Annotated in this window: 47 protein-coding genes; 35 read left to right on the forward strand and 12 right to left on the reverse strand. The window is 63.0% G+C overall.

Going from position 1 to position 51,654, the window contains the following annotated elements; translation table 11 throughout:
• Together ACH2CW_RS12785 and ACH2CW_RS12790 are read left to right on the forward strand one after the other, a co-directional pair.
• Nucleotides 1-503, forward strand: a 503-nt coding sequence (locus tag ACH2CW_RS12785; RefSeq protein ID WP_395058693.1) for a fasciclin domain-containing protein, incomplete at its 5' end; no start/stop codon positions are given.
• 486 nt (nt 504-989) lie between these two features.
• Nucleotides 990-3,548, forward strand: a complete 2,559-nt coding sequence (locus ACH2CW_RS12790; RefSeq protein ID WP_395058695.1) for a DUF1631 family protein — start codon at nt 990-992, stop codon at nt 3,546-3,548.
• Between the two features lie 311 nt (nt 3,549-3,859).
• Here ACH2CW_RS12790 and ACH2CW_RS12795 read toward each other — a convergent pair whose 3' ends face one another.
• Nucleotides 3,860-4,405, reverse strand: a complete 546-nt coding sequence (locus tag ACH2CW_RS12795) for a hypothetical protein (protein WP_395058697.1) — start codon at nt 4,403-4,405, stop codon at nt 3,860-3,862.
• A gap of 169 nt (nt 4,406-4,574) precedes the next feature.
• Between ACH2CW_RS12795 and gspG the strand changes: the two genes are divergently transcribed.
• The 14 genes from gspG to ACH2CW_RS12865 all read left to right on the forward strand — a co-directional run bounded on the left by gspG (nt 4,575) and on the right by ACH2CW_RS12865 (nt 18,791).
• Nucleotides 4,575-5,024 carry a type II secretion system major pseudopilin GspG gene (gspG, locus tag ACH2CW_RS12800; RefSeq protein ID WP_395058775.1) on the forward strand — a complete coding sequence of 150 codons (450 nt, stop codon included), beginning with the start codon at nt 4,575-4,577 and terminating at the stop codon, nt 5,022-5,024.
• A gap of 102 nt (nt 5,025-5,126) precedes the next feature.
• Complete coding sequence (locus ACH2CW_RS12805; RefSeq protein ID WP_395058777.1) at nt 5,127-5,633, forward strand: prepilin-type N-terminal cleavage/methylation domain-containing protein; 507 nt, start codon at nt 5,127-5,129, stop codon at nt 5,631-5,633.
• Nucleotides 5,630-6,013 (forward strand): type II secretion system minor pseudopilin GspI, encoded by a 384-nt coding sequence (gene gspI, locus ACH2CW_RS12810; RefSeq protein WP_395058699.1) that lies wholly within the window; start codon nt 5,630-5,632, stop codon nt 6,011-6,013. Before ACH2CW_RS12805 ends, gspI begins: the two co-directional genes overlap by 4 nt.
• A complete protein-coding gene (locus tag ACH2CW_RS12815) occupies nt 6,006-6,776 on the forward strand; it encodes a type II secretion system protein J (protein WP_395058701.1) in 771 nt (256 codons plus the stop codon). Before gspI ends, ACH2CW_RS12815 begins: the two co-directional genes overlap by 8 nt.
• Before the next feature lie 20 nt (nt 6,777-6,796).
• Nucleotides 6,797-7,810, forward strand: a complete 1,014-nt coding sequence (gspK, locus tag ACH2CW_RS12820) for a type II secretion system minor pseudopilin GspK (RefSeq protein ID WP_395058779.1) — start codon at nt 6,797-6,799, stop codon at nt 7,808-7,810.
• A complete protein-coding gene (gene gspL / locus ACH2CW_RS12825; protein ID WP_395058703.1) occupies nt 7,807-9,042 on the forward strand; it encodes a type II secretion system protein GspL in 1,236 nt (411 codons plus the stop codon). The genes gspK and gspL overlap by 4 nt, the downstream gene beginning before the upstream one ends.
• Before the next feature lie 2 nt (nt 9,043-9,044).
• A complete protein-coding gene (gene gspM / locus ACH2CW_RS12830) occupies nt 9,045-9,545 on the forward strand; it encodes a type II secretion system protein GspM (RefSeq protein WP_395058705.1) in 501 nt (166 codons plus the stop codon).
• 40 nt (nt 9,546-9,585) lie between these two features.
• Entirely contained in the window at nt 9,586-10,389 is an 804-nt protein-coding gene (gspN, locus tag ACH2CW_RS12835; protein WP_395058707.1) for a type II secretion system protein N, read from the forward strand.
• A gap of 82 nt (nt 10,390-10,471) precedes the next feature.
• Nucleotides 10,472-12,658, forward strand: a complete 2,187-nt coding sequence (gene gspD, locus ACH2CW_RS12840) for a type II secretion system secretin GspD (RefSeq protein ID WP_395058781.1) — start codon at nt 10,472-10,474, stop codon at nt 12,656-12,658.
• Nucleotides 12,659-12,662: 4 nt separating this feature from the next.
• Nucleotides 12,663-14,087, forward strand: coding sequence for a type II secretion system ATPase GspE (gene gspE, locus ACH2CW_RS12845; RefSeq protein ID WP_395058709.1), 1,425 nt, complete (start codon nt 12,663-12,665; stop codon nt 14,085-14,087).
• Between the two features lie 61 nt (nt 14,088-14,148).
• On the forward strand, nt 14,149-15,381 hold the full coding sequence (gene gspF, locus ACH2CW_RS12850) for a type II secretion system inner membrane protein GspF (protein ID WP_395058711.1): 1,233 nt from the start codon (nt 14,149-14,151) through the stop codon (nt 15,379-15,381).
• 579 nt (nt 15,382-15,960) lie between these two features.
• Entirely contained in the window at nt 15,961-17,508 is a 1,548-nt protein-coding gene (locus ACH2CW_RS12855; protein ID WP_395058713.1) for a DUF4331 domain-containing protein, read from the forward strand.
• A gap of 12 nt (nt 17,509-17,520) precedes the next feature.
• The gene (locus ACH2CW_RS12860; RefSeq protein WP_395058715.1) at nt 17,521-17,790 is read left to right on the forward strand and encodes a hypothetical protein; all 270 of its coding nucleotides are present in this window, start codon (nt 17,521-17,523) and stop codon (nt 17,788-17,790) included.
• A gap of 143 nt (nt 17,791-17,933) precedes the next feature.
• Complete coding sequence (locus tag ACH2CW_RS12865; RefSeq protein ID WP_395058717.1) at nt 17,934-18,791, forward strand: DUF4198 domain-containing protein; 858 nt, start codon at nt 17,934-17,936, stop codon at nt 18,789-18,791.
• A 38-nt stretch (nt 18,792-18,829) separates the two neighbouring features.
• Here the strand turns inward: ACH2CW_RS12865 and ACH2CW_RS12870 are convergent, their stop codons facing one another.
• Nucleotides 18,830-20,071: a hypothetical protein gene (locus ACH2CW_RS12870; RefSeq protein ID WP_395058783.1), complete on the reverse strand. Its 1,242-nt coding sequence runs from the start codon at nt 20,069-20,071 to the stop codon at nt 18,830-18,832.
• A 628-nt stretch (nt 20,072-20,699) separates the two neighbouring features.
• Here ACH2CW_RS12870 and ACH2CW_RS12875 point away from each other — a divergent pair.
• From ACH2CW_RS12875 to ACH2CW_RS12885, 3 genes are all read left to right on the forward strand, one after another.
• Nucleotides 20,700-21,116 (forward strand): hypothetical protein, encoded by a 417-nt coding sequence (locus ACH2CW_RS12875; protein ID WP_395058719.1) that lies wholly within the window; start codon nt 20,700-20,702, stop codon nt 21,114-21,116.
• Between the two features lie 113 nt (nt 21,117-21,229).
• Nucleotides 21,230-21,997, forward strand: a complete 768-nt coding sequence (locus ACH2CW_RS12880) for a Crp/Fnr family transcriptional regulator (protein WP_395058721.1) — start codon at nt 21,230-21,232, stop codon at nt 21,995-21,997.
• Between the two features lie 232 nt (nt 21,998-22,229).
• Nucleotides 22,230-22,985, forward strand: a complete 756-nt coding sequence (locus ACH2CW_RS12885; RefSeq protein WP_395058723.1) for a YoaK family protein — start codon at nt 22,230-22,232, stop codon at nt 22,983-22,985.
• Nucleotides 22,986-23,263: 278 nt separating this feature from the next.
• Here ACH2CW_RS12885 and ACH2CW_RS12890 read toward each other — a convergent pair whose 3' ends face one another.
• Nucleotides 23,264-24,586, reverse strand: coding sequence for a putative zinc-binding metallopeptidase (locus ACH2CW_RS12890; RefSeq protein WP_395058725.1), 1,323 nt, complete (start codon nt 24,584-24,586; stop codon nt 23,264-23,266).
• 167 nt (nt 24,587-24,753) lie between these two features.
• Between ACH2CW_RS12890 and ACH2CW_RS12895 the strand changes: the two genes are divergently transcribed.
• Genes ACH2CW_RS12895 through ACH2CW_RS12905 form a run of 3 tightly spaced genes read left to right on the forward strand, consistent with a single transcriptional unit; the run spans nt 24,754 to nt 27,236 of the window.
• Nucleotides 24,754-24,945 carry a 4-oxalocrotonate tautomerase gene (locus ACH2CW_RS12895; protein WP_395058727.1) on the forward strand — a complete coding sequence of 64 codons (192 nt, stop codon included), beginning with the start codon at nt 24,754-24,756 and terminating at the stop codon, nt 24,943-24,945.
• Between the two features lie 28 nt (nt 24,946-24,973).
• A complete protein-coding gene (locus ACH2CW_RS12900; RefSeq protein ID WP_395058729.1) occupies nt 24,974-26,446 on the forward strand; it encodes an MFS transporter in 1,473 nt (490 codons plus the stop codon).
• A gap of 4 nt (nt 26,447-26,450) precedes the next feature.
• The gene (locus ACH2CW_RS12905) at nt 26,451-27,236 is read left to right on the forward strand and encodes a class II glutamine amidotransferase (RefSeq protein WP_395058731.1); all 786 of its coding nucleotides are present in this window, start codon (nt 26,451-26,453) and stop codon (nt 27,234-27,236) included.
• Nucleotides 27,237-27,306: 70 nt separating this feature from the next.
• On the opposite strand, the gene gshB is transcribed toward ACH2CW_RS12905, so the two are convergent.
• The 4 genes from gshB to ACH2CW_RS12925 all read right to left on the reverse strand — a co-directional run bounded on the left by gshB (nt 27,307) and on the right by ACH2CW_RS12925 (nt 35,610).
• Entirely contained in the window at nt 27,307-28,251 is a 945-nt protein-coding gene (gene gshB, locus ACH2CW_RS12910) for a glutathione synthase (RefSeq protein WP_395058733.1), read from the reverse strand.
• Between the two features lie 66 nt (nt 28,252-28,317).
• Complete coding sequence (locus ACH2CW_RS12915) at nt 28,318-31,860, reverse strand: PAS domain S-box protein (RefSeq protein WP_395058735.1); 3,543 nt, start codon at nt 31,858-31,860, stop codon at nt 28,318-28,320.
• A gap of 292 nt (nt 31,861-32,152) precedes the next feature.
• On the reverse strand, nt 32,153-35,089 hold the full coding sequence (locus tag ACH2CW_RS12920; RefSeq protein WP_395058737.1) for a DNA topoisomerase III: 2,937 nt from the start codon (nt 35,087-35,089) through the stop codon (nt 32,153-32,155).
• Nucleotides 35,086-35,610, reverse strand: coding sequence for a TlpA family protein disulfide reductase (locus tag ACH2CW_RS12925; protein ID WP_395058739.1), 525 nt, complete (start codon nt 35,608-35,610; stop codon nt 35,086-35,088). The genes ACH2CW_RS12920 and ACH2CW_RS12925 overlap by 4 nt, the downstream gene beginning before the upstream one ends.
• A gap of 85 nt (nt 35,611-35,695) precedes the next feature.
• Here ACH2CW_RS12925 and ACH2CW_RS12930 point away from each other — a divergent pair, with 85 nt between their 5' ends.
• The 3 genes from ACH2CW_RS12930 to ACH2CW_RS12940 all read left to right on the forward strand — a co-directional run bounded on the left by ACH2CW_RS12930 (nt 35,696) and on the right by ACH2CW_RS12940 (nt 38,066).
• Nucleotides 35,696-36,400, forward strand: coding sequence for an SET domain-containing protein (locus ACH2CW_RS12930; RefSeq protein WP_395058741.1), 705 nt, complete (start codon nt 35,696-35,698; stop codon nt 36,398-36,400).
• Nucleotides 36,401-36,540: 140 nt separating this feature from the next.
• A complete protein-coding gene (locus ACH2CW_RS12935; protein WP_395058743.1) occupies nt 36,541-37,401 on the forward strand; it encodes a biotin--[acetyl-CoA-carboxylase] ligase in 861 nt (286 codons plus the stop codon).
• Nucleotides 37,395-38,066, forward strand: coding sequence for an SPOR domain-containing protein (locus ACH2CW_RS12940; RefSeq protein WP_395058745.1), 672 nt, complete (start codon nt 37,395-37,397; stop codon nt 38,064-38,066). Before ACH2CW_RS12935 ends, ACH2CW_RS12940 begins: the two co-directional genes overlap by 7 nt.
• 122 nt (nt 38,067-38,188) lie before the next feature.
• Here the strand turns inward: ACH2CW_RS12940 and ACH2CW_RS12945 are convergent, their stop codons facing one another.
• A complete protein-coding gene (locus ACH2CW_RS12945; RefSeq protein ID WP_395058747.1) occupies nt 38,189-38,995 on the reverse strand; it encodes an alpha/beta hydrolase in 807 nt (268 codons plus the stop codon).
• A gap of 233 nt (nt 38,996-39,228) precedes the next feature.
• Here ACH2CW_RS12945 and ACH2CW_RS12950 point away from each other — a divergent pair, with 233 nt between their 5' ends.
• The 6 genes from ACH2CW_RS12950 to ACH2CW_RS12975 all read left to right on the forward strand — a co-directional run bounded on the left by ACH2CW_RS12950 (nt 39,229) and on the right by ACH2CW_RS12975 (nt 45,635).
• Entirely contained in the window at nt 39,229-39,699 is a 471-nt protein-coding gene (locus tag ACH2CW_RS12950) for a response regulator (RefSeq protein WP_395058749.1), read from the forward strand.
• Nucleotides 39,700-39,745: 46 nt separating this feature from the next.
• Nucleotides 39,746-40,999 (forward strand): MFS transporter, encoded by a 1,254-nt coding sequence (locus tag ACH2CW_RS12955; protein WP_395058751.1) that lies wholly within the window; start codon nt 39,746-39,748, stop codon nt 40,997-40,999.
• Nucleotides 41,000-41,249: 250 nt separating this feature from the next.
• Nucleotides 41,250-41,501 (forward strand): GlsB/YeaQ/YmgE family stress response membrane protein, encoded by a 252-nt coding sequence (locus ACH2CW_RS12960; RefSeq protein ID WP_395058753.1) that lies wholly within the window; start codon nt 41,250-41,252, stop codon nt 41,499-41,501.
• 162 nt (nt 41,502-41,663) lie between these two features.
• A complete protein-coding gene (locus ACH2CW_RS12965) occupies nt 41,664-44,453 on the forward strand; it encodes a PAS domain S-box protein (protein ID WP_395058755.1) in 2,790 nt (929 codons plus the stop codon).
• Between the two features lie 242 nt (nt 44,454-44,695).
• Nucleotides 44,696-45,133, forward strand: a complete 438-nt coding sequence (locus tag ACH2CW_RS12970; RefSeq protein WP_395058757.1) for an Hsp20/alpha crystallin family protein — start codon at nt 44,696-44,698, stop codon at nt 45,131-45,133.
• 130 nt (nt 45,134-45,263) lie between these two features.
• Nucleotides 45,264-45,635, forward strand: a complete 372-nt coding sequence (locus tag ACH2CW_RS12975) for an Hsp20/alpha crystallin family protein (protein WP_395058785.1) — start codon at nt 45,264-45,266, stop codon at nt 45,633-45,635.
• A 159-nt stretch (nt 45,636-45,794) separates the two neighbouring features.
• Here the strand turns inward: ACH2CW_RS12975 and ACH2CW_RS12980 are convergent, their stop codons facing one another.
• On the reverse strand, nt 45,795-46,931 hold the full coding sequence (locus tag ACH2CW_RS12980) for an NAD(P)/FAD-dependent oxidoreductase (protein WP_395058759.1): 1,137 nt from the start codon (nt 46,929-46,931) through the stop codon (nt 45,795-45,797).
• Nucleotides 46,932-47,025: 94 nt separating this feature from the next.
• Nucleotides 47,026-47,787, reverse strand: coding sequence for a class II aldolase/adducin family protein (locus tag ACH2CW_RS12985; protein ID WP_395058761.1), 762 nt, complete (start codon nt 47,785-47,787; stop codon nt 47,026-47,028).
• Nucleotides 47,788-47,983: 196 nt separating this feature from the next.
• Here ACH2CW_RS12985 and ACH2CW_RS12990 point away from each other — a divergent pair, with 196 nt between their 5' ends.
• Both ACH2CW_RS12990 and ACH2CW_RS12995 read left to right on the forward strand, forming a co-directional pair.
• A complete protein-coding gene (locus ACH2CW_RS12990; RefSeq protein WP_395058763.1) occupies nt 47,984-48,364 on the forward strand; it encodes a VOC family protein in 381 nt (126 codons plus the stop codon).
• Between the two features lie 72 nt (nt 48,365-48,436).
• Nucleotides 48,437-49,219 (forward strand): tRNA-uridine aminocarboxypropyltransferase, encoded by a 783-nt coding sequence (locus ACH2CW_RS12995; protein WP_395058765.1) that lies wholly within the window; start codon nt 48,437-48,439, stop codon nt 49,217-49,219.
• Nucleotides 49,220-49,439: 220 nt separating this feature from the next.
• Here the strand turns inward: ACH2CW_RS12995 and ACH2CW_RS13000 are convergent, their stop codons facing one another.
• Nucleotides 49,440-50,048 carry a glutathione S-transferase family protein gene (locus tag ACH2CW_RS13000; RefSeq protein ID WP_395058767.1) on the reverse strand — a complete coding sequence of 203 codons (609 nt, stop codon included), beginning with the start codon at nt 50,046-50,048 and terminating at the stop codon, nt 49,440-49,442.
• A gap of 140 nt (nt 50,049-50,188) precedes the next feature.
• Between ACH2CW_RS13000 and ACH2CW_RS13005 the strand changes: the two genes are divergently transcribed.
• Both ACH2CW_RS13005 and ACH2CW_RS13010 read left to right on the forward strand, forming a co-directional pair.
• Entirely contained in the window at nt 50,189-50,869 is a 681-nt protein-coding gene (locus tag ACH2CW_RS13005) for a helix-turn-helix transcriptional regulator (protein WP_395058769.1), read from the forward strand.
• A 97-nt stretch (nt 50,870-50,966) separates the two neighbouring features.
• Nucleotides 50,967-51,218, forward strand: coding sequence for a hypothetical protein (locus tag ACH2CW_RS13010; protein WP_395058771.1), 252 nt, complete (start codon nt 50,967-50,969; stop codon nt 51,216-51,218).
• A 20-nt stretch (nt 51,219-51,238) separates the two neighbouring features.
• Here ACH2CW_RS13010 and ACH2CW_RS13015 read toward each other — a convergent pair.
• On the reverse strand, nt 51,239-51,654 hold a 416-nt coding region (locus ACH2CW_RS13015; protein ID WP_395058773.1), incomplete at its 5' end, for a hypothetical protein.

The following is a 51,654-nucleotide window of genomic DNA, read 5'->3' on the forward strand; positions in this document are numbered from 1 at the left end:
CCACGCCGATGGCAACGCCCAAAACCGTCATGGTTGGCGGCGCTGAAATGTTCCCCAGCAAGGACATTATTGACAATGCTGTCAATTCCAAAGACCACACCACCCTGGTCGCCGCAGTCAAGGCCGCTGGCCTGGTCGACACCCTGAAGAGCCCCGGCCCCTTCACCGTGTTTGCACCCACCAACGCCGCTTTTGCCGCCCTGCCACCCGGCGCTGTGGATTCGCTGCTCAAGCCTGAGAACAAAGCCATCCTGACCAAGGTGCTGACCGCCCACGTGGTGCCCGGCCGTCTGGATGCTGCCGCGCTGAGCCAGCGCGTGATGGCCGGCAATGGCCGCGCCATGCTGACCACCGCCAGCGGTGACACTCTGGTCGTGACCAGCAGCGGCTCCAATGTGATGGTGACCGACGAAAAAGGCGGCACCGCCATGGTGACGATCGCCAATGTGTTCCAGTCCAACGGCGTGATCCACGTTGTCAACAAGGTGCTGGTGCCCAACTAAGCCCCGCCTCCGCAGCGCACATCCCCCTGCAGCGCGTGACAGCCGCCAGGTGGTCAGCGCCCAAGCCACCCCAAACTGCAACGGTTTGTGGTGGCTTTTTTTTGACTGGATCGGCACCCTGAATCCGCACGCAGTGACCTGCGTAGGCCAGCTGGCGCACAGACCGGCGTCTGCCTCACTATCAAATACATAGCTTATCGCGCTTGCAGGTCAAGGGCTGGAGGTCGATTTGACCTGGAAACAGATGAGCAAAAGGCACGGGATCGGCATTCCTGCGGCTGTTGCCTTGCCGCCAGGCGCGTAGCGTCTGCACATGTAAGCAGCTTCTTTTTGATGGGCCTCAGGTTAGAAATCGTTACAAGATACTTCAACTTTTTCATGCTGCTGAGCGCGGTTCAGACCACACTGGCTGACCGAGCTGAATGGGTTTTTGCGAACAAACTCACTTGATCCGCCACTGTTTTGTCACAACAACCATCTCACCAGATGATTCCGCAGGTCGGTGTTTTCGAGCGCTGCCTGCAGGAAGCCGCCGATGCCGCCAAGCCAGCACTTGCGCAGTGCATTGACCACGCGGTTGCGGGACTGCAGCTGGCGGAAACCCAGAGCATGAAAACGGCCGAGCGTGACGAGTTCGGCCTGGCCTGGCGGGAACTGCTTAAACACAAGGACGGCTGGTGCGCGCAGTACCCGCAAGACCTGCTCAAAGCCTTCCGCAGCGCGGCGCCATCCACCCCCGATCTGCTGGCGGCCACGCCGCCTGTGCAGCCTGCAACAACCCGGGGCGGCATGAACCCGGACTTGTTTTCACTGGTGGACAACGCCCAGGTCGAGCAGCACATCGAGTCGTCCCGCCTCTTGCAACAGGTGTTGCCCGCGGTGGGCCAGGTGTTGGCTGAGCTCGACGCCCTGATGAGTTCAGCGCAAGGTCTGGTCAACGTGAGACCGGCGTTCAACCCGGTGCGGCCCGAGGTCTATGCCCGCACACTGCGTAACCTGATGGCCACGGCGGCCGTCGAGCCAGCCATCCATGCCTTGTGGGTCAACCACCTGGCCGAGCCGATGGGGCGCGAGCTCAAGCGGGTGTACGAAAAGCTGGTCAATCTGCTGGAGCTGGCCCAGGTGCGGGCTGCCAGCTACCGGGTGGTGCCGACCCCCGCCTCCGCGCGCACCAGCCGCCCGGCACCCCTGGGCGGCTGCGGCGCCCCCAGGGCTGGGGGCGCTGCCTCCGCCAGCCCGGTGGGCGTCGGTTATGTGTCTGACGAGCCGCTAGCCCGATCACCATCGCAGTATGCGGACCTGTCCGATGGCGAGCTCAGGGACGAGTTGTTCCAGGACTTTCTGTTTCGCGGCGGCAACGCGGCCAGTCACGGCTTGACGCCTTCTTATTACGCCACGATTGAAGAAGAGCTGATCGCACTCAAAGCCTCGTCGGACTCGGCGCCCGCGCCGTTGCAGGCGCGTTCGCAGCAGCGACCCGTCAGCGGCGAAGACCACGACTACCACGGCACCCGCAGCGACCCGAGCCGGCCCACGCTGCCGGCCGGAGACGCCGACGCCGGCGATGATTTCGGTTCGCCGGAAAACCCCTCCCGCATCATCAACGTGTTGAGCCAGCTCAGCTCCCAGGTCTGGGGGGTTTACGGCCGTGCCCGTGAGCGCGCGCTGGTGCGTATACAACTGAAGAAAGACGCCACCCATGTCGGCCAGGTGCTGGGCATGGAGGTGGTGCGCCAGCTGGTCAACGAGGTGGCGCAAGACCCGCGCCTGCTGGTGCCGGTGCGCGAGGCCATTGTTGCGCTGGAACCCTCGTTGCTGCGGCTGGCGATGGTGGACTCACGGTTTTTCAACGAGGAAAACCACCCCGGCCGTCGCCTGATGGAGCGCGTCGCGCAGCGCAGCTTCAAGTACAACAGCGAAGCCAGCGCCGAGTTCGACGCTTTTTTCAACTCGGTGACTGAAGCCTTCAACGCGCTGAACGCGCTGGACATTGCCGACGCCCAGCCTTTCAGTGCCGCCTTGAGCAGCCTGCAAAACCTCTGGGACGCGCAAGACCGGCAGGAGAAGGCGCAGCGCAGCAGCATGCGCCAGACCATGCAGTTTGCCGAGGAGCGGCAAAGCCAGGCCGACCAGATCGCCCTGGACATGAGCATGCGCGCCGACCTGGACCAGGTGCCGGGCGTGGTGCTGGACTTTCTGTTCGGCCCCTGGGCGCTGGTGTTGGCACATGCGCGCCTGACCGACACCCAGCGACAGATCGATCCCCAGGGTTATGGCTCTCTGGTCAGCGACCTGCTGTGGAGCGTCAAGCCCCAGGTCACGCTCAAGCGCCCGGCACAACTGATCGAGATGATTCCCGGCATGCTGGCCAAACTTCACGCGGGCCTGGCCTCGCTCGGGCAGGACCCGCGTGAGACCGAGGCATTTTTCAGCACCATGGAAAAACTGCACCGGCCGGTGCTCAAGCTGCGCCGCGTGCGCAGCCGCCGCGATGCCGAGGAGTCAGACGCCGCCCCGCTGGAGATGGCGCTGGACGACGCGCCAGAGATGAGCGAGATCCTCCCGGCCACACCCGAACAACGCAAGGCCAAGACGGCCGGCCAGCCCTGGCTGGCGCCGCGAGAGCTGGACGATGCGGGCTTTGAAGACACCCTGCCTTCCGGACCTGCCGAATTGAATGAAGAGCCAATAGACGAAGAGATGTCACTTGCTGCGGGCGCTGACTGCAAAGAACAGTCGTCAGCTGCAAACACCTCGCCTAACGCGGAGCAGGTCTTGTTTGGCTTGCGAGAAGGCAGCTGGGTCGACTTGCATTCCAAGCGACGCTGGCTGCGCGCCCAGCTGATCTGGGCCAGTACGCGAGGCACGCTGTTCATGTTTGTCAGCCAGGGTGGCCAGCCCCATTCCATGACCAAACGCATCTGCGAACGCCTGATCACCCAAGGGCTGCTGCGCCCCGTGAATACCTCGGGCGTGGTCAACCAGGCCCTCGACGCATTGCTTTCCCAAAGCGAAACGCCTGCCGCCTTGAACTCCCCGATGTGAGACCGATTGCGGCGACATCCAGCCGCATGCCTGACAGAACTAGGCCTTGTCCTACGTTGGCTCGCGCGCAGCACCCCAACCTCCAAAATCACACTCATGTAGCTTGAAACCTGAGGTCAGGTAGCAGCATTCTTTCTGCGATTCCTCTACGGAGAGCTTATGGCATCAAGAGTGTTTGCGAGCAAGACCGCCATGGTGGTGGTTGGGCTCATCCATCCTGCGACAACGCCGGCGATGCCGGGGCAGAGGCCTTGTTCGTGCTCAGAGGGTGGTGCCATCCGCACAATCCCCGTACACGAGCCGTGGCTGGATCAGGGCGTCCGTTGCTCGTCGCGCCGCAATGATGTCTGTGGCTGTCGCCTGGCGTCGGCCCTTGGGGGTACGGGTGGAGGCGACGGGGCGGTTGCGTCGGATGCCACAGAAGGCGCAACGCCGGGAGCGCCGGCGGGCGGAACAGTGGCGGCAGCCGGAATGCCTGGCGGGATCGCGCCAGGGAGCGCAAGGACCGGCGCAATGCTTGTTGCTGCGCCCTGCTTCGGCAATGGCAGGGACAACACAGCGCGCACCGGCGCAAAAAGTCCCTCAGCCAACATGGCCTCCCGCAGTGCAACCGACACCAGCACATACCCCGGTGCAAGCTCAGCGCCCACAGCGAAGGGTCGGGCGGGCTTGCCATCCACCGAGATCAACGCAGCGCCCTGGCCCACCAGGCTGGCAATCACGCCTGACAGAATGAATCGGTCAGCCGGGCCGGGTCCCGGTCCATCGACAGCGGGAGCAGCAGCCCCGAGGAGCCGAGCCAGCTCCATCGGGCGCGAAATTTCAGGCGGTGCCGTGATTGCAGGAGCTTCAATCATCGAAGGTCCTCCCGCAGAAAGACCTGTCTGGGTCCAGTACCAGCCGGACGCTGCCACAGCTGCCCAGACGAGCGCTGTCGCCATTCGCCAACCGATCCCAGCTTGTAGTTTCAACATCACGACAGAATCATCCCACAGCAACCGACCCTCTCACAAGTCAGGCCATGGCATTGCGTCGTCCCGTCCTACACGCAATCACGCGGGGAGGTTCCGGGCCCGTGGCTTTACCTTGATCGAGCTGATGGTGGTCCTGGTCATCATCGGTGTACTGGCTGCATTGATTGTTCCCAACGTGCTGGACCGCGCCGACGACGCGCGCGTGATGGCCGCCCGTACCGATGTGAACAATCTGAACCAGGCACTCAAGCTTTACAAGCTGGACAACCAGCGTTTGCCCACCGGTGACCAGGGCCTTCAGGCACTGGTCACCCGACCCACCAGTGCCCCTGTACCGACCAACTGGAAGGCTTATCTGGACAAATTACCCAACGACCCCTGGAGTCGCCCGTATCAATACCTCAACCCCGGCATCAAAGGTGAAGTTGACGTGATGTCCCTCGGAGCCGATGGCCAGCCCGGCGGCGAAGGCAAGAACGCAGACATTGGCAGCTGGCAGTAGGCCGTAGGCAGCAGGAAATTGGCCCCCACACTCGTCACTGCGTGTACGTCGCTGCCCCCCGAGGGGGCTGGTCTTCGCTTGGGACGGCCCTACGCTTCGCCCCTGGCCCCCACACTCGTCACTGCGTGTACGTCGCTTCCCCCCGCGGGGGCTGGTCTTCGCTTCGGGCGGTCCTGCACGACCAGGCCTTACCGGGGTTTTACCTTGCTGGAGCTTCTGGTGGTGCTGACCATCATGGCCATGGCAACCGCTGGAGTTTCACTGGTGCTGCGCGACAACGCCGATACAGCGCTTGAACGGGAGGCGCAGCGACTGGTGGCCTTGTTTGAATCAGCACGGGCACAGTCTCGCGCCAGCGGTGTGGCCGTGCGGTGGCACACAACACCCGAAGGTTTTCGCTTCGAAGGACTTGCGCCTGGGGCGCTGCCCGGCCAGTGGCTGACCCAGGGCATGCAGGTGCGCGGAAACATCAGCGTCCAACTTGGACCGGAGCCAATTATCGGCGCGCAAGCAGTCGAACTCGTCAACAACCAACAGCCCCAGCGCACCCTGCGCATTGCGACCAACGGTCTGCGACCCTTCGCCGTGCAGGCAAGGGATCAGCCATGAAACCCGCGCATCTGCGCCCGATTCCCGACGCTCAATCGGGCTTCACCTTGATTGAGGTGCTGGTCGCCCTGGCCATTGTGGCGATTTCGCTGGTCGCCGGCCTGCAGGCCACCACAGCGCTGACCAACAACGCACTGCGCCAGTCCGATGTGCTGCTGGCTCATCTGTGTGCAGAAAATGAGTTGATCAAGGTTCGTCTGTTACAACAAATGCCAGGTGTGGGAGACAACACCTCACTCTGCGAGCAGGCCGGTCGCGGCCTGCAGGTGACGCTGTCGGTACGGCCGACACCCAATCCCCAGTTCCGGCGAGTGGACGCTCAAATCCATGATGGCACCGCACCGGTACTGCGGCTGTCCACTGTGGTGACCCATGACTGACGTCCGCATGACCTCCACCTGTGTTCCCGCCGACCCCACAGGCGCTGCAATCATCGGCGGCTGCGGGGTGGCCATTCGGCTGCGGCCAAACCGGGCGTGCGGATTCACCCTGATAGAGCTGATGGTGGCAATCACCGTCATGTCACTGCTGGCGGTACTCAGCTGGCGCGGTCTGGACGGAATGGCACGCGCGCAAGCACAAACCAGCGTGCGCGCCGACCAGGTTCTCATCCTGCAAGCCGGTCTGGCGCAATGGAAAACAGATCTCGATTCGTTGGCCCAGACGCCACAGGTGGAGCCGCTGGACTGGGATGGCCGCGTGCTGCGCCTGACACGACGTACCGCCGCACCGGGCGATGGCTTGCTGGTCGTGGCATGGACACGACGCGCCGAAGACCCGGGCCAATGGGCGCGCTGGCAGTCGCCGGTGATTCGCACGTCCAGTGGCTGGAGCGATGCCTGGGGCCAGGCCAGTGCGTGGGCACAAGGCGCGAACACCGGGGATCAGACCAGCGAAGTGCGCATTGCGCCACTGGAGAACTGGGAGATCTTTTATTTTCGGGGCAACGCCTGGACCCACCCGATGTCCAGCGCGGGCGGACCGGCGGCAGTAACGCCCGGCCTGACCGCCACACAGATCGTTCCGCAGGCGGTGATCCCCGATGGCGTTCGGCTGGTGCTGATGTTGCCGGCCAGCCAGGCCATCAGCGGCAGGATCACCGTCGACTGGGTCAGCCCGACTTTGAGCGGAGAAACGTCGTGACGACACGCCGGGCCTGTTGTTTGCCGCCTTGCGGGGCCCCGGCATGCGGCAGAAAACAATTCGCCAGGCAGGCCGGGGTAGCTCTGCTGACCGCCATGCTCACCGTGACGCTGGTGGCTACCTTTGCCGCTGCGGCCTTGTGGCAGCAATGGCGAAGTGTGGAAGTAGAGGCGGCAGAGCGGGCGCGCGTGCAGTCAAGCTGGTTGCTCACTGGCGCACTGGATTGGGCTCGCCTGATTCTGCGAGAGGACGCGCGTTCCGGCGGGGTCGATCACCTGGCCGAACCTTGGGCTGTTCCACTGAACGATGCGCGGTTGTCAAGCTTCCTGTCAGCCGACAAAAACGCGGACAACAGGGGTCAGGATGCCTTTCTCTCGGGCCAGATGACAGACCTGCAAAGCCGGCTCAATGTTGCCAACCTGATCGATGGCAATACCGTTTCCGAATCGGGTATGGCCGGCTTCAGTCGCTTGTTTGCGACGCTGGGTCTGCCACCCGCAGAGTTGACGACGCTGGCTGCGCAACTGCTGCAGGCGTCGAGAAACGGCAACCTGGTTGCCACCCAAGGCCCGGCACAAGCTGCCACCGACGGCATCCCCGCCCCGCTGATGCCGGAGCGGGTCAGCGAGTTGCTTTGGCTGGGCTTGACCCCAGCGTCACTGAACGTGCTGAGTCCGCACATCACCCTGCTACCGACCCGCACACCGGTCAACCTCAACACAGCCAGCGCCGAGGTGATCCACGCCATCACGCCGGGCCTTGAGATGGCGGAGGCAGAAAAGCTGGTCAGCGCGCGCCAGCGCAGCCACTTTCGCGCGCTGAACGACGCCACCCAGGTCAGCGCGGGTCGTCCCGGTCAGTTCAACGAAAGTCTGCACACAGTCACCTCCCGGTTTTTTGAGGTGCGTGGCAGCTTGCGCCTCGATCAGACCACCCTGCAGGAGCGCTCTTTGGTGCAACGCGACGGGTTGACCGTCCGCACCTTGTGGCGCCATCGCGGCGTGATCCCTGACAGTCGGGGGAGCGTGCCGTGATCACGCTTGTCGTTTACTTGCCGCTGACCGCAGCGGAGTCCACGCCGGCGTATGACTATGCCTTGACGACGGACAGCCACACCGTCAGCGACCATGCCTGCGTGCCACTCGCCCTGCTGCCGATGGCTGCGCGCAGCGGTGAGGTGGTAGCGGTGGTCCCGGTGACGCTGCTGTCGTGGCACAGTGTCGACCTGCCGAAAGGCATTGGGATCGGATCGGCTCGTTTGCGGCCCGTGCTGGAAGGTTTACTGGAAGATCGCTTGCTGGATGATGCAGCGCAGATACACCTGGCAGTGGCACCAGCAGCAAGTGCGGCCAACGGTCGCGTCTGGGTGGCGGCCAGCAATAAAACCTGGCTGCGCCGGCACCTTCAGGCGCTGGAGGCCGCAGGGCGCAGGGTTGGCCGCGTGGTGCCAGAGTTTGCGCCTGATATCGGGCCCTTGCGCTTGCATGCGATCAGTTGCGCCAGCCTGCCACAGTTGATCATGGTCGGCGGTGGCGCCAAAGGCGTGAGCCGTTTGCCGCTGGCGCCAGCAGCGCTGGCGCTGCTGCCCGCTGCGTCTGACGATGACGACTTTCTGGCTTTCGCCGAGCCGGCGGTTGCAGAACTTGCAGAGCAGCTCTTGCAGCGCAAGGTCGGCCTCGTCACCCGGCCCCAGCGCTGGCTGGAGGCGGCCCGATCTCCCTGGGATCTTGCGCAATCTGACCTGGCCTCCTCCGGCCGTTCGCGAACTGTCAAGCGCCTGACTGGCCTCGGCCGCGGGCTGCTGCAGACGCCCGCCGGACGGCCCGTGCGCTGGGGCCTCGTGCTGTTGTTGGTCGTCAATCTTGTGGGCCTGAATGTCTGGTCGTGGCAGGTCCAGCACACCCTGCAAACGCGGCGTGCTGGGCTGGCGGCCACACTCACGCAGACCTTTCCGCAGGTCAAACTGGTGGTTGACGCACCGCTGCAAATGGAGCGAGAACTGGCAGTGTTGCGACAGGCTTCTGGCGCCACGACCAGCCGGGATCTGGAATCGATTCTGGCGGCACTGGTCTCGGTCGCCCGCGCCGATCTCTCGCTTGGCGCCATCGAATTCATGGCCGGTGAAGCCCGGTTCAAAGGCCTGCAATTGCAGGTGCCGGAGGCCTCCGAGATGGTAGAAAAACTCCTGCGCCTGGGTTACGCCGCGCGTCAGGAGGGCGACACTTTCTTCATCAAGCAAGTCGCCGCAGCGGGGGCATCACGATGAAAATGGCCTTGTCTTTGTCCCCGCTACGGGGCCGCTGGACCGAAGCGAGCCCTCGCGAGCGAAGCCTGATACGCAGCGCTGCGGCGCTCGTCGGTCTGGCCTTGGTGTGGTGGCTGCTGGTGGCGCCGCCGCTTCGTACGCTGAGCCAGGGAGACACCGCGCAAGCCAGCCTTGAAGTGCAGTGGCAAAAAATGCAAAGCCTGCGCGCCCAAGCACTGGCTTTACAGGCCGCGCCAAAGCTCAGTCGTGACGAGGCACTGCGCGCGCTGGACGCCGCAGTGCGCCAGGAGTTCGGCGCTGCAGCCCAACTGAGCGTACTTGGCGACAGCGCCACAGTCACATTGCGCAACGCCCCAGCCAGCGCCCTGGCGACATGGCTCCCGCTGGCGCGGGTGAATGCACGGGCGCTGCCCAGCGAGGTGCGCCTGACGCGCGCCAACACCCTCCTACCGGGGCAAGCGGTGTGGAGCGGCACCCTCGTCATGAGCCTGCCGCCCGCCTGAGTCTGAGCCAACCCCCTCCCACCCCACACCCAGCTGAGCCATGTTGCATACGACAAAGAACTCCCGCCCTCTTTATGCGGCTACACCATGGCGATGGGCTGTGTTCGGCGCCTTGTGGGGGCTGGTCGTGGCGGCGGTGCTGTTAGCGCCGGCGGGCTGGCTGGCGGCCGCGCTCTACCAGGCGACAGCGGGGCGCGCCCAGCTTGTCGAGACGGTGGGCACCGTCTGGACCGGTTCTGGACGGCTGGTGCTGACCGGCGGCTCCGGAAGCCGAGACAGTGCCGCGCTGCCGGGCCGCGTGAACTGGAAACTTCGTCCGGATGGTTTCGCGCTGGGGCTTGCGCTGAGCGCAGCTTGCTGCACACCCCAGCCCATGCGTGCACGCGCGCAACCCCGCTGGGGTGGCGTCCGCCTGCAGATATTTGACAGCGCCTCCGAATGGCCAGCGCCTCTGCTCTCGGGTTTGGGCGCCCCGTGGAACACCGTGCGGGCAGGCGGACAGCTGCAGCTGATGACGCAGGACCTGACGCTCGAATGGCTGAATAGGCAGCCAGTGCTTGCAGGCCGAGCCGAACTGACCGCACTGGGCCTCACCTCCAGCCTGACCACGCTCAAACCCATGGGCAGTTACCAGCTTTCGCTGACCGGCGGCACGGCCACCGAGCTCAAGCTGGCCACCCTGGAAGGCAGCCTGCAGTTGGCTGGAAGCGGTCGCTGGGTCGGCTCCCGACTGAGTTTTCAGGGCATCGCCACAGCAGCGCCCGAGCATGAGGCTGCGCTGGCCAATCTGTTGAACATCATCGGGCGCCGTGACGGCGCTCGTTCCATCATTACCCTAGGCTAACAGCATGACCAAACCTCACCCCCTCTCCCACGCGGTCCTGAGTTCTGGCATCGGCATCGAGCCCCAGGGCGCGGCCCTGTTGATGACCCTCTTCTTGATCATGATGGGTGCGGCAGCCTCATCAGACGCGCAAACGGCGCGGGCGTTTCCCACTCCGCCTAGCGTCGCATCGCGTTCCGAGGCGCCGGTGACACTCAATTTCATCAATGCCGAGATAGAGGCTGTCTCCCGCACCATGGCTGTGATCAGCGGCCGTAATGTGGTCGTGGACCCCCGCGTCAAAGGCACCATGACGCTGGTGACCGCCGTGCCCGCAACACCCGCACAGGCCCTGCGTCTGTTTTCCGCGCAATTGCGGACCCAGGGCTTTGCGTTGGTCGAGTCTTCGGGCCTGTTTCTGGTGGTTCCAGAGGCCGATGCCAAGCTTCAAAGCGGCGCGGTGTCCGCCACGTCACCGCCCGCAGCGAGCGGCCAGATCCAGACACAGATATTCCGGCTGAACCATGAAACAGCCACCAACCTGGTGCCAGTGTTGCGCCCCCTGATCAGCCCGAACAACACCATCAATGTGAACCCCGGCAACAACTCGCTGATCATCACCGACTACGCTGACAACCTGCGCCGCATTGGCACCATCATTGCGGCGCTCGACATCGCCAATGCGACGGGCGTGGAAATCATTCGGCTGCAGCACGCCATCGCGACCGATCTGGCGCCCATCGTGAACCGCCTGATCGACTCCAGCGGTACCGGTGCCATCGCAGCGGGACAGACCGACACCTCGTTCAAAACCACGCTGCTGGCCGAGCCTCGCAGCAATTCGCTGATCTTGCGCGCAGCCAATCCGGCGCGCATTGCCCTCGTCAGAACGCTGGTTGACAAACTGGACCAGGCGGCTTTCAACAGCACGGGCAAGGACGCGGCAAGTGGCAATATCTACGTGGTCTATCTTAAAAACGCCGATGCAACCAAACTGGCGACCACACTGCGTGCGGCGCTGGCTGCAACATCCACGGGCCCCGTCGGCCTGAGCCTGGCCGGCGCTGCAGCCAATGCTCCGCCACCACCGGGCGGCACTGGCAGCGGGTCAGGAAGCAACAGCACCCTCACCACCAGCCTGGTCAGCGCCCAGCCGTCGACCGGCGGGCAGATCCAGGCCGACCCGTCCACCAACTCGCTGATCATCACCGCGCCCGAGCCGCAATACCGGCAACTGCGCGCCGTCATCGACAAACTTGACGCCAGACGCGCCCAGGTGTTTGTGGAAAGCCTGATTGCGGAGGTCAATGCTGACAAGGCCGCGGAATTTGGCATCCAGTTTCAGGGCTCGCTCGGCAGGAAAGGCGATGGCGCCATCGGTTTGCTGGGAACAAACTTCAGCATAGGCGGTGCCAACATCATCACGCTGGCCGCGCAGGCTGCCGGCGGCGCCGGCACCGCAGTGCCCTCCACCGGCGGAAATATCGGTATCGCCAACCGGCAAGCCAACGGCATGTATGTGCTGGGCTTTCTGGCGCGGTTTCTGGAAGCCAGTGGCGACGGCAACATCCTGTCAACACCCAATCTCCTGACGCTGGACAACGAGGAGGCGCGCATCGTGATTGGCCAGAATGTGCCCTTTGTCACCGGCTCTTTCACCAACACCGGCGGTGGCAACGGCGGCTCTGTCAATCCGTTTCAGACCATCGAGCGAAAAGACGTCGGCCTGACGCTGCGGGTCAAGCCCCAGATCAGCGAAAACGGCACGGTGAAGATGCAGATCTTTCAGGAAGTCAGCAGCGTCCAGGCCTCCTCCATCAACTCCAGCACCGGCCTGATCACCAACAAACGCTCCATCGAATCCAACGTGCTGGTTGATGACGGCGCCATCGTGGTCCTGGGCGGCCTGCTGCAGGACGAGTACTCCGGCAATCAGGAGAAAGTTCCCGTCCTGGGAGACGTCCCGGTTGTGGGCAACCTTTTCAAAAGTGAAACACGCTCGCGCAGAAAGACCAACCTGATGGTATTTCTCAGGCCGGTGGTGGTGCGGGACGCATCGGCGACCGATAGCCTGTCGATAGACCGCTATGACCTGATGCGCGCCGTACAAAGAGATTCCCAGCCCGTGCCCAGAATCATGGTTCCCATCAATGAATCGCCGGTCATGCCTGCAGCAGTTCCACTCGTTGCGCCCGCCCCACGCCTGGAAACGCCTGCGCTCACCTTGCCGCCACTGGCGCCCTTTGTTCCTCCACCGCCCCTGGCCGCTCCGCCTGTGCCGCTGCGCTAATCCCATGCTCTACCCCTTGCCTTATGCTTTCGCCCGCAGCAACGCGCTGCTGCTGGAAGACGACGGTCATGCGCTCACGCTGTGGCATGACGCCGACGCGGACCTGAACGCCATCGGTGAGGTGATGCGCAAATACGCCACGCACAGCAGCGCGCTTTTAATGGCGCGGTCCGAGGCTGGCGTGCTGGCCCAGCGCATCAGCGCGGCCTACGCAGCCGGCGAGTCGAGCGCCGCCGCCGTCGTCAGTGAAGTGGAGTCTGATGCCGATCTGTCCCGCATCATGCAGGAGCTGCCTGCGATTGAGGACCTGCTGGAGACGTCTGATGACGCACCCATCATCCGCATGCTCAATGCCCTGCTGACGCAGGCCGCGCGCGACGGCGCCAGCGACATTCACATTGAACCCTATGAGCGGCATTCCAGCGTACGGTTTCGGGTGGACGGCACGCTGCGCGAGGTCGTGCAACCCAACCGGGCCCTGCATGCGGCGCTGATCTCGCGCCTGAAGATCATGGCGGACCTGGACATCTCGGAAAAACGCTTGCCGCAAGATGGTCGCATCTCGCTGCGCATTGGCACACGTGCTGTGGACGTACGTGTCAGCACCCTGCCCAGTGCACATGGCGAGCGCGCCGTGCTGAGGCTGCTGGACAAAAGCGAGAGCAAGCTGACTCTGGAGTCCGTCGGCATGCAGGGCGATGTGCTGCGCCGCTTCGAGCACCTGATTGCACAACCGCACGGCATCATCCTCGTCACCGGACCGACCGGCTCGGGCAAGACCACCACCCTGTATGCCGCCTTGCAGCGGCTAGACGCCAGTGCCAGCAACATCATGACCGTCGAAGACCCGATCGAGTACGAACTGCACGGCATTGGTCAGACGCAAGTCAACGCCAAAATCGACCTCAGCTTTGCCAAGGCCCTGCGTGCCATCCTCCGGCAGGATCCGGACGTGATCATGATCGGCGAGATCCGTGACTTTGAAACCGCGCAGATCGCGATTCAGGCGTCGCTGACCGGCCACCTGGTGCTGGCCACGCTGCACACCAACGATGCCGCAAGCGCCGTGACACGTCTCACCGACATCGGCATCGAACCCTTTCTGCTCAGCTCCTCGCTGCTGGGCGTGCTGGCGCAGCGCCTGGTACGCAAGCGCTGTACTTTCTGCAATACAGACGCCACCAGCTCGCCGCTGACAGCGGGATGCGCGCAATGCGGCCAGACCGGCTATTCGGGCCGCACGGGCGTGTTTGAGTTGCTGGTCACTGACGACGCCGTCCGCGCCCAGATTCACACCCGCGCCTCCGAGGCGGAAATCCGGAGTGCCGCGCTGGTGGCCGGCATGACGCTGATGCGCGACGACGGCGAGCGGCTGGTGGCAGCAGGCATCACCTCGCGCGAAGAATTGTTGCGCGTGACCCGCGACTGACATCCCGCATTCGCCAACAGCCGACGAAAACAAGCAAGCAAGACCACCGACAAAGCAAGCCATGCCCGCCTACTCGTTTGAAGCCATGCAAAGCGACGGTAAATTTCGCCGCGGCATCATTGAAGCCGATACGGTCAAGGCCGCTCGCAGCATGCTGCGAACCCAGGCCCTGGTGCCCCTGGCCGTCAACCCGGTGGCCAGTGACGGAAAACCCGGCAGCACGCAGTCGGTTTGGAAGACCCCGTTATTTGGCGCTCGCGTGTTCAGCGCCTCCGGGCTGGCGATCTGGACCCGCCAGATTGCAGGCTTGGTTTCCTGCGGACTGCCGCTGGAGCGTGCACTGACTGCGCTGACCGAGGAAGCGGAGGAGGAGAAACAGCGCAATCTGGTGGCCGCGCTGCGCGCCGAGGTCAACGGTGGGGCGAGTTTTGCAAGAGCGCTGTCCCACCACCCGCGCGAGTTCTCCAACATCTACATTGCAGTGATCGGCGCTGGCGAGCAAACCGGTCATCTGGGTCAGGTGCTTGAACGCCTGGCCGACGACCTCGAAGAGCGCCAGACCCTCAAGTCCAAGCTCCTGGGCGCCGCGCTTTACCCGGCGATAGTGACCCTGGTGGCGATCGTGATCGTGATGTTTCTGGTGGGTTATGTGGTGCCGCAAGTCGCGAATGTTTTTCTGGGTACCAAACAGGCGCTGCCTTTTCTGACGGTCGCCATGCTCGCCATCAGCGCCTTTGTGCGCAGCTATGGCTGGGCAGCGGCAGGGGTGTTGGCAGTGATGGCCTTTGGCCTGCGTCTGGCACTCAAAGGCGAGCGCTTTCGCGAAAAGTTCGACACTGCCACATTGAAGTTGCCCGTCATCGGCAGAGTCACCCGCGACTACAACGCAGCCCGTTTTGCTGGCACGCTGGCGATGCTGGCTGGCGCGGGCGTGCCCATTCTCAAAGCCTTGCAAGCTGCTGCGGAGACCTTGTCCAACCGTGCCATGCGTGCCGATGCGCTGGATGCACTGTTGCTGGTACGCGAGGGCGCGCCATTGGCGGCCGCACTCGCGCAAAAGACCCGGTTTCCCGGACTGGTCAGCATGTTTGCGCGTCTCGGCGAGCAAACCGGTCAGCTGCCGGTGATGCTGCAGCGCGTGGCGACACAGCTGTCAACAGAAGTGCAACGCCGCGCCATGGCCATGGCAACCATTCTGGAGCCACTGCTGATTGTGGTGATGGGCATGGTGGTGATGCTGATCGTGCTTGCCGTGCTGCTACCCATCATTCAACTCAATCAATGGGTGAAGTAGGGCCCGGGCAGGGCAAACATGTGCAGCCATCCGGCACGACATATCGACGGCCACTTGCCATGCACTGAACGCGGTTTCCAACACCAGCAGCAAGACAGATCGCCATCACCCCGCAGGAGGCACACAGCGCATGCCACGTCCGGCGGGACGCTGGAATGATTGCGTGACTGCCCACGAAAAGCATCGCGCCTTCGACGGGTGACTGACTCCTGACCCTCATGAATCGATGCGCGCAATGATTTTCTCCCACTGGAAATCGGGGCTAGCGCAGAGAAAGCATTCGCGTTCGCCCAACACCTCCCGCGTGTCAGTGCTCTCCTACGAGGAGGCGAACTCCAGGCCTACCCGGCAGGCGAATGGTTCAACCGGCGTGGCCGCCCCAGATGCAGGTGATCACACGCCTGCGACGCCTCTAAAACACACATCTGCCTCTGTCCGTGAGCTGAGGCCAACACGTTCTGCATGTCAGCCACCGCCTACAAGCGGGCAGGTGCAGAACGGGTGGTTTTTATTCTGTTGCAAATGAATCATGAATTGACCGTTTGGTCTTATTTGTAAATCACTTACCCAAGGATTTTTATGCGAACCCACATTGCCCGATTGGGCGCCATTGCACTTATATTTGCAGCGGCCCCAAGTTTTGCCTCAAGTCATCGGGAGGCGCCTTTTATCACCGGGCAGCCAAAGGTCGACGGCACCGACCTTTACATGTTTCGTAGCTACGAGGCAGGTCGCTCCGGTTTCGTCACCATTCTCGCCAACTATCAGCCTTTCCAGGATCCACAGGGAGGGCCCAATTTCTACATGTTCGATCCGAACGCCCTGTACGAGATCCACATTGACAACAATGCGGATGGCGTGGAAGACCTGACGTTCCAGTTCAAATTCAAAAATACCTTGAAAGACGCGGCCCTCAACATTGGCGCGCCCGGTGCGACGAAAAGCGTGAAAATTCCGCTGATCAACAGCAGCACGATTTCCGGGATCAACCCCGCGTCGCTGAATGTGCGTGAGACCTTTACCGTCGACCTCGTACGCGGGGGTAGCCGGATAGGCACCCGCACCGGAGCCAACGCAGGATCGGTCACCAACGCCGCGGGCGGCTCGGCCACTCTTGACAAACCGGTCGACAACATCGGCGACAAGGTTTTCGGCTCGACCACCGGCTACAAGACCTATGCCGACCAGCACATCTACAACGTCAACATCCCGGGTTGCGCGACCGCTGGCAAGGTATTCGTTGGCCAACGCAAGGAGTCGTTCCACATCGCTGTCGGCAAGATTTTTGACCTCCTTAACTTCAACCCGCTTGGCCCCGAAACCGGTGGTAACAACAATGACCTGGAAGGCAAAAACGTCAGCACGCTGGCCATGGAAATCCCAATCAGTTGCCTGACTGCCGGTGCTGATCCCGTCATCGCTGCCTATACGACGGCCAGCGTACGCCAGGGGCGTCTGATCAACGGTACGCCGGCATCCGGCCTGGGCAACGCGTCCAGAGAAGGCGGTTCGTGGACGCAGGTGTCGCGTATTGGCATGCCACTGGTCAACGAAGTGATCATCGGCTTGGGTGACAAGGACAAATTCAATGCATCCAAACCTGCCAATGACGCGGCGTTCCTCGACTACGTGACCCACCCCGTCCTGCCGGCGGTGATCCAGGGGCAATTCCCCACGGCGCCAGCACCTACCAAGTTCCCGCGCAACGACCTTGTGGCCGCTTTTCTGACGGGTATTTTCGGGGTGAACCAGTCGACCAATCCGGCGCGCAAACCCTCTGAGATGCTTCGCCTGAAGACTGACACACCCGTCACCGCGGTGGGCGCACAAAATTCACTTGGCGTTGCGGCCGGGGACAACGCGGGCTTTCCCAACGGTCGCAGGCCGGCCGACGATGTGGTGGACATTTCACTGCGGGTTGCCATGGGCGCGCTTTGCGTGCTCACGGGCGCCACCGACACCCTGAAGGTGGGATGCGCTCCTGCAGACGCACCGGCCGGAGGCGCAGCACTGACCGACGGGGTCCGCAAGACAGACGCAAATTACAGCACGGTCTTCCCCTACCTGACCACGCCTCTCCCCGGCAACTTCAATCCAGCGCCAGCAGCCGGCAGCACCTTCCCCTGATAAGGACACACCATGATCAACATTAAAACGTGTGCCTCGGCACTGGTGCTCGCCGCGGTGGGTTCACTGTCGGCTTGCGGTGGCGGTGGCGGTGACGGCGTCGGACAGGGAGGGGGGCCAGCCTCTGGCGCCGCGTCCGGTGCGGCTTGCAACGGAGACAGCTTCTTCTGTGCAGTCCTTGCAGTGATCGCCACGTCTTCTGACGACAAAGATCCCGCAGACATCACTGCGATTGCAGCAACTTCTCCGGAAGCTGCGGAGCCCACAGCGCTGCCGAACTGAGCATCGACCGCGCCGAGTTGGCAGTCAATGGGGTTTCAGCCCCGACCGTCCAGGCTCCTGGGATCCACCCACAAGGTGGATCCTCTCTTTTGCCCTCACAGGTATTCAGACCGACCAGGCGGTTTTTCTGATCACGGAAACCCATGAAAATCTTCACGCATTGTTTGGTCGCCTTTTCTCTGGCTTGGGGCCCCGCCCATGTCATGGCGCATGAGTTCTGGATGCTGGCCCAGCCTGCCAGCCACGCCGCACTGCAGACTGCAAAGCTGAGCATCCAGGTGGGCACTTATTTTGAAGGCGAGCAGTTGCCCTTCACGCCGGCCTACATCGCCCGGTTGCAGCAAGTTTCCTGCGGGAAAACGCTGGACATCACGCCAACGCTGCGCCAGACGGTCAACACCAGTTCGTTTCAAACACCTCTCGGCTGCAGGGGGACACACCTTTTCGCGCTCGACAGCCATCCCAATGTCATCGCTCTGCCCGCCGACAAATTTACGGCATACCTGGAGGATGAAGGGCTGGAAGACATCCTGAAGCTTCGAGAGGACGCAGCAACCACGGCCCTCCCAGGCCGGGAACGCTACCGCCGCCATATCAAGGCGCTTTTCCAAACTGCAGGCGCGTCCCCTGATACACGGTCAATTCGCGAGGTGTCCTCCAGACCCACAGATCAGACGCTTGAAATTGTCCCTGTCGATAACAGTCTTGCGAAGCCAAGCGACTCGTCGATGCGCTTCAAGGTGTTGTTCAAAGGCAAGCCCTTGGACCAAAAGCTGGTCAAGGCGTGGCACCGGCATGCGGGACAGACCTTGATCATCCGGGCCCGTACGGACCGCAATGGCCTGGTGGATTTCAATTTGCCCTACACCGGGCCATGGATGCTCAGCGTGGTCCACATGCTCGCTTCAACCGGGACGGAGAACGTCGACTGGGACAGTTTTTGGGGCAACCTCACGTTCAATCTGATGACGGGGCGAACGCCCGGCCTGCCGCACCGCTGAGAGGACAGAAGTCTCCCAGTGGCACGGCACAGATGGCCCTACACGTCGGTCCGGCCTGAAAGAACGCTTTTGGTTCGCTGATAAAAGCCAAGCTCGTTGATGGTGATCATCGGACGGTTGGTGGTGAAAGTTTTTTCAATCGAGGCCTGCTGCGCTTTGGCCACAGTCGTCAGGCCGCGCTTGGCAGCGGCAAAGCCCAGAACAGCAAAGGGATAGGGATCAAGCTTGCCCGATTCCCATCCTTGCGAATTGACGGCCAGGAAGTTCCATGCGCGGTCAAAGTAGCCGGCACACTCCGTCACACCAAACACCTGCGGGAACACCTGGCAGGTGGTGCCCGGGTAGAACGAAGTCTCGGTCTGGGTGGACAGATCCGCCATGCGGAAAGCATTGGCTGCAGGGCTGAAAAGGGTTGCCATGGCGGTGGCGATGTTCTTCGCGAATAAATCGTAATAGGCCGCATCGGCCGTGTCCCCGCGCTCCCTGAGCATGGCTGCGAAGTCCCGCAGGCCCCGATAGACCTCGGAGTTGTCCATCAAATAGCCGGCGTTGTTGGTCTGATTGCGGGGGGCCTGAAAAACACTTGTCAAGCCATTCGGTTTGACCGCCAGGGCGATATTTCGGTAAGCCATGTCCTTGAGTCTGGTTTTGTTCTTATCCCACCAGGCCCAGTTCTGGCTGGCCCGCAGATAGCGCACGGCCAGGGTCAATGTCGTCGCGGCGTAAGAGTCGTCCGAGTCGGCCATGGCCAATGTGAAGCTGCTGGTGTTGGCGCGGCCAAACGGAAAGTGCACATCCTTGATGGACACATCCGGTTCAAGCTTGCTGATGTACAGGTCCAGGTAGGTGCGGATGTACTTGTCGAGGTCTGGCGCATCCAGGTATTGAACGATGGAGATCAATCCGAGATTCGTGAAGTACCAGTTGGAGAGTCCGTTCGGCGCAATTTCGTACGCGCCGGCATACGGGCCTGTCGGGATTCGCAGCGCCTTGATTTCTGCGACTGCGTTGATGCCTCCCGTTGGCGAAGGTGTCGCAGGTGCCGCACAGGCATCTGAGGTTTGGGCAAGACTGGGGTTCATGCCGCCCAGTATGGTCGCGCTCAGCGCGGCAGTTCCGAGAAAAAAATTGCGTCTTTGCATAACAGTCCAGTGAAATAAAAGTACGTGAGAACCACGGTCCAGCAAAAAGCCCCCCCCCTTACCACTCGCATCAGTTGCGATGTACGTCAGCGCGGGTCGGGTGCTTGTCTGTTGGCATGGCGCTAATGTGACGCTCATCGGCAAACCCGAGTCCTATGTGTGCTGCCACACATAACCGTAGGATTGGGACTACAAGGCGTATGGAACACGTCGACAGTCTCCGCCTTGAAATGTAGGAGCCGTCCTACGCTTATCGTTTGCCGATTTCCAGGTTTTCCCAAATGAAAAGAGTCTTTTTTTTCGCTAGGCGCTTGGTAATCTGTCGAGTCGTTCTGTAGGTATTGGCCTACAACATTGAAGTCGGTCTTTTTTATTCAGTGGATGAATCGTAGGATCAGTCCTACACGCCAATTGAGCCGCAGACTTGCGAATCGGTTCGATTGGGGCTGCGCGGAAAAAGTTGAAAACGCTTCAACGCCGCAGAAAAACCACGAGAAAACGGGCCCTGGACGGACTTTTATGTAATTTTTGGTTATCCGAGCGGCACACGGTTTTACCAACTGTGACGATTGCTTACCGATTCGTCCGAGTGATGCCGACCGTTATTGTTTGCGAACGCAAGTCGGAGATCGCGGTGTCGGCGCTTTCCGACAGACTGACAGCCGCTTGACCGAGGCGCTTCGCCCGCCAAAGTCCGCAGCATCAATGGGTGCCTTCAGAGTTGGGCGACTCCGTTCACCCCATCACCGCCGAAAAGTAAAAATCCATGAACAAATTTCTTTTGCCCATTCTCAGCACGCTGGTTTTCGCCTCGCCCTGGGGTCTTGCGAGTTTGGCGATATCAGCCCCGCAAACCGGCGTCGCGGTGTTCACCACAGAGGGTCGAACCTATCAGGGCGAATATGCCGTCAAGAACCAGGCCATTTCAGTCAACATCGATGGTCTGGTTTACCGTGGCAACTACGCAGCCAACCCACGCAACGGCAGTCCAGCGCCCGGCGACGCCCAGACAGGCAACTGGGGCCGCGCTTTTCTGTTTGCCACCAGCGCAAAGGTGCTGCAGTGCCAACTGGACGCAGGTTTTCCCCGGGTCAGCGGACGCTGCCAAAGTGCGGATGGCCGGAATTTTGATTTGAAGCCCGGTGCGCCACGGCAGCCTTCGCGCACCATCTCTGCGAAATAAAGGCCAAGGCGCGTACGCCTGAGGCGCGCGTCGCGAGCCGCTCCTCCGCCTGTCTGACCGTCCCGAGAGCACCGGGTGACTCCCCCCAACTCCGCCTGCATCATTAGGTTCACTTGCCACTGCAACAGGATCTGTCTTTAGCCAACCGACTGGTCGCCCTGCTGCCGGCGGATGAGCGTGCACTTTTTCTCGAACACAGTGAAATGATCGAACTGAAGGGTCAAACCGTATTGACCGTGGCTGGCGAAAATCATGACCATGCGTACTTTCCTGTGGACAGTGTGGTGGCGACGGTTTCCACAGGAAACGGTGCTGATGGTCCGGAAATTGGCCTCATCGGCAATGAGGGCATGATCAACACCTCGCTGGTATTGGGCGTGCGGGACTGCGCGTTTACAAGTGTGGTTCAGGGGGCCGGTAGATCTTTCAAAATCCACCATCGGTCACTTGGAAAATTGCTCGCTGACGACGCCTGCTTGCGGATGGTTCTTAACCGCTACATTGATGTGCGCATGAGTCACCTCGCGCAGCAGGTGACCTGCAAAAATTTCCATACGGTCGACCAACGCCTGGCGCGGTGGCTACTGATGACGAGAGACCGGGCACATTCCAGTGAGCTGTTCCTGACGCATGAAGTTCTCGCCCGCATGCTCGGCGTCCGACGTGAGAGCATTTCACAATCGGCGCGCTCGCTGCAAAGGCACGGGCTCATCAGCTATACGCGGGGCTACATCATGCTGATGGATACCGCGGCGCTGGAGCAAATCGCCTGTGTGTGTTACCGGAGTGATCTCGCGGTCTACGAGCGCACGCTTCGGCAGCCCTGCGCGAGCCATAGCCGCGTGCCGGCACAAACCGCTGCGGGCGGTGCGCCCAGTTGAGCTGGGTCAACACCCCAGCGTTTTTGTTCATGTTTGTCAGCTCCCTGGCAGTACGCCCGTATGGCGTCTCCGCGGCAAGCAAAACGCTATGCCTTTGTAGCTGGTCGCGCGCGTCCGCCATGGGCTGGAGGCCGATTTTTCTCCTGTTTTTTTCAGTATGCAACCATTGGCCAGCATTGAAACAAGCAAGACCCGGTCTGCACCTTGCTCAGGCGGATAATGAAACTCCGCCATGCTCTTGACCTTTCTGCTCCAGCTCACCGCAAGGGAGCGCACACGTCGCAGCAACCGGCAGTTCGGCGGCATCCTGGCCTTTGTCGCCGGCGCCATCAATGCCGGCGGCTTTCTGGCCGTACACCGCTACACCTCGCACATGACCGGCATCGTCTCCTCCGTCGCCGATGACCTGGTGCTGGGCAGCATCGGCCTGGCGCTCGCGGGTCTGGTTTCGCTGGCCGCGTTTGTCGCTGGCGCGATCACCACCACCTTGCTGATCAGCTGGGCGCGGCGCCACGCGCTGCGCAGCAAATACGCGCTGGCCTTGTTGCTGGAGGCCGCGCTGCTGCTGGTGTTCGGCCTGGTCGGCGCGAACCTGACCTCCTTCGCCAGCCTGCTGGTGCCCACCGCCGTGCTGCTGCTGTGTTTCATCATGGGCCTGCAAAACGCCATCGTCACCAAGATCTCGAATGCCGAGATCCGCACCACCCACATGACCGGCGTGATCACCGACCTGGGCATCGAGCTGGGCCGGCTGATTTACTGGAACCACTCCAAAAAAGCCAACGACATTCAGATCGTCCGCGCTGACACCGACAAGCTGTTCATCCATGCCAGCCTGCTCGGTCTGTTTCTCTCCGGCGGTATCGCTGGCGCGCTGGCCTTCAAGGCCATGGGCTTCAGCGCCACCCTGCCGATTGCTTTGCTGCTGATCGCCATGGCTTTGCCGGCTGTCGTACTTGACTTGCGCAAGCTGGCGCAAGCCTGGTGACAGCAACCAGGCGAACTGCGCCTTGCTGGTGGACCGTATCAGCAGCTTCAGCGGTAACGCGGTCGAGGTCATGGCAGCGGAGAAAAGCAACAGCATCGTGTTTGCGTCAAGGGGGCCGGCGATTTCTCCACGCCGCATGAGCCTGCCGAAAAGCCTGTCCGGACTGGATACCGAGGCACGCATGCGGCTCAAGCGCGAACTGGTGCGGATTGCCTGGGAGATGAAAAACCTGAACCCGCATACCGCGTGCGTCGGACCTGCGTTGCGACTGAGCCGGGTCAGAAGTTGTTCTGGCCCTGCATCTGCTGCTGCGGGTCAAAGCCCTGGGACTGAAGCTGGATTTCTTCTTGCGCCTGGCTGTTGTTGTCCGTGTTGCCAATCTCGGGCGACTGGTCCTGCTCGCCTTCGCCAGGGGGCACGGCCGGGTCATTGACTGCGCTCACCACCAGGTGAATGAAATGCAGCTTGGCCACCACCTCGTGCGGCAGCACAAAGGGATAAAAGTCGGGCTGGCCCATGGCGCGCGACATCTCGTTGAGCAGCATGGTCAGCTGGGTCCAGCGGTTAAGGAAAGCCAGGAAGCGCGCCGCATCCGGGTGGTCGGGCTGGTACAGGGCATCCAGGGTGAAAGGTGTGAACTCCAGCTGCGCGGTGTCAGTGGCCAGGCCAAAACTCTGCGCGGTGTCCACCGTGTCGCGGATATGCAGGTAATGCGCCCAGCATTCAGCCCAGTCTTCCCACGGATGCACGCTGGCATAAGCGCTGACGTAATGCAGCGCCCAGTCGGAACGCGGCCCCTGGGCATAGTTGGTCTGCAGGCTGGCCGCGTAGTCCTGGGTTTCATCGCCGAACAGTTCCCGAAAGCCTTCTAGCCAGTCGGTGCCGGCAATCAGCCGGTCCCAGTAGTAGTGGCCGACTTCATGCCGGAAATGCCCCAGCAGCGTGCGGTAAGGCTCATGCATGGCCTTGCGCACCGCCTCACGGATGGCGTCGTCGGCTTCGTTGAGGTTCAGTGTGATCAGGCCGGTGTCGTGCCCGGTCATGATGTGCGGGCCGTAGTCCGGGGAGCGCAAAAAGTCGAACATCAGGCCCCCTTCGGGGTCTTCGCTGACGCGCGAGGACAGCGGCAGGCCGAGCGCCAGCAGCGCCGAGACCAGCCGCCGCTTGGCCAGTTCGACCCGGCCCCAGAGCTCGCCGTTGTCGGGGTGTTCGGGGTCGTTGAGGTCAGGAATGGTGCGGTTGAGCCGGCAAGCGCGGCACAGCAGCATCTGCGGCTGGCCCTCTCCGACCGGCACCAGCCAGTTGCAGGCCGCCGGGCTCTGCAGATTGGTGCAGCGCAGGTAGGCGGCGGTTGGTGTGTCGCTGACGCTCTGGTCGGCTCCCTCGGCCTGCCACGCTACCCAGGTGTCGGGGTCCTGACCGGGCATCAAGGGCACCAGGCGCGCCTGGACCGTGTCGTAGCCCAGCGGGGTGCCGCAAGCCAGGCAGGTGCTGTTGCGGAAGAACACCGGGCAGCCACACTGGCACCGGTAAGCGCGGCCCGCCAAGCTCGGCAAATCGGAGGCGGCCGGGGCGGCCGGCAAATCGGGGGTGTTGGACAAAAAAGGCTCTCGAATCGCAGGGGAACGGTCTTAAAGTTTGCCACGTTTGCAAACACGTCTTGCGCCGACTTGCCGTGTCCGGATGTCAGACTTTGCTGACAGAAAAGGTGTGCTGACTGCCGGGCTTCTATCATGTGGGGCCAGATTAAACCAACCCAAGGAGTCCCATGCCCACCTACCACGTCGAAATGATGGAAGGCCGCACGCCCGAACAGAAGAAAAAGCTGGTCGCCGAACTGACCCGCGTCAGCGTCGAGGTGCTGGCCGTCAAGCCTGAATCGGTCGATGTGATCATCACCGACATCAAACGCGAGAACTGGGCCACCGGCGGCAAACTCTGGTCCGAACCACGCGACTGAGGCCTCTTGCCGATCACCAAGCGATCCCTTGAGCCGCCCCGCCACCCTTCCTGAATTGCAGGCGCGTTACGGCCCGCGTTACCGCTGGTTGCTGTTGCTGTCGGTGATGGTCGGCACCATGGCGTCCATCATGTCCTCGACCATTGTCAACGTGGCGATTCCCGACATGAGCCAGCACTTCACGCTGGGTCAGGAGCGCGCCCAGTGGGTTACCTCCGGCTTCATGGTGGCCATGACGGTGTCGATGTTGACCACGCCCTGGTTGCTGGCGCGGTACGGCTACCGCCGCACCTATGTGGGCACCATGCTGCTGCTTCTGGCGGGCGGCATCGTCGGCGGCTTCGCCAACAGCTTCGCGCTGGTGCTGGGTGCGCGCGTCGCGGAAGGCCTGGCGGCCGGCGTGGTGCAGCCGATTCCCGCCATCATCATCATGCGCGCCTTTCAGCCCAACGAGCAAGGTCGCGCCAGCGGCATCTTCGGCATGGGCGTGGTGCTGGCCCCGGCCATTGGCCCCAGCATAGGCGGCGTGCTGGTCGATTTGTTCGGTTGGCGCTCGATCTTTTTCATGGTCGTGCCGTTTTGCCTGGCCTCGCTGTGGCTGGCCTACCGCTATGTGCCCGTCACCGCGCCCGGCGGCGCGGCGGCCAACCGCAAAGGCGCCTCGCTCGACTGGCGTGGCCTGCTGCTGGGCGGCACCGGCACGCTGTGCCTGCTCAACGGCATGGTGGCGCTGCATGGCGGCTCGGTGCTCGAAGCCGTCCTGCTTCTTGGGGTCGCCGTGGCGGCATTGGGGGTGTTTCTGGCCTGGCAGCGGCGCATGGCCGCCACCGGCCGCGAGCCGCTGATGAACCTGGCGCTGTTCAGCTACCGCCCGTTTGCGATGGGCAGCATCGTTGCCTTCATCTACGGCACGGCGCTGTTCGGCTCGACCTATTTGTTGCCGGTCTACATGCAGCTGGGTCTGGGCCTGTCGGCGTCTTATGTCGGCAGCATCTTGTTGCCGGCCGGTTTTGTGCTGGCCGTCACGATTGCGCTGGTGGGCCGGCTCGCCGACCGCCGGCCGACCTGGCTGCTGGTCAGCATCGGGCTGGCGCTGCTGGCGCTGTCGTTTGCATTGATGTTGACGGTGACGCTGACCACCGCGATCTGGCTGCTGGTGCTTTGGGCCATCCTGGGGCGCATCGGCCTGGGCTTCATCCTGCCGTCGCTGAACCTCGGTTCGCTGCGCGCCTTAAGTTCGGACCTGATTTCGCAAGGATCGAGCGCGATCAATTTTGTGCGCATGCTGGGCGGCGCCATCGGCGTCAGCCTGTGCGGCATCGTGCTGGAATGGCGGCTGGCGGCGCACGGCGATTCGCTGACGCAAACCGCCAGCAGCCCGGCGCGGCTGGCGGCTTTTAATGAAGCCTTTTTGATGCTGGCAGCCTTGTGTGTGCTGGCCATGTTCGCAGCCTGGAGGTTACGCCCCGCCGGCGACCCCGCTCCTTCACCAGGAAACTGAAGTCATGTGCCAACTGCTGGGAATGAACTGCAACACGCCGACCGATGTGACCTTCAGCTTCACCGGTTTTGCGCAGCGTGGCGGCATCACCGACCACCACAGCGACGGCTGGGGCATCGCGTTTTTTGAAGGCGGTGACTGCAGCGAAAGCGACCGCGGCCTGCGCCACTTTGTTGACCACCAGTCGGCCAGCGCATCGCCGGTGGCCGAGCTGATTCGCCGCTACCCGATCAAGAGCCGCAACGTGATCGCCCACATTCGCAAGGCCACCCAGGGCCGGGTCGCGCTCGAGAACTGCCACCCGTTTGTGCGCGAGTTGTGGGGCCGCTACTGGGTGTTTGCGCACAACGGCGACCTGAAAGACTTCAACCCGCGCCTGCACGGCAGCTTTCGCCCGGTCGGCACCACCGACAGCGAGCGCGCTTTCTGCTGGATCATGCAGGAGCTGGCCAAGTCCCATGCCAGCGTGCCCAGCGTGGATGAGCTGACGCTGACGCTGCGCGAACTGGCCGCTCAGATTGCGCCGCACGGCACCTTCAACTTTTTGCTCAGCAACGGCCTGGCTCTGTGGGCGCATGCCTCGACCAGCCTGTACCACGTGGAACGCAGACACCCGTTTGCGCACGCCACCCTCAGCGATGAAGACCTCAGCGTCAACTTTGCCGAGCAGGCCGCGCCCGGTGACCGCGTGGCTGTGGTGGTGACCGCTCCGCTGACCACCAACGAAGCCTGGCAAGCCTTTGCACCCGGAGAACTGCGCGTGTTCGAGGGCGGCGTGTTGCGCGCCTGAGCGCCTCTTTTGCTATTTATTCAGGAGCTGCTTGCGCTCGCCAGCTATGGGCTGACGGCCAATTTGGCTCTTATTTGAGCGCTGCCTCAAGCGCGTCGACAAACATCGCCGCCACATCAAACCCGGTCTGGTCAAAAATTTCCTGGAAGCAGGTCGGGCTGGTGACGTTGATCTCGGTCACGTAGTCGCCGATCACGTCCACACCGGCCAGCAGCAGCCCGCGCGCCGCCAGCACCGGCCCCAACGCCTCACCGATTTCGCGGTCGCGCGCCGACAGCGGCTGCGCCACACCGAGGCCACCGGCCGCCAGGTTGCCGCGCACCTCGCTGCCCTGGGGAATACGCGCCAGGCTGAAAGGCACAGGCTTGCCGCCGATCACCAGCACACGTTTGTCGCCTTTGACAATCTCGGGCAGAAACTTCTGCACCATCACGCTTTGCGCGCCGTCCTTGTTCAGCGTCTCGGTGATGCTGCCCAGGTTCAGCCCGTCTTCCTTGACGCGGAAGATGCCCATGCCGCCCATACCGTCCAGCGGCTTCAGGATGATGTCCTTGTGTTCGGCGTGAAAGCGCTTGATGTCGTCCGCACTGCGCGTCACAAGGGTCGGGCCGCTGAACTGGGCGAACTCGAGAATCGCGAGTTTTTCCGGGTGGTCGCGCAACGCGCGCGGCTTGTTGAAAACACGCGCACCTTCGCGCTCGGCCTGCTCCAGCAGGTGCGTGCTGTAGAAAAACTCGCTGTCAAAGGGCGGGTCCTTGCGCATGACGATGGCGTCGAAGTCGCACAGTTGCTCACCCTTCGCCGGCTCGGCGCTGTACCAGTCGGTGGCGTCACCGGTCAGCGTGATGCGCTGAACCGTCGCCGTGACCTTTTCACCGGTCTGCCAGCGCATGTCTTTGGGCTCGCAGGTCGCCAGTGTGTGGCCGCGCCGCTGCGCCTCGCGCATCATCACAAAGGTGGTGTCCTTGTAGATCTTGAAGGAAGCGAGGGGGTCGGCGACAAAAAGGATGTGCATGAAGGGCTCAGTCAGTAAAGAGGCGCTGCCGGTATTGTTGTACAAATAGCGCCAGCGCGCCCGCCATCAACCGAGTTCACTGAAGCTGGAACCTGCGTAGGGATGGAGTCCGGGCAAGGTGAAAAAGAAGGTGGCGCCCTCACCAGGGGAGGAGTCGGCCCAGATGCGCCCGCCATGGCGCGTGATGATGCGGCTGACCGTTGCCAGCCCCACACCGGTGCCGGGGAACTCGGACACGGCATGCAGCCGCTGAAAGGTGCCAAACAACTTGTCGGCATAAGCCATGTCAAAACCGGAGCCGTTGTCCTTGACATAAAACGCGCCTGCGTCTTCACTGAACCCCACCGAAATGTGGGTCTGCGGCTGCTTGGAGGAAAACTTCCAGGCGTTGCCCAGCAGGTTGTCCATGGCCGCGTGCAACAAACGAGCGTCGCCGAGGGTGAACAGGCCTTTGTCAATGTGGACGGTCACTGCGCGTCCCGGCTCGCGGGACTGGAACCTGTCGAGGATGGTGTGGGCGATCTCACTCAGATTGACCTCATCGCGCCGCAGTGCCACCCGTGAAAGCTGCGCCAAGGCCAGCAAGCCCTCGATCAGTTGACCCATCTGATCGACCCCCGCCTGGATGCGCGCAATATAGTGCTTGACCTTCGGGTCCCCCGTGCTGGCGAGCTGGCGCGCCAGCAGGCTGCTGAAACCGTTGACCGTGTTCAGGGGGGAGCGCAGATCATGAGAGACCGAGTAGGAGAAAGTTTCAAGCTCCCGATTGGACACCCGCAGGGCGGTTTCAATCGCCTTGAGTTCGGTGATGTCCGCATCAATGCCGACCCAGAACAGGATCTCGCCCGCGTCGCCCCGCACCGGTGAGGCGCGGTAAGACATGGTGTGGTAAGTGCCATCCCGCGCCAGCAGTCGCCGTATGCCCGTGTAGAGTTCTCCACTTTTCGAACATCGTACCCAGTTGGCCGTGACTTCTGCCTGGTCATCAGGGTGCACCACCTCGAACCATCGCGTTCCGAGCCAATCCTCCGCCGTCCCGCCCATGAGTTCGTACCACCGGCGATTGATGTAGGTCAGCGCACCACGAACGTCGGTGTTCCACACCACCTCCGGTGCCTGCTCGGCGAGCGCACGGAAAAGCGCTTCCTGCCGCGACAGCGCGGCAGTGCGCTCGGTCACCTTGCGCTCAAGGCTGTCGTTGAGCTGCCTGACCTGCTCGAACAAGCGCGCATTTTCCATGGCAATCGAAGCCAGCTGGGCCAGTTCGACAGCCACATATTCGTCCTGGACACTGAACTCACCTTCATGTTTGTCTGAAAGCTGCAAGAGGCCGATGTTCTGCCCATCGCGCCCGGTCAGCGGCACCGCCAGCCAGCCACGCATGACCGGGTGTTCGTGGGCATGTGCGCCAAAGCTGTGCCAGCGCGGATGCGCCTCCAGCTGCTCCTGCGTCAGTCGTATCGGCCGGTTGGTCTCACAAACCAGTGCATAAATTCCAGAGCCATCCGGTGGCCGCATGTAGTCGCGGTACGCAGCGTATTTGTCAGACAGTGAGACCGAAGAGATCACCTGACTCCAATCGTGGGCGCGGGTCAGACTGACCACGGCCTGATGGGTTCCAATCACGCCACGTGCCTGATCCGCCACTTCCTGCATGGTCGCCTCCAGCGTCAGGTGCGCAGTAATGGCCTGAACCGCATCGGCAGAGCGCTGCAAGGCAAAAAGATGGCTTTGCAGGCTCTCTTCTGCCTTGACCTGGTCCGAGACGTCATAGGCAACGACAAAACGCGCCTGCTGACCGGCATAAACGATGTGGCGCGAAATCGGTCGCGCCCAGAATACGCTGCCGTCCTTGCGCTGGTGCCGCACTGTCCGACGGGGATCTTGTCTGCTATCAGCGGGTAACTCGGCGAGCCATTTGTCCAGCAGCTTGCGGTCTTCCTCCGGCCGAAGATCGTACAGGGTCATGCCCAGAAACTCCGGTTCGCTGTAGCCATATTCGTCCATCGCAGCACGATTGACGGCCAGGAAGCGGCGTGTTTCTTCAGCAAACACCCACATCGGCGAAGGGCCAGACTCAAAGAGGGTTGAATAACGCTTTTCTGTTTCGACCAGGGCTTGCTCGGCGCCCTTGCGCGCGGTAATGTCCTGACCCACACCGACCACCCGAATGACGATCCCATCGACATCGAGCACCGGGTAGGCCCGGTCAGAGATCCAGCGCTCCTGGCCGTCGGGCCGAAGGATGCGAAACTCGACTTGGGTCGCTTGTCCCATTCGCTGCAGGAGAAAAGCGTCGTGCATTTTTTCCCGGTCGTCAGGATGGACCGAGTCGCGAATGGTCTGTGTATCGTCATACAGGCTTTGGCAACTGCGTCCCCACACCGCTTCATAAGCCGGGCTCACGTAATGAACGCGGGTGGTTTTTGCATCGAAACTGTAAAACACCTCGTCGATGTTGGTGACAAGCTCCTGAAAACGGGCATCACTGGCCTGCAGGGCCTGATGGGTCTTCTCCCGCTCGACCGCCAGAACCCGGTTCCGCTCGGCCTGCAGATAGGTGATGCAGATGCCGCCAGCGTATTTCACCAGCGCTTCGATGCACCGCTGCTCTTCGTCGGTATAACCACCCTCCCGGTTGGCGAGGCCAACCACGCCGCAAACTTCCTGGCCGGCACGAATAGGCACACCCAGAAAATTGTGCATCGGGGGATGCCCCTGGGGCCGCCCTGCGGACTGCGGATGGCCATCGGGCTGGTTGGCGATCACCACCTGCCCCGTGGTGATGGCCCGGCCAAACAGGTTGTCGAAACTCTCGAAGACGAGGTAGCCGTCTTGCGCATAACTGGCCATGGCGCTCTCGTAGAAGGCCCGGTTGACCACCTTGTCCCAGACAATGCCTTCCAGCGCCAATACGCGCAGTTTCTTCCCCTCGACCACCACGCCAACAAAACCATATTCACTTTGGGTGTGGTCCAGAGCACCGCGCAGCAAACGGCTGAAGCCGCCTTTCCAGTCGGCGTTGTCCACGTAGGCAGCCAGCGACTCCGAAATGGTTGTGAGGGTTTCGGTCTGCCTCTCCAGTTTCGATGCCACGACGCGCAGAAGTTGTTCGCTGTCTGTCAACGCCTGCTCGGCGAGCTTGCGTTCCGTGATGTCGGTGACGAACCCTTCCAGCCAGAACAGCTCGCCATGGGCCGAGTACACCGAATTACCTTGCTCCCAGACCCACTTGACAGTCCCATCAGCGGCCACGATGCGGTAGGTCAGGTGGAAAGCAACACCTCGCTGAACAGCATCCTGTACCTCGGCATGCACTGCCTGCCGGTCATCGGGATGAATCAGGTCGCCATAACGCACACCCTGCGCACCGGTCAACATCTCCGGCGAATAACCGGTCAATGCCAGCGCGCCCGAACTGACAAAGTCCATGGTCCAGTCCACGTCATTGAGACAGCGGTAAACCATGCCGGGCAGGTTATCAAGCAAGCGGTTCAGCGACAGCGCGCTTTCACCGGACAGATCAGGCGACGAGGCTGCCGCCGGCGAACTGGACGCGGCCTCAGGCCGTCCGGGAGGGTGCGGTCGGTCGGAGTGCGAGATGGTCATCGTTGCTCGGGAATTTGAGACAAATGGTAGTCGGAAATGTTTTGCCACACCAGTCCCGGGGAACACCCCCGGTTTCTGGTTGACGTTCTGGCGTCCTGCCGATTGAAGATTCGGATGCTGTGTCGATGAAAGTACGGCCTTGAGCCAGAGCAACTTTCACCACCCCGGCAAGGCACCCAACCAGGCGTCCAGGCGCCGCCCGCTCAAGAGCCGTGGCCGAAAATGGGCAGGACAAGGTATCACCCTTGACGCCTGATGGGATGGACCGGCCGCAATACGGCCAGTGCCTGCGTCAGCTCAGGTGTTTGCCGACAATTCCCGCCAGTTCAAACATCGTCACCTGCGGCTTGCCAAACACGGCCAGCAGCTTGGCATCGGCGTTGATGGCGCGTTTGTTGGCCGCGTCCTGCAGGCCCTCGGCCTTGATGTAGTCCCAGAGTTTCTTGATGACCTGGGTGCGCGCCACGGGTTCTGAACCAATCACCGCAGCCAACGCTTCGCTGGGCTTGAGACCACTGCCCGGTTTGGCAACACGTGGCGTTTTCGGTTTGGCGGTTTTGGCCGCAGGCGTCTTTTTGGCGGCGACTTTTTTGGCGGCCGGGACAGCGCCCTTGGCCGCCACGGTTTTGCCGAAAGGGGTTTTCACCGTGCCGGTGCGTGGCGGGCCGGCGGTTTTGCGCGGCGGAAATTTCGACGGCGCGAATTCGAAGTTGACCTTGCCGGCCTCGGCATCCCAGGCCAGCATGGCCTTGAAAGGACGGCGCGTACGCATGGAGACAAACTTGTCGAGCAGGTCGGTTTTTCCCTCGGTCAGGAGCTTGACCATCTGCTCGCGTTCCACCGGCTGCTGCAGGATCACCTGGCCGGTCTTGAAGTCGCAGCTCGGTGTCGGTTGGGCGTTGGTCGGCACCGACTTTTCGCAGACATAATTCTTGCCGTGTTCGAACACACCGGCGGCGCACTTGGGGCAGGCACCCAGCGACTGCTGGCCGCTGAAGTCGATGATCTCGCCGGTCTCTCCGGCCTTGTCGTCGCCGAAGTCAAATTCGAGTTTGTAGTTTTTCGTCTCCTCGTCGAACTTGATGACCATCTCGGCAGTGAAGGGCCAGCCGGCCTTGGAGCGGAAGCCGTCGAGCGGGCCGATCTTCCTGTCGCGCAGGAACTGCTCAACCTCAGCCACTTCGAAGGTGCGACCGGCCGGCGTTTTGCCGAAGGAAAAACCGCAGCCCTCGCCGTTTTTTCCGGTGCAGGTATAGCGCCGGTAGTTTTCCTTGATCACACCGCCGCAGTTGGGGCAGGGCGCGCTCAGCGTTGCGTAGTCGCCGGGAATCGTGTCCTTGTCGTAACCCTTGGCCTTGTCGACCAGGTTTTTGGTCATGTCGGCAATCTCGGCCATGAAGGTGTCGCGGCTCAAGTTGCCTTTTTCCATCTGCGCGAGTTTGTACTCCCAGTCACCCGTCAGGTCGGCGCGCGAGAGTTCCTCCACGCCCAGGCCACGCAGCAGGGTCATGAGCTGGAAGGCCTTGGCGGTCGGAATCAGCTCGCGGCCTTCGCGCAGCATGTATTTCTCGTTGATCAGGCCCTCGATGGTGGCGGCACGCGTGGCCGGCGTGCCCAGGCCTTTTTCCTGCATGGCTTCACGCAGCTCGTCGTCGTCAATGGTTTTGCCCGCGCCTTCCATGGCGCCCAGCAAGGTCGCTTCCGAATAACGCGCTGGCGGGCGGGTCTTCAGGCCTTTGGCCTCGCAAACTTCGGCGCGCACCATCTCGCCAGGCTTCACGGCCACCAGGGTCTTGCTGTCTTTCTCGTCGGTGTTTTCGTCTTCGGCTTCCTTGCCGTAAATGGCCAGCCAGCCCGGTTTGACCAGCACCTTGCCCTCGGTCTTGAAACTGTGGCCCACGGCCTGCGAGATACGTGTGGTCACCAGGTACTCGGCACTCGGGAAAAACACCGCCATGAAACGGCGTACCACCAGGTCGTAGAGTTTTTGCTCGGCCTCGCTCAGGCCACTGGGCGCCTGCAGGGTCGGGATGATCGCAAAGTGGTCGCTGACCTTGGCGTTGTCAAAAATGCGTTTGCTGGGTTTGATGTAGTTGCCCTTGAGCGCCGTTGCTGCATGCGGCGCCAGGTGTTTCATGCTGCTCGCGGCCAGCATTTCAAAAGTCTGCTTCACCACCGGCAAATAATCTTCGGGCAGCGCGCGCGAATCGGTACGCGGGTAGGTCAGGGCCTTGTGGCGTTCGTACAGGCTTTGCGCAATCGACAGAGTGGTCTTGGCCGAGAAGCCAAACTTGCCGTTGGCCTCGCGCTGCAGGGAAGTCAAGTCAAACAGCAGGCCGGACGCGGTGGTGGACGGCTTGCTTTCTTCGGTGACAGTGGCGGCCTTGCCGCGCACGGCTTCGGCAATCGCCAGCGCCTCGCGCTCGGACCAGACGCGATCGGCCCGCAGCTCGGCATCCGGCTCTGCGTTGTCGGCATTGGCTGCCGCCTTCTTCCACTTCGGGTCAAACCACTTGGCCGGGTACTCGCCGGCTTCGGCCAGGAAACTCGCGTGGATTTCCCAGAAGTCGCGGCTGACGAACTTGCGGATTTTTTCCTCGCGCTCGACCACCACCGACAAGGTCGGCGTCTGCACCCGGCCGACAGTGGTGAGAAAGAAGCCGCCGTCGCGCGAGTTGAAGGCCGTCATGGCGCGCGTGCCGTTGATACCGACCATCCAGTCGGCTTCGGAGCGCGAACGCGCCGCGTCGGCCAGGCCCTGCATCTGCTGGTCGCTGCGCAGGCTGTCGAAGCCGTCGCGGATCGCCGCTGGCGTCATCGACTGCAGCCACAGGCGTTTGACCGGGTGTTTGCTTTTGGCGTACTGCTGGATCAGCCGGAAGATCAGCTCGCCTTCGCGGCCCGCGTCACAGGCGTTGACCAGCGCGCCCACGTCCTTGCGTTTGGTCAGCTTGACGATGGCGTTGAGCCGCGTCTTGGTCTTGTCCATCGGCTTGAGGTCGAAGTAAGGCGGGATCACCGGCAGGTTGGCAAAGCTCCACTTGCCGCGCTTCACGTCAAACTCTTCTGGCGCCTGGATCTCGACCAGATGGCCCACAGCAGACGTGATGAGCCAGTCGTCGCTCTCGAAATACTCGTCGTGTTTTTCAAACTTGCCCGCCGTCGGCGTGATGGCGCGGACGATGTCCTGCGCCACCGAGGGCTTTTCTGCAATCACAAGGGTTTTCATATGTACTTCTTCAAACCTTCAACATCTTCGGGGAACATTTCCCCGGCTTCTGCAAATACGACTTGGCCGCTGCGTCCATTGCGCGCGACCTTGAGCACCACCACCACCGGCAGGCCGGCCGGTTTGGACAGTATCTTGGCGACTGCGGGCGTCAGCATGCCCGCAGGAAAGCTGTAGCCTTTGTTCTTCATATAGGCAGCAGCGGCCTCGGGCTTGCTGTCAATCGACAGGGCCAGCATCTCCAGCCCTCGGGCCTGATGGGTCCGCCACAAGGCCTCGATATGCGGCGACTGCACCGCACAAAAAGGACACCAGCTCGCCCACCAGTACACCACAAGCGTTTTGCCGCCCCGCGCAGCGGGGTCCCAGGCACGCCCATCCAGCAGGCTCAAGGTCGGCAGCGCCAGGTCGCTGCCGATCTTGGGAAGGGGGCTCTCCGATCCCTGCGCCCAGGCCCGCGCAGCCACGCCGGGGGCGGCCAGCGCGGCCAGAGACTGAATCAGGTTTCGGCGGTTCAACATTGTTGGGCAATCTTGGCTCACAGGTGCGCATCACTACAATAGCGGCTTCGCGCGTACGCACACGCGCACCCGCACGGGCGCGCACATGCATGAATTAACCATACCAAAAAATCCCGTCGTGTCAAAAACTCAGGTCTTGTCTCCTTCTTCCAGCCCTTCCGCCAGCCCCGCTCCCGCTCCGGGACGGCGCATCCAGACCCGCACGTCGGGGGTACACGGCAAGGGGGTTTTTGCGGTGCAGGACCTGGCCGAGGGCGAGACACTGATCGAGTACATCGGCGAGATCATCAACTGGAAGGAAGCGTTGCGCCGTCATCCGCATGACCCCAAGGACGCCAACCACACCTTCTACTTCCATATCGACAAGAACCATGTGATTGATGCCAAGTACGGCGGCAACTCCTCGCGCTGGATCAACCACAGCTGCAAGCCCAACTGTGAAGCCGACGAACAGGACGGCCGCGTCTTCATCAAGGCGCTGCGCAACATCCCGGCCGGGCAGGAACTGTTTTACGACTACGGCCTGATCATCGACGCGCCGTATACCAAGAAGCTGCTGGCCGAATACCCGTGCTGGTGCGGCGCCAAAAACTGCCGCGGCACGCTGTTGGCGCCCAAGGACGACGCGTCTGGCAAGAAGTCAAAAAAGGCGAAGAAGGCCAAGGACGAAAAGAAAGTCGCCAAGGCAGACAAAGCCGTGAAGCCGAAGAAAGAGTTCAGGAAAGAACTCAAGAAGGTCCTGAAGAAAGCGCGCAAGGACGGCAAGCCCGCAAAGAGCAAAAAAGTCTGAACGAGCCCACGCCCTTGTTTTTGCGGGCTTGACCCGCAATCCATGGCCCCGGCTTGACCAACGCAAAAAATTCGCCGTCATGGATCCCGGATCGAGTCCGGGATGACAGAGCAAAGGCCGCACCCCATCACACCGCAACCATGAGCCCCCCCTCCACCGTCCCGATTCGCTGGCCTGCCGAGGCCATCTGGGAAGCCGTGGCGCCGGTGCTGCCCGGTTTCACGGTCGAGGTGCTGCCGACGATAGACTCCAGCAACACAGAGCTGATGCGGCGTTTTCGCGCAGCCGGCCCGACTTCCGCCGAAGCGGTGCTGCTGGTGGCCGAGCAACAGACCGCCGGCCGTGGCCGCATGGGCCGCGCCTGGCAAAGCCGGGCCGGTGACAGCCTGACGTTTTCGCTGGGGATGGCGCTGCAGCCGGCCGACTGGTCGGGCCTGTCGCTGGCCGTTGGCATCAGCATCGCTGAAAGCCTGCAGCCGCTCGCACCGCAAGGCGGGCCGCGCATCTGCCTGAAATGGCCGAATGACCTGTGGCTCATCGATGCGCAGGGCGAGCGCAAACTGGCCGGCATTCTGGTGGAAACCGCGAGTTGGGGCGAGCTGCGTTACGTGGTGATCGGTGTCGGTATCAATGTGCGCACATTGACGCTGGAAGCTGCGCCAGCCGCCGCCGGCCAGCCCGCGGCCCTGCCGCCCGCCGCGCTGCAGGACCTCTGGCCCGGCGTGGACGTGGCGCAGGCGCTGCAGCTTGTTGCGGCGCCGCTGGTGCAGGCGATGCAGGCTTTCGGTCTGTTTGGTTTTGCGCCTTTCCAGGCACGTTTTGCGGCGCGCGACGTATTGGCAGGGCGCGCCGTTCAGCTCTCCGACGGGACCGAAGGTGTGGCCCACGGCGTTGGCGAAAACGGCGCGCTGCTGGTGCATACTGCGGCTGGCATGAAAGAAATCACCAGTTCCGAAATCAGTGTCCGGCCTGTTTCTTCTGGGAGCACACCCCCATGCTGAGGCTGCTGGTGCTGCTGCTGGTACTGGCCAACGCCGGTTACTGGGCCTGGTCGCAAGGCCTGCTGGCCGCCTACGGGCTGGCCCCCGGTGTGCAAGCCGAACCGCAGCGCCTGGCGACACAGATCCGGCCCGAGGCGATTCGCCTGCTGACGGCCGAAGAGACCCGGAAACTGGAAAACGCCCCGGTCGCCAGCGCGCCCACCGGCGCCTCGGCCCCGGAATGCCTGCAGGCTGGCCTCTTCGACGAGCAACAGACCGCCACCCTGCGCACCAGCCTGGAGGCCACGCTGCCACCGGGTAGCTGGCAGTTTGAGAGCAGCGCCGAGCCGGCGCGCTGGATTGTCTATATGGGCAAATACAACAGCCCCGAGAACCTGGCCAAAAAACGTGCCGAGTTGCGCCAGCTCGGCGTTCCCTTCCGGGCAGTGAACAACGAGGCCCTCGCGCCCGGCCTGGCGCTGGCCAGCTTCCCGCTGGAGGCCGACGCCGAAAGAGAGCTGGCGCGCATCGCCACCAAGGGGGTGCGCACCGCCCGTGTGGCGCAGGAACGCGCCGAAACACGCGGCCAGATCCTCAGGCTCGCCGCCGTGGACGCCACCCTCCGCGCGCAGCTCGACGCGATCAAACCGCAGCTTGAAGGCAAGGCATTGCAGACCTGCTCCTGAGCCTCCTGCAGTCGCCTTGCGCTATTTTTTTGATAGCGTTTACCCCTTATCAGGCAAGGGCTGAGGTCTGATTCTTCTGAAAATAACCAGATACCCGAGCGGCCCGCGCGCGCGCGGCCACGCTACTTCGCCGGCGCCGCCCTGACCCAGTCGGCAATCTCTTTGGCCACCGCCGCCTCAATGCCCTGAAATTGATGATGGCCGGCATGGCAGGGGTTGCCATTGTTGGAGCCGCCCTGTGCGGTGATCAGGGCCACCCTCGGCGAGGCGGTCAGCGCGGCCGTCAAGCCCGGCATGGCGTCATAAGGCGTGACATAACAAGCGTCGTCCTTGTGGTGGACCAGCAGCACCGGCACCTTGACATCCTGCAGCGGCGCCTCGGACACGACATGCGCGAGACCGCGGGTACGGCCCTCACGGGTGACCGTGGAGGTCAGCACCAGGCCGTCAGGGCCCTTGCCCCGCAGCCGCGCGGCCGCAGATGCGGCCGACAGCGACCCGTTGCTGGTGCCCACGGCCCAGACCGGTACCGGTGACTGCTGGCGCAGGAAGTCGATCAGCGCCGCATTGTCCTGTGCATGTTCGGCCGATGCGCGAAAGCCCTCAAGATGGCGGCGGTCCGAAGGCACGTCCGGGATCACCACACTGATGCCGTGCGGCACAAAGTTCTGCCCGCCGCCGGCCAGAAAACCGCCCTCGCGCATCGAACCGTTGGGGAAGATGCCGATGTTGCCGGGGCCGCCCTGGAACAGTACCGCGCTGGCCACCGGGTTCGCCGCTTTCAGATAGACAAAGCGCAGTGTCACGCCAGGACGGACCGTCAGTTCCCGGACCTCGGGCTGCGCCTGCGCATGGACGCCCAGGCCGGCACCCAGGGCTCCTGAAAAGACGGCAGCCCGCATCAGGGCTCTTACACAGGCAACAGGCATGGTGGTCTCCGGACAATGGTCTGGCCGAAGTGTAGCGGTCAAGCGTGTGGACCGATACCGGCGCTGTCGCCAGTCTGGGCAAGCGTTTTCAGCCCACAGCCCCGGAGACTCCACGGCCATCTTTAGCCGTGGTTGTCGGACCCCTCCTACAAAAGCAGAAGGTGATCGACGGCGCCATGCGCTCATCGCCCCGTTTACCCTGTCGAATCGAAAAAATCAGGGGAGCGGGCCGCATGCTGATCAACACATTTCTGGTGGAAGACTGTGCCGACATTCGGGACACCCTGGTCGAGGCGATGGAAGAAATTGCGCCATGCCGCTTTGTCGCCCACGCCAACAGCGAAAGCACGGCGCGCCAATGGCTACACACCCACCCGGATGACTGGCAACTGGCCATTGTTGACCTGCTCCTGGCCGATGGCTCTGGCTTCGGCGTGCTCAGGCAGTGCCAGCAGCGTCGTCCGGAACAAAAAGTGGTGGTGCTGACCGGTCACAGCCACGAAAGCATCGTGGAGAAATGTCTGGACCTTGGGGCCGACGAAGTCTTCGACAAATCCGGCGAGCTCGAAGACCTCGTCGAGTATTGCCGGGCCCATGCTGCCAGCCTGTTGGAAGTGAAGGCCACGCCCCCGCCCCCACCGGCCGCCTGGGTGGTTGACAGCTTTCCACGAACGACCGACGTTTCCCCAAGCACGCGGTCCTGAGCCGCCAGCGTCACGCTGGCGCAAGCCATCGTGTACGCTTGCCTCCATGACGTCCGTCCCGGCTCAAGCAGCCAGTCCGCCCCCCGCCGCCTCAACCCGCTCCCTCTGGATCATGCTGCTGGCACTGACCACGGCTTTTGCCCTGAGCCAGTCCTACCGCAGCGTGGCGGCGCTGATGGCCGCGCCGCTGCAAGGCGACTTCGGTCTGAGCGCGCAGGCCCTCGGACTGTTTGCCGGCGCCTTTCACTTTGCCTTCGGCGCGATGCAGCTCTTCATGGGCATAGGCATCGACCTGCACGGCGTGCGGCGTACCGTACTGACCGCTTTTCCCATCGCGATTGCCGGTTCTGCCGTGTCGGCCCTGGCCGGCAGCTACGGCATGCTGGTGGCCGGTCAGGTGCTGATCGGTATCGGCTGCGCGCCGGCCTTCCTGGTCTGCACCGTGTTCATCGCGCGCAACATGCCGGCCAACCGCTTCGCCGCGATCTCGGGCATCACGCTGGGCCTGGGCGGCATCGGCATGTTGTTGACCGGCACGCCGCTGGCCTGGCTGATCGAGGCCTCGTCGTGGCGCATGGGCTTCTGGGTGCTGGGCGGCCTCGCGGCGCTGGCCTGGCTGCTGATTTGGGCACTGGTGCACGAGCCGGTACAGGCCGCGCACAACAGCCACCCGAAAGAGTCGGTGCGTCAGGCACTGGCTGGTTTTGGCGCACTGTTCACCCTGCCACACACGCTGGGCATCATGCTGCTTGCCTGCGTCGGGTATGCCTCTTTCATCGCGCTGCGCGGATTGTGGCTGGGCCCGCTGCTGATGGAGCGGCACGGCTTTTCACTGGTGCAAAGCGGCAACGTCGCGCTGGTGATGTCGCTGGCCTCACTGTTCGGCCCGCCACTGTTCGGACGGCTCGACCCCGGCCCGAAACACCGGCGGCGCTGGATCACTGGCTTCACGCTGCTGCTGGCGGCGCTGTTTGCGGCCTTTGCGATGACCCACAACACCGTGATCGACGTGGTCGGCCCGGTGGTGATCGGCCTGCTCTCGGGTTTCATGGTGCTGCAATACGCCGACGTGCGCTCGACCTACCCGGCGGCCATGACGGGCCGCGCCATGGCCGTCTTCACCATGGCGATTTTCCTCGGCGTGGCCGCCATGCAGTGGATTACCGGGCTGATCGCCTCACTGGCTTCCCGCTACGGTGCCGAGCCCTACACCGCCGTGCTGGCGGCGATTGCACTGCTGCTGGCGCTGGGCGCGCTGGCCTTCACGGCGCTGCCCCAGCCACCCAAAGCACCGAACTAAGCTGCCCATACCTGGATTGCTATATTTTTTATAGCTGTCAGCGCCCATGCGACATGGGGATACAGCCAATCTGGCTCTCAACCCAGGCATTGAATTGCGGATCCACAGCCGGGCGCACGGGCTGGTCCTCTGTCCTACAGCAGGCGGGCAGGCTTTCCGATAGGCGCTGTCACGCGCCTTGCGTAGTCTTGGCGCTTGGCCGACCGAGTCCGTGTCGGCTTTTCATCCTCACCACTTCTGAAAGACCACCATGGGCATTCTCTGGACCATTCTCATCGGCTTTGTTGTCGGCATTGTTGCCAAGTTTTTGATGCCCGGCCGCGACCCGGCCGGCTTCATCATTACCGTGCTGATCGGTATTGTCGGATCGGTGATTGCCACCTACCTCGGCCGCTTCCTGGGCTTTTACCAGGTGGGTGAATCGGCGGGTTTTATCGCCGCCGTGCTGGGTGCGATCATCCTGCTGTTTGTTTACCGCGCAGTGAGCGGCAAACGCGGCTAGCCGCCGACGGCGCGCAAGCGCTAGGGATAACCCCGTCAAAAGCCCGCGCGCGCCTGCGGTCAAACACGGGAAAATCCCAGATACTGGCCACCTCATTCCGGCAAGCCGGTGGCCAGCGTCCTCTCAATGCCGGCCCCCGGGCCGACATTTCACAGGACAAGCATGAAGCAGACGGAGCAGAACACGCCAGAGGCGCAAAGCCTTCAAGAACGCGTGCTGACACTGACACGCTTGACCGAAGAACTGCAGCAGCAGCTGGTCCGACAAGCGGATCAGCTCCGGGCTTTTGAGCGGGCCACGCAACAGCAGCCAGCGCCGCTCGCCAAGTCCGCTACCGGCGATGCGACCAGCGAGCAGCAGTTCACCAGCGCCTTCGAGAACGCTGCCATCGGCATGGCGGTGCTTGGCACGGATTCGCGCCGGCTGCGCGTCAACCAGGCGTTCTGCGACATGGTGGGCTATTCGCAGGCCGAGTTGATGGCGCCTGACGGGCCCGATCTGACGCACCCGGAAGACGCGGCCGAGGACGTCCTGCAGCGCGGCAGAGCGCTGGCCGGAGAGATCACGACCTACCAGCGTGAAAAGCGCTACCTGCACAAGGCGGGCAGCCTGGTCTGGGCCACCTTGACCTGCTCGCTGGTGCGCGACGCGCAGGGCCAGCCGCTGCACTTCATCTCGCAGTTGCAGGACATCACCGAGCGCAAGCGGGCCGAGCAGTTGTCGCGCGCCAACGAGGAGCGTTTTCGCGCGCTGGTCCAGTTGTCCAACGACTGGTTCTGGGAGCAGGACGAAAATTTCCGCTTTGTCCAGATCTCGGGCGAGCTGGTTGACCTGGGCCCGCTCACCGCCAACAGCAGCATCGGCAAACTGCGCCGGGAGCTACCTTATGTGAACATGGACGAAAGCGTCTGGGCCGCGCACGAGGCGCAGCTTGCAAGGCGCGAGCCGTTTCGTGATTTTGAAGTTACGCGGCTCGACTCCGAAGGCCAGGTGCGCCATCTGAGCATCAGCGGCGTGCCGATTTTTGACGCCTCGGGACGTTTCACCGGTTATCGGGGCACGGGCCGCGACACCACGGCCATGCGCAACTCCAGCGACCGCGTGCGCGCCAGCGAACGCCAGTTGCGCGAGATCACCGACGCCGTGCCGGCGCTGATCGCCTATGTGGATGCCGACCAGCGCTGCCGCTTTCACAACCGCGCCTACCAGGAGGCTTTTGGTCTGTCGAGCGAAGACCTCCTGGGCAAAAGCATGCGCGAGCTGATGGAGCCGGTGTTCTACGAGGCGCTACGCCCCAAGGTTGAAGAAGTGCTGGCTGGCTACCCGGTGGTGTACGAGCGCAAGCAGCGCTCGGCCAACGGCAAGGTGCGGGACTATGTGGTCAATTATTTTCCGCGTTATGGCGAAGGCGCCGACGAGGGCAAGGTCATCGGCTTTTATTCGCTGGCCACCGACATCACCGAGCTCAAACGCATCGACCGCCTGAAAAGCGAGTTTGTCTCAACCGTCAGCCATGAGCTGCGTACACCGCTGACCTCCATCCGCGGCTCGCTAGGCCTGGTCGCTGGTGGCATGACCGGCAAACTGCCCGAGTCGGCGATGAAGCTGATCGACATTGCCAAGAACAACTGCGAGCGTCTGATCCGTCTCATCAACGATATCCTGGACATCGAAAAAATCGAGTCCGGCAAGATGCGCCTGGACCTGCAGCCGATGGCGCTGATGCCCTTGCTGAGCCAGACGATTGCCGCCAACGAAGGCTACGGCCTGGCCAACCAGGTCAGTTTGGTCTTGTACGGCGACGATCCCGATCTGCAGGTCCATGTCGAAGCCGACCGGCTCACCCAGGTGGTGACCAACCTGCTGTCCAATGCGCTGAAGTTTTCACCCACCGGTGGCACGGTGGAGCTGCATGTGACACGGGCCGGGCTCGGCGTACGGGTGGAGGTGCGCGACCATGGCCCCGGCATTCCGGAGGAGTTTCGCACCCGTATCTTCCAGAAGTTTTCGCAGGCCGATTCGTCCGACTCCCGCCAGAAGGGCGGCACCGGGCTGGGCTTGAACATCTCGCACGCGCTGATCGAGGGCATGGGCGGCAGCATCGGTTTCGAAACGCAGCTCGGCGAAGGCACGACATTTTTCTTCGAGCTGCCCCTGTGGCGCGAACCGGCCGAGGCGCCGCCAGCGGCGCCCCGCTCGCGCATCCTGGTCTGCGAAACCGACGTGGATGTGGCCAGGCTGATCGCCATCATGCTGGACAAGGCTGGCTATGACTCGGACCTGGCGCACAGCGCCGAGCAGGCATCGGCGCTGCTCGCCACGGGCAACTATGACGCGGTGACGCTGGACCTGCGCCTGCCCGGCCAGACCGGCGGCGCCTTTCTCAACGGCCTGCGCCAGAACGAAGCCACGCGTGCGCTGCCCGTTATTGTGATTTCCACGCTGGCCGGCGACGGGCAGCTGCAGCTCGACCACAAACCCTCGGCGGTGTCGGACTGGCTGACCAAGCCGATTGACGAAGGGCAGCTGGTGTCGGCCATGCAACGCGCGGTGGCCGCGCTGCAGGGCCGCAAGCCGCGCATCCTGCATGTGGAAGACGATGTGGACATCCAGCACATCGCCGCCGCCATCGCGGCAGATTTTGCGACCTTTGAGTTCGCCACCAACCTGACCCAGGCGCGGGAAATGCTGCGCGCCAAACCCTTTGACCTGGTGCTGCTGGACCTGGGCCTGGGCCGGGAGTCCGGCTGGGACCTGGTCGAGCTGATCGACAGCCTGCATCCGCGGCCGGCGCTGGTGGTGTTTTCTGCCAGTGAGGTGCTGCCCGACGCCGGCACCCGCCCGGATGCCGTGCTGGTCAAAGCCTCCACCTCCAATGCCGACCTGCTGCAGACGATTCAGCGCGTTCTCAGGATGCCGGCAACCCCGGCTGGCGGAGCGCACACCGGCTGATGTGACGCTCTTGTTTTGATAGCTGCCCGCGCTTTCTGGATATGGGCTAGAGGCCGATTTGACCCACAAACCGGGTTGACCGCCAGGGGGGCTTTCCTGGCCGACGGATGACCGCCCGCCAGGCGCCGCAAACCGGGGCCACGGCCCTCTTGAAATTTTTTTGCCGATTCCTACATCCTGATCGGGAACGCCGGAAACACTTTTCTGGCGCTCCGTGTTCAACCTGAATGGAGGAAATCGCCATGTTTCGATCCCTGTTTCCGCACGACGTGTTTGCTGAAATGGATCGCCTGCAACGCGAGGTTCAGCAGGCACTTGATCTGTCTCCCAATATCCGCGGTTTTGGCCGCGGCGGCTTTCCCGCCCTGAATGTCGGCGGCACGCCACAAACCGTCGAGGTCTACGCCTTTGCGCCTGGTATCGACCCCAACTCGCTGGAGGTCGACCTGGAGCGCGGCATGCTCACCATCGCCGGCGAGCGCAAGTCCCGCCTGCCCGATGCGGGCCAGCAGTCCACGCTGCATATCAACGAGCGTTTTGCCGGCTCCTTCCGGCGGGTGATCAACCTGCCTGAGGACGCCGACCCCGACGCCGTGCAGGCCCGCGTGAAGGACGGGCTTGTGCACATCACCATCCAGCGGCGCGCGGCTGCCCAGCCACGCCGCATCACCGTTCACTGAAAGGAGGAAGGCCATGACTACCCACACCCCTACCGCGACCGCTACCCGCCAGGCCGGCCATGCCGGCGATGCCGGCAGCGTCACCCACGGCAAGGATCCAGCACCGGACAACAGCCGTCCATGGGCCGACATGGCGCGCCAGCCCAAGCAGCAGGCGCAGCGTTATGCCCAGACCACGCTGACGCCCCCGGTCGATGTGGTCGAAGACAGCAGCGGCATCACACTGTATGCCGACCTGCCAGGCGTGCCCAAAGACAATCTCAAGCTGCAGGTTGAGGCCGACACCCTGACCATCGAGGCTGAAGCGGCGTTGAACGTGCCCGAGGGTTTGCAGTCCAGCCACACCGAAGTGGGTCTGGCGCGTTTTCGCCGGGTGTTCACCCTCAGCAAGGAGCTCGACACCGAGAACGTCAGCGCCGAACTGGCGCAGGGCGTGCTGACACTGCGCATCCCCAAGGCCGCCCACGCCCAGCCGCGCCGTATCAACATCAGCGTGGGCTGAGCGGAGAGGTCTGCCGCCGCGCCCGGCATGCCGCAGCCACCCAGGCGGTGGCCTGCCGGGCTCATTCCCGTTGCCTCCAGCGCTCCTGTTTTAATAGCTGCCAGCGCCCGCCAGCCATGGACAGCAGGCTGATTGGATACGCAGCCTGCAGGGCCGCACTCAGTGGCCAGCATGCAGCCGCACCGGCGACAGCATGGCTTCGGTCAGGCCGAAGCCGGCCATACGTTCTGGCAGCGGCAGGCCGCGCGCCAGCGCCGCGCAGGCCTCGCCCATGGCGGCCGAGGTCTGAATGCCGTAACCGCCTTGCGCTGCGACCCAGAAGAAACCCGGCGCGTCGGGAGCAAAGCCGCCCACCAGATCGCCGTCAGCCACAAAAGAGCGCAGCCCGGCCCAGGTGCGCGTCGGTCGGCGAATGCGCAAGGTGGTCATCTCCTCAATGCGGTCAATCGCCATGGCGATGTCCAACTCCTCGGGCTGGATATCTTGCGGCGCCACCGGGTCGGCATTGGCTGGCGAACCCAGCAACATGCCGGCGTCGGGCTTGAAGTACCAGCCTTCGTCGATGCTGGCCGTGAGCGGCCAGGCAGCGCTGTGAATGCCGTCTGGCGGAGCGAAAATAAAGGCCGAGCGGCGGCGCGGCTCCAGTCCGATGGGCGACACACCGGCCAACGCCGCCACCACATCGGCCCAGGCCCCGGCAGCGTTGATGACCACGGGTGCGGCATAGGTCTGCCCACCGGCCTGCACTTGCCACTGGTCACCGTCGCGCGCCAGCGCCGTCACCTCAGCATTACAAATCACCTGGCCACCCGCACGCCGCAGCCCGCGCAGAAAGCCCTGGTGAATCGCATCGACGTCCATGTCGGCGGCATCGGGCTCCAGCACCGCGCCCAGCACCTTCTCGGGACGCAACACCGGCACCAGCGCACAGGCTTCAGCGCTGCTGAGCAGGCGTGCATGCGGCGTGACGCTGCGAAACACGTCCCACTGTTCGGCCAGCAGCGCCTCTTCGCCAGGGGTGGCGACCAGCATCGCGCCGCGCGGCGAGATCAGCGGGTGATCGCTAAAGCCTTCAGGCGAGTTTTGAAAAAAGGCCCGGCTCGCCATCGTCAGCGCCCGCACCTGCGGCGTGCCATAACTTTCCATGAACAGCGCGGCCGAGCGTCCGGTCGAGTGGTAACCCGGCTGCGACTCGCGCTCCAGCACCACCACCCGTCCATGCGGCGCCAGCCAGTAGCCCACCGACGCTGCGGCAATGCCGCCGCCGATGATCAGGAAGTCAGCTTGTTGAGCCATGGCCGTCCTTCATGCTCTTGTTTTGATAGCTGCCTGCGCCTGCTGGACATGGGCTGGAGGCCGATCTGATGCGCAAACTACGCCAGAAGGCAGCTCAGTCCTTGTAACTCGCGTCAATCCGGTCCAGCTTGCGCAGCAGCGCCGGCCACATGAAGGCGCCGCCAATGCCACCCGCGCGCACATAGGCGCCCGAGCTGTCGTCGGCGTTCCAGATCTCGGGGCCGAAGTGGATCAGCTCACCGCCGCCCGCCTGCGCGCTGAGCTGGATCTGACAGGTGCTTTCAAACCGGTACATGCTGGCAAAGGCGTCGGCAATCGTTTTGCCCACCACCAGCAGGCCATGGTTGCGCAGCACCAGGTGCGTGGCCGTGCCCAGGTCTTTCTGCAGGCGCGGTTTCTCGTCGTCGCGAAAGGCCACACCTTCGTAGTCGTGGTAACCGAGCGAGGCGAGGATGAAGGCCGACTGCTGCGAGATCGGCAAAATACCGCCCTTCTGCGCACTGACCGCCACACCGGCCCGCGTGTGTGTGTGCATCACACAACCCGCGTCATGCCGCGCCTCATGCACCGCGCTGTGAATCACAAAACCCGCCGGGTTGACCGGATAAGGCGAGTCAATCACCTTGTTGCACTGCGCGTCAATCTTGACCAGCGACGACGCCGTGATCTCGTCAAACATCAGGCCATAGGGGTTGATCAGAAAGTGATGCTCCGGCCCCGGCACCCGCGCACTGATGTGTGTGAACACCAGGTCACTCCAGCCATACAGCGCCACCAGCCGGTAGGCCGCAGCCAGGTCCACACGTAATTGCCATTCTTCGGCACTGACAACTTCTTTGAGGGAGGCGATGTTCATGGGGGGCTCTTTTCAGGATGACGCAGGGTGGCCTTACTTTAAACCGGGGAGGCCTGAAATGCAGTCGCGTGGCTGACGCGCCATGTCACCGCGCCTCCAAGCGTCTTTGTACTTTACAGCGATCGACGACGCATCTTCCATTACCATCTCCCCATCCCACCCCGCCCACCTCGGGCACCCCACGGAGACAAAAGCAATGTTCAGTCATGTCATGGTCGGCGTTAACGACCTCGAAGCCTCAAAGAAGTTTTACGACGCAGTGCTCGGCACGCTGGGCGTCGCTCCCGGCGTCGCCAACAAGAACCGGTACTTCTACCGCAGCAAGACCGGCACCTTCGCGATCAGCACCGCGATCAATGGTGAACCGGCATGCCACGGCAACGGCAGCACGGTCGGCTTCAAGGCGGAGTCGCCCGAGCAGGCCGCCGCCTGGCATGCGGCAGGTGTTGCCAACGGCGGCACCACCTGCGAAGACCCACCGGGGTTTCGCGAAGGTCCGACTGGCAAGCTCTACCTGGCCTACCTGCGCGACCCGGACGGCAACAAGCTCTGCGCGCTGCACCGGCCTGCGGCCTGAGCGGTCGTTTGTAGAAGCAGGCGCCGCAGTGAAGTGCGGCATGGATTGCGGGTCAGGCCCGCAATGACAGGCATGGCCCCCACTGACTGCTACAGCTTCATGCCTCTTCCCATCGGCCCCCATGCGGTCTCTCGCCTGCGCGCAGCCCGCCTGGCGCGCAGCTCTAAACCCTTTCTGGCGCGCGGCGGACCGCGCGGGGAACGCTGCGCGGGTTGCCGGCTGCTGCCCAGCCACTGCCTGTGCGCGTTGCGCCCGATGCTGCCTGTGCGTGCGGGTGTGTGCCTGATCATGGCTGACATCGAGCCACTCAAACCGAGCAACACGGGCTGGCTGGTGGCCGATGTGGTGGCCGATACCTTTGCGTTTGGCTGGGCGCGCACGGAGGTCAATCCGGCGCTGATCGCGCTGCTGGCCGATCCGCAATGGCAGCCTTACCTTGTTTTCCCGGGCGAGTTTGTGGCGCCTGAGCGCGTTGTGACAGATGTGCTGGCTCTGGATGCCACCTACGGCAGACGCCCGCTGTTTGTGCTGCTCGACGCGACCTGGCCCGAGGCGCGCAAGATGTTTCGCAAAAGCCCCTACCTGGACAAGCTGCCGGTGCTCAGCCTGCAGAGTGAGCAGCTATCAAACTACCGCCTGCGCCGCTCGCAGCGCGATGAACACTTCTGCACCTCGGAAGTGGCTGCGATGTGCCTGGCGCTGGCTGGTGAGGCGCGCGCCGCCGGGACGCTGGCGGCTTACCTCGAGGTGTTCACCGACCACTACCTGAAGGCCAAGCAGCAGTTGCCGGTGAACGGGGACGACGCGGCGCACCAGCGGCTGCGAGGTTTATTGATCCACCCTTGTGAAGTGTGAACTTCTCTATCCGTTCGCCCTGAGCTTGGCCTGTCCTGAGCCTGTCGAAGGATCAAAGGACTTCCCTGTGCAAGTCAGGCGTCGACAGGCTCAGCCCGAACGGGGAAATTAATACTTCATCGGACCGGATCAATAGGTGGTCTGCGTGAGTAGCTTTCCTGGCGCGGCTTGCGGGAGTGTCGCCAGGGGGGTCAATCGTTCGTCGCCGCGGCCTGACACACTACGCTTGCGGCAGCGGATGCGCCTGGTCGTATTCGGCCGCAAAGCGCGCGCCGGGGCGGGCCATGCAGCGGTCAACCCAGGCATCGATCAGCGGGTTGCCCGGTTTGCCAAACCAGGCATAGGGCGAGTGCAGCAGCAGGTCGGCTGCGGTGAATTGATCGCCCAACAGATACGGCTGGTGCGTCAGGGCGGCCTCCAGCCGGGCGATGACTTCTGCGCTGCTGCGAAAGGTCGACGCGATGTACGGGTGCTTCAGCCCGGCGGCTTCAAGCGTCAGGATCGGCTCGACGACACCCGAATACCAGACAAACCAGCTGAGATAGGCGCCGCGCTGCGCATGCCCTGGCGGGATGTGCAGGTCGGCCTGGGGATACAGCTCCGCCAGGTACAGCAGGATGGCGCTGGACTCCCAAACGGCGACATCGTCGTGCACCAGCAGCGGCACCTTGCCCTCGGGATGCGGGTTGCGCGCGTCACGGCCACCCGATCCGTCAACGCGGGGGATGGTCACGATCTCGATCTGCACGTCGTCAAGCGCACCGAGCTCCTTGAGCAGGGCAAGAACCCGGGTTGAGCGGCTGTTGGGGGAGTGAAAAAGGGTCAGCATGAAGGCTCCTTCAGGTGATTGATGGTGGCGGTTTAATGGCATACGTGCTTGGAACATGGCAAGTTCACACTTCGCAAAAAAGCGGTGGCTGGCAGGTGGTACTCTAGCCAGCCCTCCTGCCAGTTTTTGTCAGTTAACCCATGTCGCGCTCTGATCGTCTTTTCCGTCTGTTGCAAGCCCTGCGTACCCTGCCGGCGCCCGTCACAGCGGCGCGGCTGGCGGACGAAACGGGAGTATCCGTGCGGTCCATCTACCGCGACATTGAAAGCCTGCGCGCAGCAGGCGCCGAGATTGGCGGTGAGCGCGGCTACGGTTATTGCCTCATTGAGGACGGCACACTGCCGCCGCAAATGTTCAGCCGCATCGAGATCGAGGCGCTGGTGCTGGGCCTGGCAGAAGTCAGCCACATGGGCGACCCGGCGCTGGCCAAGGCAGCCGCCGCAGTGCTCGGCAAAGTCGCTGCGACCCTCCCCTCGGTGGGGCAGCAGCACCTGCTGCATGCGGTGTCGCAGGTGTACCGTTTTGAAGAGCGCTTTCCGGCGCTGCCCGACATGCGCCTCATTCGTGAAGGGTGCTGGCGTGAGGAGGCCGTGCAGATCCGTTATGCCGACGGGAAGAGCGCGGTCACAGACAGGCTTATCTGGCCTCTAGCCATCGTCTACGCAAACAACATGCTGGTGGTGCTTGCCTGGTGCTGCCTGCGTGAAGATTTCCGCATGTTCCGTGCCGAGCGCATCAAGCAGATGGAGGCCGTGGACGTGAGCTTCCGGCCGCGGCGGGTCGCGCTGCTGCGCACCTACCTGGCTCAGCTCGCAGCGTGACGGGATGTGCCGCCCGTATAACTTGACGCGGGAAGGCGGCGACAATCACACTTCACGCGCTGACACCAACGCGCAGCCCCAACCGAAGCAAAGCACCATGACCGATGACCTGAGCCGACAGAACGAACTGAAAAAGATGACGCTGTGCGACTCCTGCGCCGGCATCCAGCGCAACTGGCGCAAGGCGCCGGGACACCCGGAGCTGGTACAGGGCAACAACCGGCAAGAGCGGCGCGGCGGCGCGCTGGTCACTGTCACCAAGTACCGCTGCGACCGATGCGGCACCGCGTGGGAGTACGAGAACGACAAGGCCAACCTCAAGGCCGGCTGGTCGGTGGTGGGGCGCTGAGCCACGAGCCTTAGCGCTGTTTACTTCTGCACGGCGGCGCTGCTCGTGCCTATGCTGATCTGTCGCTTGCACTCCGTACGAAGCTGCTGCAGCCTGGTTTTCTCGACCTGAAAGACTTTGTTGTCCCGCGTGCTGACGGCCTTTGTTGCAGACAGCCCGGCCACCTCAGAGGCTTTTTCAAGCGCGTTTTTGCAGGCGCTGTAGCTGTTCCACGGGTCGGCCCCGCTGCGCACGGTGGGCCACTGCTGTCGCTGCCCATCCAGCGCGGCCCGGGTCAAGCGCAAACGCTGGGCGTACTTCATGGCATCGGGCTCCATGGCGCCGATCACGTATTCATCAAGCACGGCCTGGGAGCGGACCGCCAGGGCCAGCGCGTCTTGCGGCTTTCCGGGTGGTGTTGTCTGCGCAGCAGCCAGCGCGGCGCTGAGCAGCACAA

The organism is Polaromonas sp. (assembly GCF_043778355.1).
GTDB lineage: Bacteria > Pseudomonadota > Gammaproteobacteria > Burkholderiales > Burkholderiaceae_C > Polaromonas.

Bases quoted from the DNA above. Each gene is read 5' to 3' on its own strand.
- ACH2CW_RS12790 (WP_395058695.1), top strand. From the start codon at position 990: ATGATTCCGCAGGTCGGTGTTTTCGAGCGCTGCCTGCAGGAAGCCGCC.
- ACH2CW_RS12795 (WP_395058697.1), bottom strand. From the start codon at position 4,405: ATGATTGAAGCTCCTGCAATCACGGCACCGCCTGAAATTTCGCGCCCG.
- gspI (WP_395058699.1), top strand. From the start codon at position 5,630: ATGAAACCCGCGCATCTGCGCCCGATTCCCGACGCTCAATCGGGCTTC.
- ACH2CW_RS12815 (WP_395058701.1), top strand. From the start codon at position 6,006: ATGACTGACGTCCGCATGACCTCCACCTGTGTTCCCGCCGACCCCACA.
- gspM (WP_395058705.1), top strand. From the start codon at position 9,045: ATGGCCTTGTCTTTGTCCCCGCTACGGGGCCGCTGGACCGAAGCGAGC.
- gspN (WP_395058707.1), top strand. From the start codon at position 9,586: ATGTTGCATACGACAAAGAACTCCCGCCCTCTTTATGCGGCTACACCA.
- gspD (WP_395058781.1), top strand. From the start codon at position 10,472: ATGACCCTCTTCTTGATCATGATGGGTGCGGCAGCCTCATCAGACGCG.
- gspE (WP_395058709.1), top strand. From the start codon at position 12,663: ATGCTCTACCCCTTGCCTTATGCTTTCGCCCGCAGCAACGCGCTGCTG.
- gspF (WP_395058711.1), top strand. From the start codon at position 14,149: ATGCCCGCCTACTCGTTTGAAGCCATGCAAAGCGACGGTAAATTTCGC.
- ACH2CW_RS12855 (WP_395058713.1), top strand. From the start codon at position 15,961: ATGCGAACCCACATTGCCCGATTGGGCGCCATTGCACTTATATTTGCA.
- ACH2CW_RS12860 (WP_395058715.1), top strand. From the start codon at position 17,521: ATGATCAACATTAAAACGTGTGCCTCGGCACTGGTGCTCGCCGCGGTG.
- ACH2CW_RS12865 (WP_395058717.1), top strand. From the start codon at position 17,934: ATGAAAATCTTCACGCATTGTTTGGTCGCCTTTTCTCTGGCTTGGGGC.
- ACH2CW_RS12870 (WP_395058783.1), bottom strand. From the start codon at position 20,071: ATGAGCGTCACATTAGCGCCATGCCAACAGACAAGCACCCGACCCGCG.
- ACH2CW_RS12875 (WP_395058719.1), top strand. From the start codon at position 20,700: ATGAACAAATTTCTTTTGCCCATTCTCAGCACGCTGGTTTTCGCCTCG.
- ACH2CW_RS12885 (WP_395058723.1), top strand. From the start codon at position 22,230: ATGCTCTTGACCTTTCTGCTCCAGCTCACCGCAAGGGAGCGCACACGT.
- ACH2CW_RS12895 (WP_395058727.1), top strand. From the start codon at position 24,754: ATGCCCACCTACCACGTCGAAATGATGGAAGGCCGCACGCCCGAACAG.
- ACH2CW_RS12905 (WP_395058731.1), top strand. From the start codon at position 26,451: ATGTGCCAACTGCTGGGAATGAACTGCAACACGCCGACCGATGTGACC.
- gshB (WP_395058733.1), bottom strand. From the start codon at position 28,251: ATGCACATCCTTTTTGTCGCCGACCCCCTCGCTTCCTTCAAGATCTAC.
- ACH2CW_RS12915 (WP_395058735.1), bottom strand. From the start codon at position 31,860: ATGACCATCTCGCACTCCGACCGACCGCACCCTCCCGGACGGCCTGAG.
- ACH2CW_RS12920 (WP_395058737.1), bottom strand. From the start codon at position 35,089: ATGAAAACCCTTGTGATTGCAGAAAAGCCCTCGGTGGCGCAGGACATC.
- ACH2CW_RS12925 (WP_395058739.1), bottom strand. From the start codon at position 35,610: ATGTTGAACCGCCGAAACCTGATTCAGTCTCTGGCCGCGCTGGCCGCC.
- ACH2CW_RS12930 (WP_395058741.1), top strand. From the start codon at position 35,696: ATGCATGAATTAACCATACCAAAAAATCCCGTCGTGTCAAAAACTCAG.
- ACH2CW_RS12935 (WP_395058743.1), top strand. From the start codon at position 36,541: ATGAGCCCCCCCTCCACCGTCCCGATTCGCTGGCCTGCCGAGGCCATC.
- ACH2CW_RS12940 (WP_395058745.1), top strand. From the start codon at position 37,395: ATGCTGAGGCTGCTGGTGCTGCTGCTGGTACTGGCCAACGCCGGTTAC.
- ACH2CW_RS12945 (WP_395058747.1), bottom strand. From the start codon at position 38,995: ATGCCTGTTGCCTGTGTAAGAGCCCTGATGCGGGCTGCCGTCTTTTCA.
- ACH2CW_RS12950 (WP_395058749.1), top strand. From the start codon at position 39,229: ATGCTGATCAACACATTTCTGGTGGAAGACTGTGCCGACATTCGGGAC.
- ACH2CW_RS12955 (WP_395058751.1), top strand. From the start codon at position 39,746: ATGACGTCCGTCCCGGCTCAAGCAGCCAGTCCGCCCCCCGCCGCCTCA.
- ACH2CW_RS12960 (WP_395058753.1), top strand. From the start codon at position 41,250: ATGGGCATTCTCTGGACCATTCTCATCGGCTTTGTTGTCGGCATTGTT.
- ACH2CW_RS12965 (WP_395058755.1), top strand. From the start codon at position 41,664: ATGAAGCAGACGGAGCAGAACACGCCAGAGGCGCAAAGCCTTCAAGAA.
- ACH2CW_RS12970 (WP_395058757.1), top strand. From the start codon at position 44,696: ATGTTTCGATCCCTGTTTCCGCACGACGTGTTTGCTGAAATGGATCGC.
- ACH2CW_RS12975 (WP_395058785.1), top strand. From the start codon at position 45,264: ATGGCGCGCCAGCCCAAGCAGCAGGCGCAGCGTTATGCCCAGACCACG.
- ACH2CW_RS12980 (WP_395058759.1), bottom strand. From the start codon at position 46,931: ATGGCTCAACAAGCTGACTTCCTGATCATCGGCGGCGGCATTGCCGCA.
- ACH2CW_RS12985 (WP_395058761.1), bottom strand. From the start codon at position 47,787: ATGAACATCGCCTCCCTCAAAGAAGTTGTCAGTGCCGAAGAATGGCAA.
- ACH2CW_RS12990 (WP_395058763.1), top strand. From the start codon at position 47,984: ATGTTCAGTCATGTCATGGTCGGCGTTAACGACCTCGAAGCCTCAAAG.
- ACH2CW_RS12995 (WP_395058765.1), top strand. From the start codon at position 48,437: ATGGCCCCCACTGACTGCTACAGCTTCATGCCTCTTCCCATCGGCCCC.
- ACH2CW_RS13000 (WP_395058767.1), bottom strand. From the start codon at position 50,048: ATGCTGACCCTTTTTCACTCCCCCAACAGCCGCTCAACCCGGGTTCTT.
- ACH2CW_RS13005 (WP_395058769.1), top strand. From the start codon at position 50,189: ATGTCGCGCTCTGATCGTCTTTTCCGTCTGTTGCAAGCCCTGCGTACC.
- ACH2CW_RS13010 (WP_395058771.1), top strand. From the start codon at position 50,967: ATGACCGATGACCTGAGCCGACAGAACGAACTGAAAAAGATGACGCTG.